The organism is Hanstruepera marina, assembly GCF_019880635.1.
Classification (GTDB): Bacteria; Bacteroidota; Bacteroidia; order Flavobacteriales; family Flavobacteriaceae; genus Hanstruepera; species Hanstruepera marina.
In genome coordinates, this window is record NZ_JAINVX010000006.1 from 1 (window position 1) to 57,671 (window position 57,671).

Below are 57,671 nucleotides of genomic sequence, written 5' to 3' on the forward strand. Positions count from 1 at the left end.
AACTCCTGTCCAAAAACAGAAGTTGAGATTAATAAAATTCCGATAATTATGTATTTCATTCGATGTTTATTCATATTGTGCCCAACGTGTTTGTGTATGATTTCGTTGCGTGTTTAAGCACTAAAGTTAGCAAATAAATCACAGATAGAAAGTCCGCGAGGACTTTCGTAAGTAGGCTATAACTAGCAATGAATTATACACGTTGTTGTGTGCAGTTTTTAATATTCGACTTCAACATATATAGATGAAGCACCTTGTGTTTTTTCCCATTTACCTTGGCTACTACTTCTAATAAAACCTTTTCCTTTAGTAAGAATCGCACCAAGGAATATTTTGCGATCACTTTTAAAATTTGGGATAAATTCTATACCTACAAAAAAATCTTCATCAAGATATATATCATAATCTGATAAATTGAAGGTAATCCATCCAGGTTTGAAATATTTATTTTCAACAATATTTGAAAAGACTATTTTTTCACCAGGATAATTATTAGAATTTTTATAAAAGTTAATACGAATAAAACAACTGTCTGACTCAAATCCTTTTCTTAAAAGGAAATTCACATTTTTTACTTTTACAGAACTATTATTTGGTATTTTAATTCTTTGTGCATTTTCTAAAATGTCATTTTCTCTTGATATGGAGCTAAGCCATAAAAGTCGGTTATAAGATTTAACCCCTATTTTTCGCGTCTTTTTCTTTTTTGTCGTAATAAGAATTTCATCTAAATCATTTAATTTTGGTGTCAAACTTATTTCAATATTTTTTGATTTCTGAATTTTGATTTTAATAGTTTCATAGCCAACATGACTTATTGTAAGGCTATCATTTATGAAACTTATAGGCAAAACAAGTCGAAATTCACCGTTGAAATTGGATATTGTACCAACATTTTTATTATAAACCCCAATATTCACAAATTCAATAGGTTTTCCAGTTTCAAGGTCTTTAAGTACACCTGTCATTATTATTTGCTGTCCATAAACAATTGGGCTAATTATAAGAAAAACGATAAATAAAGCTGTTCTATTCAAAGTTCTATTTTTTTTAAATTAAATATCCTACAACATTGATCCACCCATGTAGTAAAATAGGAAGTAATAAACTACCTGTTGCAAGACGTATATACATGAATAATAATCCATAGAGCCCAGGTAGGAAATCTCCCCAAACGACTACTGTATTCCAGTCGGCATCTACATGAACAACATGAGTAAGATAGAACATTGCTGTCATAATAATTGCACCCCAGCTCCAGTTAACTTTTGCAAAGGTCCATTTATGATTAAATGCTCTGTCCAGTATTAGCAACATTATGCCGCGGTCAAACATCTCTTCTTCAATACTCGGCATGCTGAGTTGATATAACCAGTCACTGCTTGTCCCGCTTTTTGTTCCGCTAAAATAGAGCCAAGCCAAGGCTGTTCCTATAAGTGCAGTAAAGATGGCCGTTATGATTCCTGCTTTTTTAGCCGGTCCGTTTTGTGATAGTCTTAAACCCCATTCCTCATGTTTTTTTGGAAAAAGCATATAAGCGCAGAAAAATAAGAATAGAATGGCTGCAATTTTGCCTTCCCAATTATACCTGCCTGGAATAAGGTCTGGATATGTGCCATCCACACCCAGAAAAAGAATAATTTTATGAAGTAGAAATATTCCAACAGCCAAGCCTATCCATTTCCAATTCACTTTGTTTCTGTAAATAATAATAGGGATGAGTAAAAAAGCTATAAAGATTACCCATTCAACTACAACCTGATTATATACACCAAAATTCATTTTTTCATGCGATTTAAGTTTATCGAACACAAATAAACAGGGCTTAAATGATTTTGAAAAATTTAAGTTATGAGGCTGAATAAAATGCCATCAAATTGAAGTTTGAGGTATAAAATTGAAGCTTAGGGACGAGTTTGAAGATATTTTTTAACACCTAAAAAGTGTTTTGGTGAGATAGGAACTTTTTCCTCAATATGTTTTAAGATAACATTTCCTTTTCTCGTATTTCCATGAATACTAATAATCATTGATGGGTTGACCAAATGTGACCTATGGATTTGTTGGGAGGATGGAATTAATTCAGTAATTCCAGAAATGGAGTGTCTGATCATTTTTTTATTTAGCTGATTATTTTTTAAGAAATAGACATCAACATAATTAGCTTGAGCCTTAGCCAAGACAAAATCTTTTTCAAAAAAATGTAACTCTTCGTTTTGATTATTCCCTTTAAGACTTATAGTTGCCTCTTTTTTTATTTGTATAGGTGATATAACCACCTTACTAAATCTAAATCTTAAATAAATCCAGAGGGGCATAAAAATGGGCGCAAAAGGAGCACCAAATTCTTTTACCCAACTTAAGATGTAATTTGAATCGACATTTAAATCGTTTACGATATAAGTGTTATAAAAATAAGAAGTTAAAGCAATGAAGAAAAAACCAATTGATAAAACAATTACTTCTTGATAGAGAAACCATTTTTTATTATTTTGGTTAAACCAGAATTCTTCAAAAAAATGTAGGATTAAAATTGGTAAAACTATACTAAACCCGTATCCAAAAAGCTTTAAATTATGGTAATTAACGGATTCATTGTCAGAATCAAAAGGCTTTAAAAATATTAAAATAAAGACAATAACAGTTCCTAATATACTACTTAAAAGAAATGTATTTAACCAACTTGAAGTATAAGCAATAGATTTATTTTTAAACATAGTATTCAATAATATTATCAATACAAATTTAATATTTAGCTTTTATTAGTACTTATAAATAATTACCCAATTAACCTCAATATTTCGAAACTATATAATATTTATTCAGGACGGGTCATAATTGCATACAACGGTTTTGTGTATGATTCCGTAGCGAGAAAAAATCCGTGGATTTTTCCGAGTAGGAATCAGACGAGATTAAATGTAGTAAATATTCTTTGAAGTTAAATAGTAGCTATGGATTATACACGTTGTTAGCGGTAGTTTTTATTAAATCAATTTTTTAGAAAAGAAATTTCACCACAAGAAATGATCTTACAACTTTTGTAGGTTTCGCAAGTGGTACAGAATCCAACTTTAAGTCCAATAGATAAGTCAATATATGATTGATTTTGATTATTATAATCAATAGTTGTCCATGAACACGAAGTAAAATTTTCTTTTTCACTAATTTCCAGTAAACCATAAGGAGTTGCACTGCAAAGATTTGGTCGAATAGGCCTTATTAAACCAATTGTTGCAACTAGTCTTTTGTTGGGTTTGAGGGTTTCATTTAGGAAGTGCTTATTTTTTGTTTGCAGTAATTCATTCATCATATCGTCTGTAATTTCCACGCCTGCTTGAGTCCATTCATTCGGTAAGATAATAATCTTGAATTGTTCATCGCCATATGATGGTGGGTAATCATATTCTTTTGAGAAAGCTATTTGAAGAAGAATAGGAATTGTACTGTCGTTAGTAATAGTGGTTGTAATATAGACCATTCCATATTTCTTTCCGGATAAGTCAGAAAAGCCTGTTCCTCGAGTGGGAGAGTTTTCGATCCTTAATCCGCTTTTAGATTCGTTTCGCTGGTTAGAATAGTTCTCTGTATTTAGTTTATCTTGGGACTTTTTCTGAATACAGGAGCAAATGATTAGTACTAGTAAAACCCCAACTATAGTTCTCAGCTTCATTAGTTGATTTTTAATTACCGCTAACGACAGCGTTATGCGTAGTTACGTTTTGGATTTTAAATATAGCGAATTTATTCGGTGTTATTTAAAATACAGAGTAAACGTAAACAAATTGCGTATAATGGCAGTTGGCTCACGTTTTCCCTAGATGGGCGGCTGGAGCTGGTCAATCTACAATTCCCAAGATTCCCGCGCCTGGCGCAATTTGGCATAACGCTGTCGTTGAATCACATATCTTGTGTAATGGGATTTTGCTTGCAAAATATAGGGACACAAGTCAGCTTTAGCTGAATGTGATTCAACGGTTTAGGCTATGGTTTCGTTGCGGAATGATTCGGCAGAATTATTCCGCCGTAAACCGAAGATAGCAAATTTGCGAGGACTTTCCGAGAGGAAAGTCAGAAGCAATGAACTATAGGCGGTGTTACCAACTGGTGTTTTTCAATTCCGTCTTAATTTTATTTTTTTCAGAGTAATTATGCTCAAATATAATTCCATCGTCAATAACTTCGTCGATATGCAATGTACTTTCTAAACAGATGTAATTAGTGAAATAGTTCTCTATGTCAAATTTTACAACACCTTTTACAGTCAATTCATAATTCCAATTTTCAGTTTGCTGGTCAGATGAAATTTTAAAATGAGCTATACCTTTTTTGACTTTGACTAATGTTGCTATACAATTTACGCTATACAAATTATCTCCCTCAAGCGGGACTTTATAGTAAATAGTATGTTCAAACGAAACAGTTTCTCCAATTCCGATTTTATGTTCAGGAAAATTAATTCCGAATTCTCTATTTTCTATATTTCTAATAAACTCATTCTCCTTTTGACTTGGTTTATTATCAACTAAAAGCTCATTAATAGTAAGATTGTTTTCTAAATTCACATAGCCTTTGGCTTGAAGTGATTTGATTTTAAATGTTTCTTTAACTTTTTCTTTGTTCAAAGTTCCTTTAAAGTTAAAATCATAAGCCAATATTTCTATTGGAATAGTTTGATTCCCTTTCTGTTCTTTTGTTTTTGTTGAGACACTATAAGTTTCTTTTTTATTTCCTTTTTGAAACCTTTTTACTCCTAGTGAATCGAAATATTTTAGCGTTTCTTTATCTGCTTTTTTTTCTACTTTGAATTTTGTCGATTTTTCGAATTCAGATAAGTATTCAGAATTCGGATGATGTTTTAGTTCAAAAATGAAACCTTTGTTTTGAGCAATGCAAAAAACGGAAGAGAAGAAAAGTAAGTAGGATAGTAGTCTGTTCATTCGCACTTGTTGGTAACGTGTTGGGCTATGGTTTCGTTGCGTGAAAATCCGCGAGGATTTTCCGCCATAAACCGAAGATAGCAAATTTGCGAGGACTTTCCGCGAGGAAAGTCAGAAGCAATGAACTATAGCCGGTGTTGTGTACAGTTATTTTCTCCAATATGTTTTTCCGTCGATTAATTTTATTTCCGATATTTTGTCAGAGTAATAAATTCCGCTGTCCAATTCAGTCACTTTGATTTTTAACTCGACTTTTTTGTTGTCGGTAATAAGTTTATTTCGGTCAAACTTTTTTAGTTTTTCGTATTCCAGTTCAGATAGATAAATTTTCTTAATTTCAGAATCCGTTTTTAAATTTATCCAAGGCGATTTAAGTAAATCATTTGCTTTTAAAATGTCAAAAACTCGGATAATTTCTAAATCATCTTTTCCCGCAATTTTGCTCCAACGAATACTGTCAAAAGATTTTTCAAATTTCTCAATTGTTTCATCATCTGCTCCATAAAAACTTCCAATATCTATTAATTTGAAATACAAATCTCCATTAATTTCTTTCTCATTTTTTGAACAAGACAGAATTAAAAGTCCGATTATTAATGTCAGCGTGATGTTTTTCATAATTGTACACAACGTGTTTGTATATGGAAAGTTGCGGGTTTGCGTGCGAGGATTTTCCGAAGGAAAATCAGACGTAGCAAACGTGCAACGACCTTTGTTTTAGCACAACACCAGCAATTTTTTATATACGTTGTTGTACACTGGCTTTTTTCATTCAGATTGTCATTCAGCGTTGGTGAAGTCATACTCTTTTGCAATTTTTGACTTGTGCATTGGCTGTAGCGAATTGCAAATGTGTATGGCTTTTAGCGTTGGCTTAATCATTAGATATCCCTCTGGTTTGATTGGCAATTTTTATATTTCCTATGTTTGGTCGAAGTGTGTGATTTTCTGGAATCTGAATTTTGTCGAAAGCAAGTTTCTCAAATTTTCTAATTCCAGAATCTAGTCCAACTTTTTCAAGGTATTCTATTTTACTCTCATTAATAAGTATATCTAATTGTTCATCAAAATAAATCAATGAGCGGTCATATGCTGTATGATGTAAAGCACAAAGGCTTATGCCGTTGTCAATTTCATCTGTTCCTAATTCGTGAGAATGTGGTACAATATGAGCAGCTTCAATTAATTCTAAACCTATTCCGCACATTGCACACTTATTATTATAAGCATCATAAACTTTAATTCTGAAATTCGGGTCTCTTTTTTGTCTAGCGTGAGTAATTGTAAGAACACCTTCTGAAGTGTCAAATTCTCCATCCGCATTTTGATTATTAAGATTGTCAGATTGTTCAACAAGGTTTTTTAATTCTAAATCTGAAAGAAGGTGAATTGAATTTAGATTTTCAAGATATAATCCAAGATAATCAGGTATGAAGCTAATTACAGATTGGTCGTTATTGTCTCTGTAAGCTGCGATTTTTTGAACTTTAGCAAGTTTTTGAATTGAAAATCTTGAGTATAATGAAATTGTCTGTCTTTGGTTGAATCTATCTCGCATCATAAAAGGATTCCAAGCCGTAAAAACTTTTTCATCAGCAAAGTAACCCAAAACAATAACGTCATTTCCTGAATTTAATGCTGCATTGAAATTTTGTGATTTCGCAACTTGAATTCGACATTCATCTTGATTACCTCTTCCGTCTCCCGATTCGTGTACATTTTTAATCAGTACATAATATGTTTTTTTGTTTATTGAAAACCTGTAAGGATTGTTTCCATCAATAAACGCAACGTTATCAGAGTAAAGCCTTAAACTATCAATAAGTAGATACCTTAAGTCTTTCCTGTCTAGTATTATCGTGTCTCTTACGCTCATAGTTATTAAAATATTGTAATATCAATTGTTCAGCAAAAACGTTAGCTAGTTTTGGTGGAACAGCATTACCAACTTGCCTCCATTGTTCTCTGAAATTTCCTAAAAAAATATGTTCGTCTTCAAATGATTGAATGCGTTTAATTTCTTTAATTCTTAAAAATCTATTTTTCCAATGAAATGGTCCCATATTGTTAGAATGACTTGCTTGAATTGTCCAAGAAGGTCTATTTGGGGATAATTTCAATAAAAATGACCAATAGCGTGAACGCCATTTAAAAATTGGGTTTGGATGACCTCTTTCTTCTGTGAAAAACAAATAATTATCGCCTGGTGGAACTAATTTTAAAAGGTCTTTATGTTTAGAGCCAGCTTGCATTTTTTCATCTTCTGGCAAGTCAAAATCTATATCATTTAAGATGTCTCCACAAGTTACCCAAGGCAATGTGCCTTTTATATTTTTTTTAGGGTCGGAGTGTGTAGGTTCAGGATATTTAAAGTCTTCCATTTCTTTCTTTACTCCAATACAAATGAACCTTTGACGAGTTTGTGCTACTCCATAATCAGCTGCATTAACAACTCTGTGAAAAATATTATAACCTAATCTTTCACTTTCTGCCTCAACCAATTCTAGAGCTGCTTTATGAGGTTTAAATACAAAGCCGTGAACGTTTTCAAAGAAAAAGAACTTTGGCTGTAGTTCTTCCACAGCTCGAAAATAATTTGAAACTGTTGTGAATCCATCAACATCATCAATACCTCTATCTTTTTCAGTTCTGTAAAATCTAGATTTAGAGAAAGGAGGGCAAGGAGGACCTCCAACTAAACCATCAATTTCTTTATGTTTTGCTTTTATACTCTTGAAGTCTATATTTACAATATCATTGCAAACTACTTCGCAATCTTTGAAGTTCACTTTTAACGATTCACAAGCTCTATCCCAAATGTCAGATGCAAAAATGGTTTGAAATCCAGCTTTTTCAAAACCAAAATCAATACCGCCTACACCTGAAAAAATACTTACGATTTTCGGGTTTGTCATATGTTAGAAATTAAATGTTTAACAATTGCTTCTCCCAACAAAGAAGGAACAGCATTTCCAATTTGTTTTTGAATTGAACGTCTTGTTCCAACAAAATGGTAATCTTCTGGAAAGGTTTGTAATGCAGCTATTTCAGGAACTCTTAATCTTCTGTTGTTCCAATGAAAAGGGCCAACCCAAGGACCAGGTTGAGCTGCGACAGTCCAAGAAGGTAGATTTGGATGTAATTTTAACAGGAAACTCCAAAATCTTTTGTTCGCCTCAAATTTTGGATTTGGATGTCCGTCTCGTTCTGTTAATGCAAAATAGTTTTTACCAGGAGGAATTTGTTTTAATTCTTCGTCATAAGTTTTTCCTGTTGTTAATTCTTCAGGTTCGAAGTATTGGTCTTTATCAAATTTACCAATCCAATCAATTACTCGTTCGTGTGGTTTTAAATTACTATTTAGAATTATTTCTTTTTCTGTTCCGTGTGTTTTAATAGGTTCTCCTGAAATACCACTTTTGGAAGCGATAAAGAAAACTCTTTTTCTTTTTTGAGGTACACCAAAATCAAGAGCGTTGGCTCTGTAAATAATGTATTTGTATCCTAACTTGTCTATCGCTTCTTCTAAATCTTGTACAGCTTGTTTGTTTTTAGGATGGAGTAAACTTTCAACATTTTCTAGAATAAAACCGTCTGGACTCAATTCATCAATCATTCGTAAATAATTACCAATCATATTTCTTGGGTCTTCGCTTCCTAGTCTGTTTTTATGAGTAACCCAATAGCCAGCTTTAGAAAAAGGTTGACAAGGTGGACCTCCAACTAAAATTAATTTTTCTGGATTATTCTCTTTAATTATTTTAGAATAATCTAAAGCACTCATCTCTTTAATATCTCTATGAAAATGTGATGAATGAGAAAAGTATTTGTTTCTCTTCATTGTAGCGACACTATCTCTATCAAAATCTAAACTAGAAATTACTTTACTTCCCGCTAATTGAGAACCTATGTCTAAACCTCCTGCACCTGAAAAGAACCCAATAGTTTGAATTTTACTATCAAGGATTTGTTCAATTTTATCATTGACTGTGTAACCACGTTTGTCAAATTTAATTCCTAGAAACTCATCTTTTTTTATTTTGAATTCACTTTCAAACAACCTTAATTGAGGCTCTTCTAGTAATGATAAAAATTCTCTCTCTAACTTGTAAGTTGCTAGCATATATTTTAGTTCTTTTTTTCTAAAGATGCTACAAGCAAATCTTTAGCTTCAATATTTAAAATCTCTCCAATTTTGTATAAATCTTCAATACTTGGTTGTCTTCTGTTTTGAACATAGGAGTTAACCATATTGTAACTTTTTCCTAGTTTTTCAGCAAGCCAAGTTTGCTTTATACCTTTTTCTTCTAAAACTTCTTTAATCCGATTCATTTCAGAATGTTTTCTATTTCTCAAATATAGAGTGATATTTTATTATCTCACTTAATGAGCTAAATATTTATCAACAATTTTGTGAGGTGGGGAAAGGCAAGCTCTTTTTATTTTGTGAGGTACGAGCAAAATGAAATGTGCTTGACTGTGCGGTTGGCTTTTCAGAGCTTGTGTACAACGTGTTTGTGTATGGTTTCGTTGCGTGTTTCAGCAACTAAATTAGTAAACTAAAACGAACCAGAGGAAATTCCGCAGGAATTTCCAAGTAGGCGAGCACTAGCAATGAATTATACACGTTGTTGTAGGTAGTTTTTTATTTCATCAGTCATTAATAGTCTAATTGATTCAAAATAATCAGTTTCAAATGTGATAGAACGAATTTTTTTGAGAGAGAAGTCATAATCATAATTCTCTTCAATTTGTCCATTAGACTTTATCATATCGATTACTAAAATGTCATTTTCAGTTCGATTTATTTTTCCATAAAACAATTCAGTTTCTCCTTTGTCTTGGAATTCGAATAATCCATATTTTTTTTCACTCCATTTTAGAGTATCCAAAACATCACTGAACACAAAGTCTTTCAATTCAGGTGTTTTTTTATTTTTCAGATTCAGAACTCTTTCAATCTGCTTTTCAGATTTGCCAGATACCCGTTTTTTCACAAACTTTTTTCGATATAATTTAAATCCGTCCAAAGCATAGTCTGCTGGAATATGATTTACTAAAATCCAATTTTCATTTTCGGAAATAAGCACTCCAGTTTCCTTTTTTTTCCAACCTTTTATTTTATATGACTCAACTTTCATCTTTTTCAATTATTAAATCAACGAATTCTGCTTGTCGTAAAGTGTCTATGATAAAATCAAAATCTTCTTTTCCAAATATCTTTTCGAGTTTTTTACTTCCTGTTATTTCAATAATACAATCTCCAGGAAAACCAGGTCCTTTTGCTGTTATTGCATCATTAAATGCGTCAAGGTTTTTTCCAAAATCCTTTTTAGCAGAGAATTCCAAATCCGCAATATATTTGTTCCAAAAGTCTAATTTGGAATTACAAAACTCTCCATTTATAAATATTTTTCGCAGACGTTTAATATTTCCATTTCCGTCTTCTGTAATACTCATAAAAGTATGTTTACTATAAGCGAATTTATCAAATACTTTAGAGTAACCTTGATTCAGCCACCTTTTGTAGATTAATTTGTCATTAAAATACAGATAGAGTTCGTTGTCATCTTTAATTTCCTTTCGAAGCATTTGAGTTTTTTTAAATTACCTACAACGGTTTGGCTATGATTTCGGCGTGGAATCGTCCGCAGGACTATTCCGCAGAGAAATCAGCTTGGTTAAAAGTAAGAAAAGTTCGTTAGATTAAACATAATCCACGCTGAATTATAGCCGTTGTTGGCAACTGGCTTTTTATTCTATGTGATACCATTTATATTCTTTTCCGTTCCAGAAAATAATTCCGCCACCGTGAGATTCCTCTACGCTCATATAAATTCCGTTACCAATTAGTTTGAAATTTTTACTCTCATCTTGCCCGATTATATCTCCAGTCTTTTCGTTAACCAAAGTCGGTGAAACAATTTCTCCTTTCGGTAGAGTTTTGAAAACCTCAATCCAACTTAAGTCAGTCATTTGGTCAACTTCATTTCCTGCTCCAAAAATGAAATTTTCTTGGCTTGGAGAGTTATTGATAATTAAAACTCCAAATTTGCCATTGTTTTTGTTTTTAACAAGTGAAGCGAAATCCGCTTTATTGTCTCCGTTAAAGTCTCCAATCAGATTTTTGTCGGCAATTAATTCCAAAGAATCAGGAACTTTTGTCAAATCCGCTTTTTCGATCGGTTGAACTTGTGATTCCGTTTCTTCTGTTTTGGGTTCAGATTTCTTTTCTGCTTTTTCCTTGCAGGACGAAAAGCAGAAAATCAGAACTAATATTGTAATCGGTAATCTCATTTTTTAGCTTGTTGCCAACGTGTTTGGCTATGATTTCGGCGTGGATAAATCCGCAGGATTTGTCCGCAGAGAAATCAGTTTGGTTGAATTTACATATTTTTCAAGATAGTTCATAAGCCACGCTGAATTATAGCCGGTGTTGTGTAACGTTTTTTTTGTTTAGTTTATAATTTAATAATATCAATCCAAGTATTGCTGTCAGCGCCAAAATTGATGAAAATGAAAATGCCCCTTCTATATTTTCCTCAAACGGTTTTTTAAATGATTCGAAAAGTACAACTTCTCCAAATCCGCCCATAATCCACATTGTCAGTTCGTAAATAAGAAATGCAATAATTAATGAGGTCAATTTATTCCGCAAAGTGATTATCCGTTTTCTAAATAGCAAAACGAGCGTGATTTCAATTCCGAATACTATTAGCAAAACTATTCCGACGAGAATAGGTGTCATTCCGATATCTCCTCCTGGTAATGTCGATTGATCAATCCAAATCATAAAAAAAATCATTGTCAAGATTGGGTAAATCAGACAATAAATAATCATTTCATATTTATTCAGATTGTTCATTTTTCAAATGTTACACAACGTGTTATATGAATGTAAATATATTCGTTTAATCGGTTTTATTACCGGATAACAAAACTTTTTTGTTGCTTTTAACAGATTTTGTTGCATGCGCTACCGCAACATCCAATGGGTTTTGTATCTGCAAAAATTGTTTTTTCGCAACATGGGTATAAACCATCGTCGTCTCTGGCTTAGCATGTCCTAGCAACTCCTGTATATAACGCAAATCCACACCATGTTCAAGCATGTGCGTAGCATAACTATGCCGCAAAGTATGAGGCGTTACTGTTTTCTTGATACCAGCTAATTTGCACGAACGTTTTAAAAACTGCCGCACACTCGCCGCACTGTAAGCATTACCATTGCGACCTTCAACTACAAATAGCTTTGGTTGGTATGTTGTTATATAATTATGCAACATAGGTTTTATTACCGTACTCATTGTAACCACGCGATCCTTTCGGCCTTTGCCTTGTCGCACAAAAAGTTGATTACGTTCAAAATCCATATCAGCAAGCTTCAAGCCCAGCAACTCACCAATTCGTAAGCCACCAGAATATAAAAGCCCAATTATAACACGGTGTTTCAAATTTTTGGTAGCCTGTATCAGTCGTATAATCTCAATTTCACTCAACACGCTCGGTAAATATTTAGACTTTTTAGGCCTTTCAAACGTACTGGCATCAAACCCAGGTAAACCATAAAATGCCGTCAAGTATTTAAAGGCACTCACACATTGCCTATGGCTACTTATGCTATAACGCTCTTTGGCAATAACATCAGACATATATAAGGCTATATGTTTGGTTTCTAATGTCTCTCTAGCTATGTCTCTAGTGTAATACAAAAACCGAAGTATAAAATAACCATAAACACTTATGGTTTGCTCACTCAAACGTTTACCTTTCAAATAATCAATAAACCCCTTCAAATCCGCACGTTGTTCTTTGGTTAGTGCTTTGTGTAAATCATACTTGTTGGGTGGTTTCGGTTTCGGTTCAATAATAACTTTATTGTTGGCGCTATCCTTCAGGGCACTGTAATCAACATAGTAACCACCAGCTCTCAAATATTCAAACAATTGGTGCAATATCCCTTTGCTATAACCAACATAAAATGTTTTATGAGTAGCACTCCATCGAACACCCGAAAAACCTTTTACATAGGTTTTAAGTGCTTCATTATAAGTAAAACCAATAGCAATATGTTGCGCTTGTTTATGGTTTAATGGGCGTAAGGTAACTACCAAAGTCATGCTCGTAAAACTTTATGTACCATTAAAAATAATAAAAAATAAAGACTCTGCTTTCAAAATTGCTAGTCCGTACATACGCCGTATATTAGCCGTAGATAGTTCGTATAGGGTTTTACCATGGCTTAAGTATGGCTTAAGTATGGATGGTGTATGCAATAGCCTATTCAACAAAAATGATATAAAACGGTAAAAACGGCAAAAACAGCATGAAATGGCACAAACAAAAAAAGCAACTTTAAATAATACTAGGTGGTTGGGTTCATCGTAGACTCTTTGCCAACCTTAAGGTTAAACCCAAACCTATCTGTATAGGTTGCTAGGGGTAAAGGAGGTGTAATACGGTTCCTTAATGGTTTTTAACAGGATCCTGCCCATGCACCACCTGCCTAAAATCCTTGGGTTGTTTAGCGTTCAGTAGCTTTAACCCACCAGAGGCTTTAATTAACGCTTCAAAATGGGTTTCCCGGTTTTCATATTGCATACCATTGGCATAGGTGGTAATCAAAATAAAGGTGTAGGGTGTCGCTTCACTGGGTTCAATTTCCAACAGTTGGTAACTGGCAATATAACCGTTTTTCAAAGCAGCCTCCCGTAAGGCTTTCCAATTATTTTCATAGTAGTACAGCGTTTCTGCATGGTTGTTGTTAAGTACGGCAACAAAATCTACAGACGATAGCTTGGTGTTGTTTTGGGCAAAGCCGGTCATGCTTAAACCCAACGCAAAACAAATAAGTATAAGGTGTTTCATGGCAATACGTTTTTAGCTCACTAATGTATTAAAAGAATGCTCACGTTACCGTTAACAAAATACTAATACATGACAATAACCTGCTTGTTAACATGATTTATATCATAGTTTTTGGCTGAAATGCTAACTAACTTTAAGTCAGTAAATAGCAATATTATGGAAACTAAAAAGAATCCCAATCTGGAAATAGGTAGAAATAGCAGCATCTATTTTGCTATTGGCCTAAACATCATGCTGTTTTTTACATGGCGTGGTTTAGAATACAAATCCTACGAAAAAGACAATTTAGCCATGGAAATATTGGATATGGGCGATGAAATTGAAGAAGATATTCCAATAACCAATTTAGAGGCACCACCGCCACCGCCGCCACCACCAGCCGCAGCTGCTCCCGATGTTATAACTATTGTTGAAGATGCCGAAGAAATAGAGGAAACGGTTATTGAAAGTTCTGAAACCGATCAAGACGATGAAATAGATCCTATTGAAGTGTCTGATGTAGCAGTAGAAGAAGTGGAAGAAGAAGTGTCTGTACCGTTTTCTGTTGTAGAAAACGTGCCTATATTCCCTGGATGTAAAGGAAAGAACAATACAGAATTACGTAACTGCTTTGCCGTTAAAATGAATGAGCACATTAAAAAACACTTTAAATACCCAGAATCTGCACTAGAAATGGGTGTGCACGGTAAAGTATTTGTATTGTTTGCTGTAGATGCTGATGGTCATGTTAGTAATATTAAAACACGTGGCCCTGACAAAAAATTAGAGGAAGAGGCTTTCCGCATTATTAGTCTGTTACCAACTATGGAGCCTGGTAAACAACGCGGAAGACCCGTAAAAGTACCTTACAGCATTCCTATACATTTTAAAATACAAAATTAGTTTCCTGCTTTTAAAGCATCTAACTTTGCTTGCGAATAGCCATTTCCGCCATTGGTGGACATGGCTTTTTCGTAGGCCTCAATAGCTTTGTCGGTTAGGTTTACAGCCGTATAGTAATCACCTAACGAATCATAAACATTCGAACTGTTGGGATAATTTTTAACGTTCAGTTTAAAAAAAGCTTCCGACTTGTCGTTCATATTTTGACGTAAAAAAGCATAACCCAACTGATTGATAACATTTTCAGGTGGTAATAGTGTGTAGCCCATTTTTTGTGAGGCCTTTGCATAATGGTTTTCAAAAGCAGCTATAATACGTTCCGTGGTTATGTCATCTTCCATAATTCGCGGAATAATCTCGCCCATATCATACCAGGAAAAAATATACCGTAAACCATCATAGGTACTAATTAATGGAACACTGCCATGGGAATCATCATTATAATACTTGTAATCAAATGCCAGTTTGCTACTGCTATTGGGAACAACTTGAGTAGAAAATTCCAAGATATCGCGAATGTGTTGCGTGGTGCCACTGGTATCTTGCATAACGGTTTTTACGTCCATACCTGGCGACATGGTATTGGCTACACCTACAAACACGGTTTCTGCACTGTAATCGTTACGGTTTAAAAGTATTTTGGATTTGTTGAGCAAATCAGAATTGGCCCACCATAAACTCGGGTCAATAGCAATATAGGCATTAAACAAGTCTGGATGATTTAAAAGGGTGTTTAATACGGTTAATCCGCCAAGCGAATGACCAATAAATAGGCGATAAGGTGTTGTAGGGTAAGTGTCATCAATGTAGGGCATAAGTTCATCCGATATAAACTTGATAAAGTCTTCGCCACCACCAGTAGTATTTAGAGCACCTATATTGCCATCAGTAACTGGTGTTAAGTCACGCATACGGTTGGTGTTGGGAATACCAACTACTATCATTTTGGGCATAAGGGTATTGCCGTTTATAGAACTTAATTGCCGTATTATACCAACCACAGACGGAAAGTGTGCACTGCCATCCAACAAATACACAACGGGAAAACGCTCTCCAGAATTAGGCTCTGTATTGGGTACATGAACCCAAAGTCTACGGTCTTCGTTGAGTATTTGAGATGAAATAGTATCTATCGTCCCAATATTAATTTTTCCATAATCTATATGTTGAGCAAAAGTAAATGGTACAAAAAACAGGAATAAAAGGGCAATAGATAAACGGGATTTCATGGCTTAAGTGTTTTAACGAAGGCTTTCATAAACGATTTTATACCCTTAAAGTAAAGAAAATAAATGGCGAATAAGTTATATTTAACATTTCGTCATAAAAAAATAACAGTTCGGTGTATTCCATTTTATTTCATTATAAATTGTGTAGATATTTGTCCTATAAATCAAAACGAACAGTTACAACGCATTTTTAAAAACTCGAATTATGAAAAAATTATTACCAATCGTATTTGCTCTAGTAGCACTATTAGTGCAGGGACAAACACCATTTGAAAAAGGAATGCAAAAGGCCTTTACACTTTGGGAATCTGGCGATATGAATGCAGCCGAACAGCTTTTTGAACGTATAGCTAAAGCTGAAAAAGATCAATGGTTGCCCTATTATTATGTAGCCCAAATTAATAGCTTAAAAAGTTGGGAAGAAAAAGATGCTAATGTGTTAAAGGCACAATTGGACAAGGCCCAAAGTTATATTGATCAAGCCAAGGCCATAAGCCCTAAAAACCCAGAGATTATGGTTATGCAAGCTCACATTTATACCAACTGGGTGGCTTACGATGGGGCAACCTATGGCATGAAATATGGCGGCATTGTTTCAGGAATTTATAGTGAAGCACATGCACTGGCTCCTAACAACCCGAGAGTGGTTTACAATAAAGCAGAATGGGAAATGGGAAGTGCGCGATACTTTGGTAAGGACACAGCTCCATATTGCAAGGACATCGAGAAATCCATTGAGCTTTTTGCTAACTTTAAGCCAGAATCACCATTTGCTCCAAATTGGGGAAAAGAACGTGCTGAACAGGTATTGGCCGAATGTAAAAAATAAGCTTTAAATCAGATTGAACTCTATGAACAAACATGTGAAAAATATCATTATTACCTTCTTTATTGGAGTAGGTGTTTTTATAATTGGAAACGCTATTTCTGATGGTTTCGAATTTGAAAATACAACCGAGTTTTTCATTGAGTTTTTGTTTTATCAATTGTATGCATTTGTCTTGGGGTATTCCAATATGTACTTCTTTGGGTATTTAGAGTCTATTAATTGGAAGAAGACCGACAGAATCAAACGCCTGGCAATAGGTATTATAGGTTCAGTATGTATCACTTTAACAGGGTTGTTTTTGCTTCGTATGGGAACCTCATTGTATTATTTTGGTAATACTTTTGAGCAGTTTTTGGAACATGAAACCTTTAAAGCTTATCAATTTGGACTATGGATTACCCTAAGCATAGTAATTGTATTTCACTTCATATACTTTTATAACAAGTATCAGCAAAACAAAATTAAGGAACAAAAGGTTATTGCTGGTACGGCTAGCGCCAAGTTTGATGCTTTGAAAAATCAATTGGATCCGCATTTTTTGTTTAACAGTTTAAATGTACTAACCAGCTTAATTGATGAGAATCCAGATAATGCACAACGATTTACTACGGCCTTATCCAAAGTATACCGATACGTGTTAGAGCAAAAAAATAAGGATTTGGTTTCGGTTGATGAAGAATTGGATTTTGCCCGAACCTATATGATGCTCCTTAAAATGCGCTTTGAAGATAGTATCATTTTTGAAATACCCGAAAAAGCATCGAATCCTGAAAGTAAGGTGGTGCCTTTGTCCTTGCAATTATTACTGGAAAATGCCGTAAAACACAATACGGTAACATCTAATAAACCTTTACACATAAAAATTTATGAAGACCAAGGCGATTTAATTGTGGAAAACAATTTTCAGCCTAAACAAATAGTAAAAAAAAGTAGTGGTGTTGGTTTAAGTAATATCATGCAACGTTATCAATTACTAACAAATAGAAAAGTAAACATCAATCAACAAGCAAACCGTTTTGCAGTAGCAATACCAATGCTTACAAAACAAATATCAATTATGGAATCAAATTATTCAAACAGTAAAGAAGAGGCTTACTATAAAGCTAAAAAACGGGTAGAGGAAATAAAAGGCTTCTATGGCAACGTCATTTCTTTTATGGTAGTAATACCGTTTTTAATTTTTATCAATTACAGAACATCTTGGGATTTTCAATGGTTTTGGTTTCCGGTATTAGGTTGGGGAATGGGTATTGTGTTTCATGCTTTTGGTGTTTTTGGTTATGGCAGAAACTGGGAGGAGCGTAAAATTCAGGAAATTTTAGAGAAAGAAAATCAACGCAAAAATTGGAACTAATGGAATCCGCATTTGATGAACAAAAACGATTGGAACGTGCTAAAAAGCGCGTCAAGAAAATAAAAGGGTTTTACTCACACTTATTGGTGTATGTGGTGGTCAATACAATGATAGTCATTATCAATATCCAAAATTTAGGCCCAGGAGAGAGCTATTTTCAATATGAAAACTTTTTCACTCTATTCTTCTGGGGATTGGGACTAGCAGTGCATGGCCTTTCTGTTTTTCTGCCTAATTTTATATTAGGAAAGAATTGGGAGGAACGCAAGATTAAAGAGATTATGGACCGCGACAAAAAACACTGGAATTAATTATGGAACAGGATCTGTATAAACCATACCATCTGGATAAAGCAGAAAGACGGGTAAAAGAAATAAAAAGCTTTTATGTACATGTGTTTATTTATCTGGTTTCCAATCTGGTTTGGATAATGATTTTACTGTATTACAATGAAATGTCCAGTTATACCCAATATGGCTTTTGGGGAAAGGGTTACGGACAGGTCCCTATGGCTGTTCTTTGGGGAGTTGGTATACTGATACACTGGTTTTTAGTGTTTGGTAAAAATATATCGTTTTCAAAAAAATGGGAAAGCCGAAAGATCAAACAACTCCTTGATAAGGAAAATCAGTACTGGGAATAGTTTAAAACCAATTTAAAGTTAACTTAAAAGTAATGAACGTAATAATAATAGAAGACGAAAAACCATCGGCTAGACGCTTGCAGCGTATGTTGGATAAATTGGATATTCAGGCCAAAACCCTGTTGCATTCTGTTGAAGAGTCTATTGAATGGTTTGAAAACAACCAGCATCCCGATTTAATATTTTTAGACATTCAGTTAAGCGATGGACTGTCGTTCGAAATCTTTGAATCTGTTGCCATTAAATCAGCCATTATTTTTACAACAGCTTATGATGAATACGCCTTACAGGCTTTTAAATTGAACAGTATAGATTATTTATTAAAACCTATTGACGAAAACGAACTTGAAAAAGCAATACATCAATACCGCGAAAACTTTCCGGTTAATAAACAGGTAACTTTAGATTTTAGCGATATTAAAAATTTATTGGTCAATCCCATTGAGCGTGAGTATAAAAAACGGTTTTCAGTAAAAATAGGTCAGCATTTAAAGCTGGTGAATATTGATGATATTGAATGTTTTTACAGTGAAAACAAAGGAACATATTTGCATACAGTCGATGGTAGAAATTACCTTATAGACCATACTTTAGAACAGTTGGAAGAGGAGTTGGAACCACAAACGTTTTTTAGAATAAGCCGTAAGTTTTTTGTTAACATTAATGCCATTCAAGATATAATAAGCTATACCAACTCCAGATTACAAATCAAACTGAAATCATTCGATGAGCAAGAGGTAATTGTTGCACGAGAACGTGTAAAGGATTTTAAAAACTGGTTGGAATAAACAGTATTACTCTTCTATACGATTATCATCAAATGCTGATGGTAATAACTTAGGAATAAACTTAATAACAATGGGGAGTAATAAAGCGCCACCTGGCAACAAAAAAATAGCGAGGCTAGGTATAGATTTAAATATATCGAGTAATTGGTCGTTAACTTTTTTTTGCTCGTCTTCGGTTAAATCCCGAATTGTAGACTTGGTCAAGAGTTTCATAAGCTCTTTACTTTCACGTAACTCCCTCTGCAAGCGCTTACTATTTCTAGAAATTAATTTAGTAACCATTTTACTAGAGTTGTCGTAAAAAGTCTTTACAATGTTTTTAGAGCTTAATAGCGCTATTTTATCTTTATGCTTGGCGTAAAAGACATTTATAGATTCCATGGCAGCTAAAACTTTCTTGTTGTCCAATTGTAAATCGTTGCCCAATTGTTTTAGAAATTTTTTCTCGTCCTTATCAATAACCGAATCACCCCAAGTGGCCATACAGGCTATATCAATTATGTAATACGATTCTTCTGGTGTTTTAATATTAGCAATGGCTTCAGTATAGCTTATTTTATGGATATGTTGGTAGCGTAAGGATTGTTCAAATAGGTTGATTAAGCTGTGGTCATAGTCACTTTTTTCAACTTTGGCATTTAGGGCCTCCATGACAATGGTTTCAATTGAAGACTCAAAATTCTGAATATAGGATTCAGAAATTTCATTGCGTTCCAAGAATGTTTTATAAGCTAATATATCGGTAAACAATAAAGCATTGGTGATAAAGTAGTTAAAGCTTTTGTCTATAATGTTGTCATCAATCTGTATGCGTTTATGAATAATTTTTTCCAATAAACCATTGGACTTCTTTTCTCCGAGTAATTCAGAAAAAAAAGTGGTTTTATGGGCATTAATATGAGTGTAAAAGTCAATAACACTATGCGTAAAGTCGTGTTTGCTGCCTGAAATATGGTGCGTATAATAAAATGCTATTAGGAAATTTATTTTGCAAATTTCTTCATTGGTAAAATCGTCATTCTTAATCAAGTTCCCAATAACCATAATATTGCTACCATATATAAAACCACTAGACCTTAAGGCTTCGTAAAATGGAATACCTGCAATGCTATTCACTTGTTCTAGTAGTGCAGTGTCTTTAAGTAGTTTTTTTATCCAACCATTTGCCGATGGATTCATACTCTGATTTTTATGAGGTAAAGATAATTTTTATATCCATAAGAAAAAGAGTTTTTGTCGTTAACAAAACTTTAACAAAACCACTACGGTTGTTTTTCCGTAGGTAGGTGTGAGAGTCAAAAATTAATTAACAAAAACCTCAAAATTATGAGAAACATGAAAATTTATGTAGGAATCGGAATTATTGCCATAACCGGTTTCCTATTAGTAGCAGCCGATCACATTGATGCGCCTGCAGTATCTGGTGGTACAAGCGATATCACCGACTTTTACGCCTTTCAGGCTGAAGATACCGATAATGTGGTATTTGTGGCCAATCTTCAAGGGTTATTGGCACCGGGAGCAACCGACAATGCTGCCTTTGATGAAAATGTACTTATTGAATTCAACATTGATACCAATCAGGATAATGTTGAAGATTTGGTTATTCAAGCCATACCAAGAGATGGTAAAATGTACTTTTTTGGACCAGCGGCTCCTAACACAACGGGATTAAACAGTACAATACTAACAAGCGCAACACAATCAAGTGTTGATATTTCTACAAGAATGACACCTGTTACAGAGGAAAATGCTGGTATGAAATTTTTTGCTGGGCCTCGCGATGATCCTTTCTTTATGGATTTTGCTCAATACAGTGATATTATAGCCGGAAACGCTTCAGGATTTGATAATCCAGGTAGCGATACATTTGCGGGTAGCAATGTGTTATCGGTGGTTGTTGAAGTACCTAAATCCATGGTTGGCGGTTCAGGAACCGTAAATACTTGGGTAGAATCGAAAAGAAAACAATAATAACCTTAAAGACTTAGATTATGAAAATTTTGAATATAAAAAGCACATTAATTCTAATAGTAATTTCAGCATTAAGCTTTAATTGCTCGAGTGATGACGATTATACACCACCAAATACTGGAGGAGGAAACAATGAACCTGATTTTTCAGGAGTGTATGCCCAACAAGACCAAATGGGTAGACCAGCAGTAAATACGGTATTTGTATCCAGCGATAGTAAAAATATGTTTAATACTACAATTCCATCAGAGCAAAATGCGGATTTCCAAAATATGTTTCAAACCAATTTAGAGGCTTTAAGTCCAGCTTTTGCAAACCCTGGAGATATGAACGCCCTTGGACAGGATGCCGCGGCATTCACAACATTATTGGCTACAGATGTGCTGAATTTATCTTTAGACGGAACAACAACATTTTATGATGGGACCAATGTACTTACAGGTCGTGCTTTGGCAGACGATGTAATTACAGTTGAGTTACTATTAATTTTTGGAGGTGAAGACTTTAGCGAAAACCCAACGTTGTCCAATGATAACGTTGATGCTAACGATAAACCGTTCTTAACCTCGTTTCCCTACCTAGCAGCCCCTTGGTAGGAGTATGTAATCAGAGCATACGTTTCTGTGTGCTCTGATTTTTTTTCACTAATAAAAACCACAATATGATGACATTAACAACAAACCATATAGTCGTATTAATCTGTTTTATTTTTCTAATGGGTTGTAACAATAACCCCAAGAAAATTACAGATGTCAATACTTACAATACATACCTTGAATTAGTCGAGAATGATGCGCTGCAAATGGCAAAAAGTGACTTACAATTTTGGAAAAAAAAGCTAGAAAAAGAACCTAAACAGTTTCCTTACCTGGCCAAAATTGCAGCATGTCATTCTCAATTATTTAATGATACTGGTGAAATAGTCCATCTGATTCATGCTGAAAAAGCCTTAATTCAAGTTAACGAGCGTACAAATTATAACCATGCAGGTTATTTACGATCATTGGCAAGGAATTATATTTCACAGCACCGTTTTAAAGAAGCGTTAGAACTTTTAAATAATGCAGAATTAAATGGTGAAAATATTGCAGCAACATATAAAATGTTATTTGATGTACAATTGGAATTAGGAAATGATGTTGCTGCCAAAACCTATTTGGAGCGCATTAAGGATTTTAGTGATTTTGATTATCTAATTCGTCTGTCTAAATGGAGCGATCATAATGGAAATCTCGATGCAGCCATAAAATACATGGAGAAAGCTACAGCTATAGCAGAGTCTTCAAATATTGGTACCACAAAGCAATGGGCCTATACCAATTTGGCAGATTTTTACGGACATGCTGGAGAGATTAAAAAGTCCTACAAGCATTACTTAAAGGCATTGGAATTAAATGCTAACGATGCTTATGCTAAAAAAGGGATTGCTTGGATAGTCTATTCCCATGAGCGTAACCCTGAAGAAGCCCTACGTATTTTGAATACAATAACTGAAAATTACAGCGTACCTGACTTGTATTTGTTAAAAGCAGAAATAGCTGAATTTTTAGATGAAAATAAAGATAAACGCAATAACGTGAGAGCCTATCAAAACTTGGTTTCAAATAATCTTTATGGCGATATGTACAATGCTTATAACATTGAATTATATGTAAACGAACAAGAAACCCTTGATAAGGCAATCGAATTGGCGAAAAAAGAAATTGAAAATAGACCTACAGCTCAATCTTATGATTTGCTGGCATGGAGTTATTACAAAAAAGGAGATGTTAAAAAGGCGTTAAGCATTATGGAGAATTTCGTTGTGGGTTATACTTTTGAGCCACCTGTCATGTATCATTTAGCTATTATTTATAAAGCCAATGGTTTGGACAGTAAAGCACTTGATGTCAAAAAGGAATTGGAAACCTGCATTTATGAATTGGGACCGGTTATGGAACGCGAAATCAAAAGAATTTAACCAACGGATTAACTAAAAAACATGCTTTTTAAGAATAAGATTTTCTATTTACTCATACTGTTCTGTATGTGTCACACAATGTGGTCACAAGATACTATTAAAGGATTTGTGTTTGACGAATCTGGTCAACCACTTGAAAATGCATACATCTACAATACAATGTCTACCAGTCATTCACATGCTTTGGCCAATGGATCGTTTATTCTCGAAAATAATAAACAAGGCGATACTATAAATATTGGTCTTTTAGGATACCAAAAAAAGAATATTGTAGTATCAAGTTTGCACTTTACCGAGGGAATGGAAGTGCGTTTGCAACCCAAGACTATTTTATTAAATGAGTTGGTAATAACAGAACAGGTTAATGCTTTAAACAGTGTGGCTAAAATAGATTTAGAAACCACACCAGTTAATTCATCCCAAGAGATTTTACGAAAAGTACCTGGTTTGATTATTGGTCAACATGCTGGAGGTGGTAAGGCCGAACAAATTTTTTTAAGAGGCTTTGATATTGATCACGGTACAGATATCAGCTTATCGGTTGATGGTATGCCTGTAAATATGGTGTCGCATGCACACGGACAAGGGTATAGCGATTTACATTTTTTAATTCCAGAGACTATTAATGCCATTAACTTTGGAAAAGGACCATACTATGCTAACAAAGGCGATTTTACAACGGCTGGCTATGTAGATTTTAATACCAAAGATAAATTAGAGACAAGTGAAATAAGCTTGAGTTACGGTCAGTTTAATTCTATGCGTACCCTAGGAATGTTTGACCTTTTAAAAAATAATAAACGTTCTAATGCTTATGTAGCATTGGAGTATATAGAATTTGATGGCCCTTTTGATTCGCCTCAAAATTTCAATCGTTTAAACCTTTTTGGGAAGTTCAGTACGTATCTAAAAGGTAATGATAAGCTATCATTGTCTGTATCCCATTTTACTAGCCGTTGGGATGCTTCTGGGCAAATACCACAACGTGCTGTAGATAGTGGTTTAATAACCCGTTGGGGAGCTATTGATGATACTGAAGGCGGTAATACCTCCAGAAGCAACGTAAACATAAGTTATAACGCATTACTTAAAGAGAATTTACAGTTTAAATCTAATGTGTTCTATTCTAAATATGATTTTGAACTGTATTCAAATTTCACGTTCTTTTTGGAAGACCCCATTAATGGCGATCAAATAAAGCAGCATGAAAGTCGAAACATATATGGTTTTAATACTCAATTTATTAATGACACCAAATTAGGGTCCATTGAAACACAAGTAATATCAGGGGTTGGACTGCGTATGGATCAAGTTAATGATGTAGAGCTATCGCATACCCTAAACCGAAATGAAACGTTGGATTATCTGGCTTTGGGAAATGTAAACGAAACCAACATCTATGGGTTTTTAAATGCTAATTTTGAATTGGGTAAGTTTGTTGTAGCACCAGCCTTGCGTTTAGATTATTTCAAATTCATGTACAATGACGATTTGATGGCAGCCTATGAAACCCAAGCAGAAACCAAAACCACATTAAGCCCAAAACTGAATCTGTACTTTAATCAGAATAACAATCTGCAATGGTATTTGAAATCTGGAATAGGGTTTCATTCCAACGATGCTAGGGTAGTTGTAGCTCAAAGTGGCGAAGAAATTTTACCCAAAGCTTACGGAACCGATTTAGGAACCATTTGGAAGCCCTTTCCAAAAATGGTATTCAATACCGCCTTATGGTATTTGTTTTTAGAGCAGGAGTTTGTGTATGTTGGTGATGCCGGAATTGTAGAGCCTAGTGGAAAATCGCAACGTTATGGTCTGGATATTGGGTTACGCTATCAATTTACAGACTGGTTGTATTTTGATACCGATGCTACCTTTACTCATGCACGAAGCATAGATGAACCTAAAGGAGCCGATTACATTCCGTTGGCGCCCGATTTTACCCTTACAGGAGGTTTGGCAATTAACGATCTAAAGGGCTTTTCGGCAGGCATACGTTATAGATATGTAGATGATAGACCAGCCAACGAAGATAACTCCATTGTGGCCGAAGGTTATTTTGTAACCGATGTAAACATGAATTATGCATTGACCCAAAATTTGAGTTTAGGTATGGTAATAGAAAATGTTTTCGATACCGAGTGGAACGAAACCCAATTTGCCACCGAATCGCGATTGCAAAATGAATTGGAACCTGTTGAAGAAATACATTTTACGCCAGGAACACCTTTTTTTATTAAAGGTATAGTAAGCTACCGGTTTTAAGAATTTGTTGTTAATGAAGAAGCTAACAAATATCTGAAGTGTTTTTGCTAAGACGTTTGTTAAGTGTTTTTGTTAGTTGAAAAGTGTCTGTTTTTGCAGACGCTTTTTTTTGGTTATTTTTTATTTATGTTGGAGTAAAATTCAAAATAGCGTTTAAAAGTAATGATACCATCATTCAAATCGTAGCCTTACTTTCTAGATTATTTAGATTAACCGTTATTTATTAATATGAAATATTAAGGAGTAGTTTGAACAGCGCCCAAAGTATATAACTGCTCCATAGTTGGTGTTTCACTACCACCAGCAGGTTCTAAGGTAATACCAAAAGCTTCAGAAGCGTTGGTATTTGTAATAGTAAATACTTTGTTGTCATCATTTGCAAAATCGTCTAGAGTTCCCAAACTGGTTGGTGAAAGAGGGCTTAATGTTAAAGACCAAACCTGATATACTTTGCCTCTAGGTGGTTCAGGTAGGCCTTGGGCATCTAAATAAATCGTGTTGGCTTTTTTGTCCCAATAAACCTTGGCATAGGCTTCTGGATATACGTCTTGGCCAGGAAGTGGTACAGCAATAATCTCTTTGTCTCGTATAACATCAAGAAGTTTGTTAGCTTCTTTTAAATTAGCACGTGCGGTATGTATTTGTTCTTCTAGCAGCTGATTATCTATATGCTGCTTATTAATTTCGGCTTCTACCGTTTTAATTTCAGTTTGTAGAGCACGGTTTTGATTTAACAACCAAATAAGGCCACCTGCCAATAATACAGATGCTGCCCAACCTGTATAGGCAAGCCAATTCGTTTTAGGTTGGCGAGGTAAAGTCACCACTTGAGAATCTGATGTATTCAAGCCAAGGGCCTCTTTTACAGCAGGAAATATATATTTAGAATCTGTTGGGCTAGTAGCAGCAGTTAGTTTAATAATAGCGGCTTCAATTTTTAAGACTTCATCTAAAATATCAGGATTTTTTAAAAGCTTTTGGTACACGGCTTCGTTTTCTGCTTCAGAAAGTGCTCCGGCAACATAAAGTTCCAATATTCCAGATTCTATGTATTCTTTATTTGTCATGGTGATACATCCAACATATTTCGCAATTCATTAATACAGTTTCTATTGCGTGTTTTTATAGTACCAATTGGCATTTCTAGCGTTTTTGAAGCTTCTTTTTGAGTATACCCTTTAAAGTACAACAGCTCAATAACTTCTATACATTTCTTGGCTAACTTTTTTACAAATTTCTTAATGCCAATGGCATCCGTTTGGCTGTTTAGATTATCCTGGTTTTCAAGAATATCTACGAAAAAAGTAGCATCAAGGTTTTTTTTTGAGTTTTTAAAGGTTTTAGACCGTGTTTTATCAATGGCTGCATTTCGAGCAATATTTATAAGCCATGTAAAAAACCTCCCCTTTTTAGCCGAATAGCTACTGGCATTGTGCCAAGCTTTAATAAACACATCCTGCATAACTTCTTCAGCTATATCATTATCACGAACAATATTGTAAATAACACCATGCATACTGTCACTGTACATATTATAAAGTGCTTCGAAAGCTTTTTCGTCTTTGCTTTGAAATTTTGAAACCAGAAGTTCTAACTGCATGCAGGACTTATTTTTTACCAAAGTAGGGATTAATTGGCAATAAAAAAAGCTACCGTTTAGGTAGCTTTCTTTATAATATTTAACTTTTTTAATCTTCTATAACACCTGCACAGCTGATACGTGCTCCAGCAGCACCAGAGGGTTGTGAGGTAAAATCATCGGCTCCTTGATGAACAATAATAGCTTTGCCTAATATATCTTTAGCTGGATCACCACAACCAATACACCATTGGTCTGTAGTAAATGAAATAGTACCATTACCTTTATCATCAGCATTAAAGTTACCGATATCGCCTTTATGGTATCCGGCTTCAGCCCCCCATTCTCCGTGAGGTTGTCCTGTTGGGTTCCAGTGACCACCAGTGGATGTTCCATCTTCTGATGAACAATCGGCTGTTTCATGCAAATGAATGGCATGTGAGCCTGGTTCTAATTCAGACATAACAGCCACCATATTAACTTCGCCGTTTTCTTGCCTAAAAACAGCACTACCCGTTACATTACTACCGCTTTTGGCATTTAAAGCGACTTTTATTTTCTTAACTTCAACAGTGGTTTCAATTGTTGCGGGAGCTTCAATTTCAGTCGTTTCGGTTTCAACTACTTTTTCGGTTTCTTTTTTATCATTTTTACACGATAGTGTGGCTACAATAACACAGGCTGTAAATAATAAACTTATTTTTTTCATGGTTTAATTTTCGTTTTTAGTTACCCTAAAATTACACATTATTTAACTCATATTAAAATGTGCTTATGTAAGAATATGACAATTATCATATTATATTATATCTAATCGCGATAATTTTGGACTATAATAAAAAGGTATGTCTAGCAAATTAGTGAACAAATATAATATTCCGGGACCGCGTTATACGAGCTATCCAACAGTTCCATATTGGGATGAGTCTAGTTTTTCTAAAGAAAAATGGCTAGATTCTGTTTCTGCTTCTTATCAAGAAAGTAATGGTTCAGAGGGTATAAGTTTATATATTCACTTACCATTCTGTGAAAGTTTATGTACCTTCTGCGGTTGCAACAAACGTATTACCAAGCGTCATGAGGTTGAAACGCCTTATATAGATTATGTGCTAAAAGAATGGCAATTATATTACGACCATTTTAAAACTAAACCTATAATTAAAGAATTGCATTTAGGAGGTGGTACGCCAACATTTTTCTCCCCAGAAAATTTAGAACGTTTACTCAAGGGAATTTTTAGTAAAGCCGAGATAGCCCAAGAACATGAGTTTAGTTTTGAAGGCCACCCAAATAATACAACGCGCGAGCACCTACAAACGTTATATAATTTAGGATTCAGACGCGTAAGTTTTGGTGTTCAGGATTACAATCTTGAAGTACAAAAAGCTATACATCGTATCCAACCGTTTGATAATGTAAAGTACGTTACAGAAACAGCTAGGGAAATAGGCTATACATCAATAGGGCATGACATTATTTTTGGTTTGCCATTACAATCTATAGTCCATGTAAAAGAAACTATAGAAAAAACTAAGCAGCTAAAGCCTGATCGTATAGCGTTTTACAGTTATGCACATGTGCCTTGGATAAAAGGTAACGGACAACGCGGATTTAGTGAAAACGATTTGCCTACAGCTAGCGTTAAACGCCAGCAATATGAATTAGGTAAACAATTATTGTCAGATTTGGGTTATCATGAAATAGGTATGGATCATTTTGCTTTACCAACGGATACCTTATATAAGGCCACAGAATCTAAAACCTTGCATCGTAATTTTATGGGCTACACGGCTTCCAAAACGCAAATGATGATTGGTTTGGGTGTATCATCAATTAGCGATAGTTGGTATGGTTTTGCTCAAAATGCAAAGGATATTAAAACATATTACAACTACTTAGACCAAAACGAATTGCCGGTTTTTAGAGGTCATATTTTAACACATGAAGACCTTGTGATTCGTAAGCATATTTTAAATTTAATGTGCCAGTTTGAAACATCATGGACAAATCAAGATTTATATTGTAACGAAATACCTGATGTCCTCATTAAATTAAAACCATTAGAGGATGATGGATTAATTGAAATAAACGCAAAACAAATACTAATCAACGAAAAAGGAAAACCATTTGTACGCAATGTTTGCATGGCATTCGATTTGTTGTTGCAACGTAAGCAACCCAATTCACAATTGTTTTCTATGACTATTTAATACGATTTATTAACCTTACTTAAACTTTAAAAAGATGAAAAAAATTATTGTACCTATAGATTTCTCCGAATATTCAGATTATGCATTGGAAACAGCAGCCATTTTAGCAAAAAAGAATAATGCTGAAATTTTAGCTCTGCACATGTTAGAAATTTCAGATGCTATTTTAACAAAAAACGACAACGAAATGAAAATGGAAACGGTATTCTTTTTAAAGTTAGCCGAAAAGCGTTTCAATGAGTTTTTAGAGAAAGATTATTTAGAAGGCGTAAACGTTACTCCAATTGTTAAGCACTTTAAAGTGTTTAGTGAAGTTAATGATGTAGCCAAGGAACACGATGCTGATTTAATTGTTATGGGTTCACATGGTTCTAGTGGGCTGAAAGAATTTTTTGTTGGTTCCAATACAGAAAAAGTAGTGCGACACGCCGAAATACCCGTATTGGTTACAAAACATAACCCTATTTTAACCGACTTTGAAAATATCGCTTTTGCTTGCGATTTTTCAGATGAAGCTGTTGAGCCTTATTTGCGAGCATCTAGAATGTTTGACAGTCTAGGATCAAAAATGCATTTGGTTTATGTAAACCTACCAAGTGAAAGCTTTAAAAGTTCTTCAGAAATGGAAGGAAAAGTGGTTTCATTCCTCAAAAAAGCTAATGGCAATTTAGATAAATTGGATTCAGTTAAATATGTAGCTGATTATACAGTAGAAAAAGGAATTTTGAATTTTGCCAATGTAATAGGAGCTGATTTAATAGCTGTTGCCACCCATGGTCGTAAAGGTTTGGCACACTTCTTTGAAGGAAGTATTTCAGAGGATATTGCTAACCACTCTATGTTGCCTGTAATGAGTTTTAAAATGTAATTAATAGCAAGTTTAGTTAGTGTTTTTAAAATAAGAGGTGTAGTTAATATCTACACCTCTTATTATTTAAAGAGTTTTTTTGACAGATAAAGAACTTTTAAAAACTTAAATAGGATAAAAATATCCGAAATATGATTTTTATCATGTTTTTAAAGTTGTGCAGACAGTAATTTTGTGATATAAACAATAATTAACATGAAAACAACACTAAGATTAATGACCCTATTATTTGCTGCACTTGTATTAAGCTGTGGAGGCAAAGAAGAAAAGAAAGAAGAGAAATTCTCTTATGAAAAGAAGTCGACAAAAACTGAAGCGGTTACAAAAAAAGAAGAAAAAGTACCAGCTTCCAAACGCGTTGATTTAACTAATAAGGGAGTCGGACCAATTACTTCGGTTGAATTGGCCGCAGATATAGATCAAGCTATGGCTGCACAAGGTCAGGAGGTATTCAAAAAAATGTGTACAGCTTGCCACAGAGCAGATAAAAAATTCATTGGACCTGCACCAACAGGAATAACAGAACGTCGCTCTCCAGAGTGGATTATGAACATGATTCTAAATCCTGAAGAAATGGTGCAAAAAGATGCTTTGGCCAAAGAATTACTAATTGAGTTTAATGGTTCGCCAATGGCCAATCAAAACTTAACAGAAGAAGAAGCTAGATCTGTATTAGAATACTTTAGAACACTAAAATAATTTGAATATGAATACATTTAAACAGTTAGGTCTTGTTTTGGCATGTATAAGTTTATTTTTTGCATGTAAAAACGAGAACCAAGAAGCCCCAAGCACAACTTCAGTAGCAGATACTGAAGAGAAAGTTGCAGAACGATCTGGTCAAGCATTTATTCAAGACGATGAGGGAACACCAAATTGTCTTCAAATTGCTATAGGTTCTCCTGACCATACCACACTAGTTGCAGCAGTACAAGCAGCACAAGTAGAGAATGCTTTAGTTAACGTAGGGCCACTTACAGTTTTTGCACCAACTAATGAGGCCTTTGCGGCATTGCCAGAAGGAATAGTTGATAACTTATTAAAACCAGAAAACAAAGACGCTTTAGCTAACATTTTAAAGTATCATGTTACACCTGGTAATTTAAGCACAACAATCCTTACAAAACTATCAAAACTTGGACAAGCCAATAACCAAAATGTCCCAGTTGAGGTGGTTGATGGAAAACCAGTAATAGGAGGCGCAAATATTATTGCCAGTGTTCCTGCTGGGAATGGTATTGTTCACGTAATCGATAAAGTTTTATTACCGCCTTCAGAATAATAAATCACTAACCTTATTTAATAAAAAACAATGAAGAATATTTTAAAATCAATTGCTGCACTTGTAACAGTTTTAATAGCATTTACAAGTTGTAACGACACCAAAAAATCAGATTCTAAATCTGGTGCTTTAGCGAGTAATGTAGCCGAAAAAGTATATGTGGCTCCTGGAGAACATGATGAATTTTACGCTTTTATTTCAGGTGGATTTAGTGGGCAGTTATCTGTTTACGGTTTACCATCAGGGCGTTTATTTAAAGTGATTCCTGTTTTCTCCCAAGATGCAGAAAAAGCTTGGGGTTATAATGAAGAAACCAAACCCATGTTAGAAACCTCTCATGGTTTTGTACCTTGGGATGATGCTCACCACCCGGATATTTCACAAACTGCAGGAGAAATAGATGGTCGTTGGGTTTTCATAAATGGTAATAATACACCTCGTATAGCAAAAGTAGATTTATCAACTTTTGAGACTACAGAAATTATTGAAATACCAAATAGTGCTGGTAACCACAGTTCGTCTTTTGTGACTGAAAATACCGAATATGTTGTAGCTGGTACACGTTTCTCTGTGCCAATTCCACAACGTGATATGCCTATTAAAGATTATAAAGGAAACTTTAAAGGATCATTAACCTTTATATCTGTTGAGCCAGAACATGGACACATGGATATAAAATTCCAATTAATCATGCCAGGATTTGATTATGATTTATCGCATCCAGGTCGTGGAAAATCACATGGTTGGTTTTTCTTTACCACTTATAACACAGAAGAGGCTAGTACACTTTTAGAGGTTAATGCGTCTCAAAATGATAAGGATTTTATAGCAGCTGTAAACTGGAAGAAAATTGAAGAATATGTGAATAATGGTGGTGGTACCATGATGCCTGCCAATTACGCACATAATGTTTATGACGAGTCTACACACATGGCAACATCAACCCTAAAAAAAGAAGTGCTTACGGTTAATCCGTTAGACGTTCCTGGAGCGGTATTCTTATTGCCAACACCTAAATCACCACATGGTTGTGATGTAGATCCAACGGGCGAATATATAGTAGGTAACGGTAAGCTTTCGGCCAATTTAACAGTACACTCGTTTACTAAAATGCTTGATGCTATTGAGAATGAGAAATTTGCTGGTGATGCCTATGGAATACCAATCTTAAATTTTGAAGATGTATTGGCAGGTTCTGTTGAACAACCAGGATTAGGACCTTTACATACTGAATTTGATGGGAAAGGAAATGCTTATACAACATTCTTTATTTCATCAGAAGTGGTAAAATGGAAGTTAGGTACTTGGGAAGTGGTAGATAGACAACCTTGTTACTACTCGGTTGGTCACTTAATGATTCCTGGAGGTAACTCTCAAAAACCATGGGGTAAATATGTCGTAGCTATGAACAAAATTACTAAAGACCGTTATTTACCAACTGGTCCAGAAGTAACACAATCGGCTCAATTGTACGATATTTCAGGTGAAAAAATGGAGCTATTATTAGATTTTCCAACCATTGGAGAACCGCACTATGCTGCAGGTTGCCCAGCCGATTTAATTAAACCACGATCTAAAAAATTATTCCCACTTGAAGAGAATAATCACCCTTATGCTGCTAAAAGTGAAGCGGATACTAAAGTGGTAAGAGATGGCAATATTGTTCATGTCTACATGACCATGATTCGTAGTCACTTCGCACCAGATAATATTGAAGGTGTTAAAGTAGGAGACAAGGTATATTTCCATGTTACCAATTTAGAACAAGATTATGATGTGCCGCATGGTGTTAGTATGATAGGAGCCAACACTTCAGAATTATTGATTATGCCAGGACAAACGGAAACCTTCCTTTGGGAACCAAAACAAGAAGGTGTATGGCCGTTTTATTGTACAGACTTCTGTTCAGCATTACATCAAGAAATGCAAGGCTATGTACGTGTGTCTGCAGCAAATGCAAATACGCCATTAAAATGGTCTCTTGGTGAGGATATAGAATAAAACAAATTAGGAGAATTTTGTTTTAGTGTTTATTTTCCTATCAAAGGCGAGAGCTATCATTTCGCTCTCGCCTTTCTATTAAAACACTAATTATTCAGAGACATCAGATTTTTTAAACCACTAATTCCTATCATAATGAAAAAGTCAAATATAATCATGCTATTGGCCGCCATATTACCGCTCGGACTTTTCTTGTTTCCACTTTGGAAAATTACATTAGAAGCGCCACAATATCCTACGCCTCTAGGGATGTATATTTATATTAATGATTTTGCTGATGCCAATCCGCATGATATCAAGAATATCAACCTTATGAACCACTATGTAGGGATGAAATATATTCCTGAAGCTATTCCTGAATTTAAAATATTTCCTGCAGGTATTCTTGTAACAACAGTAATAGGGTTAATTATTGCCTTTAAAGGTAATTACAAGTGGTTTTTATATTGGTTTATATTGATGATTGTGTTAAGTAGCGCAGGGCTTTATGATTTTTACCTGTGGGAACACGATTATGGACATAATCTAGACCCAAGAGCAATCATGAAGTTTACGAATCCAGATGGTACGCAAATGGGCTTTCAGCCACCATTGTTTGGTACAAAGGATATATTAAATTTTAGAGCACATTCTTATCCGCGTTTAGGAGCTTACTTTTTAGCTCTTGGAATAGGCACATCATTGATAGCATACCTTGTAGGTAAGAAAAATCATAAAAAATATTCAGATGTATAGAAGGCTATAAAAAAAGCAAAACACTAAAACACTAAAAAATGCAAACACTAAAACAATACCTAGTTCTTCTATTTATAGTATTTTTGGTAAGCTGTAATGTGTCGCCAAAACCAATTGATTATGGTAATGATGGTTGCCACTTTTGTAAAATGACCATAGTAGATAAATTGCATGCAGCAGAAATAGTAACCAAAAAGGGTAAAATATATAAATTCGATGCAACTGAATGCATGATTAATTTTAGGGATGAGTTTGACACTTCTGAAATTAAATTATACTTATCCAATAATTATTCAGAACCCGAGGAATTAATCGATGCTACACAAGCTACATTTTTAATAAGTAAGAATGTGCCAAGCCCTATGGGTGCTTTTCTATCGGCTTTTAAAAGTAGGGGAGAAGCTCAAAAAGTTCAATCTGAAAAAGAGGGTACGCTTTACACTTGGCAAGAACTATTAACACATTTTAAAGACTAGCCATGAAGCTAAAGCTCTTATTTACAGCTATCATGTTTATGGTAACTTCTTTAGGTGCGCAAACAATTAATGTATGCAACAGCTGTGATGTTACCTCTTTAACCCGTGCCATTTCTTTGGCAAAGCCTTTTGATACTGTAATTGTAAAAAAAGGGACTTATAAAGAACATAACATAGTAATAGATAAGCCCTTAACTTTGGTTGGTAAAAACTATCCGGTTATTGATGGCGAATTAAAAGGTGAAGTCATTACTATAATTTCTGATAGTGTTACTGTAGATGGCCTGTTTATCATTAATGTCGGGACAAGTTATACTGAAGATTATGCGGCTATTCGTGTTAAAAAAAGCAAACACTTTACAATACAAAACCTGGTTTTAGAGAAACTGTTTTTTGGTATTTATCTTGAGAAATCTAGTTACGGTAAGGTATATCATAACAAAATAATTGGTGATGCTGTAGAAGAGTACAATTCTGGAAATGGTATCCAATTGTGGTATAGCCATTATGTAGATATAGAGCATAATTTTGTTGAACATGTTCGTGATGGTATTTATCTGGAATTTTCAGATAATTGTGTTATTAAAAACAATGTTAGCGCAGAAAATTTGCGATATGGATTGCATTTCATGTTTTCTAATGATGATATCTATCAAGACAATACCTTTGAAAATAATGGAGCAGGAGTAGCCGTTATGTTTTCAAAGAAAATCAAGATGTTGAATAACCAGTTTCGGGAAAATTGGGGAACAGCATCTTACGGATTATTGTTAAAAGAAATAAACGATGCCGAAATTATAGGGAACACGTTTGAAGAGAACACCATTGGTATTAATTTGGAAGGTTCTAACCGAATTACCTATAAAAACAACAATTTTACCAATAATGGTTGGGCCATAAAAGTGAGGGGTGCCTGCTATACCAATCATTTTGTTGAGAATAACTTTTTATACAACTCCTTTGATATTTCATACAACAGTAAGGTTAACGATAACATTTTTGATAAAAATTATTGGAGTAATTATACAGGCTACGATTTGGATAAGGATGGCATAGGCGATGTACCGTATAGGCCTGTTAAACTATTTTCATATATCGTAAATCGCACGCCAGAAACTATTATTCTGTTGCGTAGTTTATTTATAGATATTATTGATTTTTCAGAAAAAGTGTCGCCGGTATTTACACCAGACAATCTTATGGACAACAACCCACAAACAAAGCGTATAACATGGTAAGTATAGAAAATCTACATAAAAAGTTTGGTAAGAATGAAGTGCTTAAAGGTGTTGACTTAAACATTAAAAGTGGCGGTATTTTTGCAGTGCTTGGCCCAAATGGATCTGGGAAAACCACCTTAATCAAGTCGGTGCTTGGCATGGTTATTCCCAATAAAGGGACTATTACGGTTCAAGGTGAGAATATTAAGAAGAATTCAAGTTACAGACATAAGATTGATTACTTACCGCAAATTGCCAACTTTCCAAGCAATTTAAAAGTAAAGGAACTTATCAGAATGATTAAGGATTTGCGAAACCACACCAATGACGATCATAACCTTATTCAACTTTTTAAACTAGAACCATTTTTAGATAAAAAACTGGGAAACCTTTCTGGCGGTACCAAGCAAAAAGTAAACATAGTATTAACCTTTATGTTTGATAGTCCACTCATTATTTTAGATGAACCTACAACAGGGTTGGACCCTATTTCATTAATTCGATTAAAGGAATTGATTCAGAAAGAAAAAAGTAAAGGAAAAACAATACTCATAACATCTCATATTATGAGTTTTGTTGAAGAAGTGTCTGATGAAATTGTGTTTTTGTTGGAAGGCAAAATCTATTTTAAGGGTACCATATCAGAATTAAAAACCAAGACCAATCAGCCAGATTTCGAACATGCTATTGCGTCCATATTAACAGATAACCATGCTTAAAATTTTAAAATATAGTTTTTTCGATCTCATGCGTAGCCGTTGGAGTTATGTTTACTTTGGGTTTTATCTGCTTTTGGGAGTGGTCCTTTTGTTCCTTAACAACGATTTGTCTAAAGCAGTCATTACTTTAATGAACGTTATCATTGTGCTAGTACCACTTATAGGAACCATTTTTGGCGTCATGTATTACTATAATTCCAAAGAGTTTACTGAATTACTATTGGCTCAACCACTTAAACGATCATCCATATTTTTGGGTCAGTATTTGGGTGTTGCTTTGTCTTTGTCTATGAGCTTAATATTAGGTTTAGGTATTCCATTTGTATTTTATGGTTTGTTTAAGAGCAATGCCATTTGGGATTTTTCATTATTACTTATAACCGGAACATTTTTAACCCTCATATTCACGGCATTGGCATTCAATATTGCCTTGTCTAATGAAAACAAAATAAAAGGTTTTGGTTACGCTATTTTGTTGTGGTTGTTTTTGGCCATTATTTATGATGGAATTTTCTTAATGACCTTAATATTTTTTGAAGATTATCCTTTAGATAAATTATCCTTGGTTGGTACAATGCTTAATCCTATCGATTTGTCCAGAACTTTAATTTTATTAAAACTGGATATTTCAGCACTTTTAGGATATACGGGTGCTATATTCAAGCAATTTTTTGGTACTAGTTTTGGATTGGTGGTGTCGTTTGTAATGCTCGTAATTTGGGTTGTTCTACCCGTATTGCGAATCATGTTTAAATCTAAAAGAAAAGATTTTTAGGTATGAAAGTTTATCATATAATACTGGTAGTTTTTGTTCTTTCTAATATAAGTTGTAGGGAAGACAAAAGGGAAGTGGATGAACCAATCAAAAAGGAGAAAGCAATATCAATTGCAGATACTTTAAGCTTAAGACTTAACGCCGTTAACAAATGGTTGGTAAATAGTGAAACCCATGAAGGTGTTAACAAAATGGATTCAATTATTTCACAATTTGAAACGAAAGGAAACATGAGTTATAAAGAACTGGGCGAGGCCCTTTCCAAACAGACCAGTTATATTATAAAAAACTGTACCATGACTGGTGAACCACACGATCAATTGCATGTAGTTCTGGTTCCCATGTTAGATGAAATTTCAATATTGCGTGAAACGGATAGCGAAACAGAATCGGTACATGCTTTGAGTAATTTAACTGAACTTATTGAAGCCTATTACCAATATTTTAAATTGTAAAAAAGTGATGATTATCATATTTTAAACAAAAGCCATTAATTAAATTTGTGCCATGATTAAGAGTTTAACCCAAAAAATTACTACGTATGTCCTAGTTGTTATTCTACTGGCACATAATATCAATACATTCGTAATTGTGGGAGACTTTTTGGCCAATCAGGAATTTATAGCTAAAACACTTTGTATTCAGAAAGATAATCAACAAGGGTGTAATGGTAAGTGTCATTTAAAAAAACAATTGGCACAAAATGAAACCGGAACAGATGGTAAGGCTCCTGTTCAGGAAAGCAAGCGTCAGGTACTAGATGTGTTTTTTATCACGGACATTAATTCTGTTGATGCCCAATTTATTTCTTTTTATATAAACAAAAATAGGGTGTTTTACCAAACACCTATCATTTCTGAAACTACGCTTTCAGTTGATACACCACCTCCAAACGTGGTTTAGTTTCTTTTATTAAAAACATGACGTTTTTATTCTTTTCTAACCAGATATTGATGGTTGGACAAGGTTTTTATATTAAAATTTTTAAAAAACGAGTCCAAAAATTATGTATCAATGCTTGTAGCTATTTGTAAGCTACTAGCTATTGGTATGCTTTAAAACAAATTAAAATGAAACTTAAATATATTTTACCTATCCTATTTTTAGCACTTGCTACTGTTGCTTGTTCTTCAGATGAAAATGATGATTACACACCACCAACAAGTGAAGTTGATGGATTACAACTTATTCAAGAACTTTCAAACGACACACATACTATTGAATTGTACAATCAATCGGGTTTGTTCTACACTGGTTATAATAATATAAGCTTACGTATTAAAAATAGGTCGAACAACGAATATGTTGAAGATGCAAGCATAACATGGATGCCTATGATGCAAATGCCTACTATGCAACACTCATGCCCTAAAACCAACCCTGAAAAAGTGACTGGTAAGAATACCATTTACCAAGGAGCCATAGTTTATCAAATGACAAATACTGACGGCTCTGGTTGGTCATTAATGTTTGACTACACTATTGATGGTGTTGATTATGTGGTTTCAGATACGATTACAGTTATGCAAAATGATAATCAAAACGTATCAAGTTTTATGGGAACGGATTCGAGTCGTTATGTTGTTGCTATTATAGAGCCAGAAAATCCAATTATCGGGAATAATGATTTGGTAGTAGGTGTTTATAAAATGGAAAATATGATGTCCTTTCCAGTTGTAGAAAACTACATCTTAACACTTGATCCTCGTATGCCTGGCATGGGTAATCATACGTCGCCAAATAATACCAATTTAACGTTTAATGCGGCTGACAATAAGTATCATGCCAACCTATCATTAACTATGACAGGGTATTGGGTGTTAAACTTAAAACTTATGAATGTGGATGATGAGGTTATAAAAGGGGAAGATGTAACTGACGGTAATGAGCAAAGTAGCTTATATCTAGAATTAGAGTTTTAATTTACTAAATATGAGATTTCATAGATGGTGATAACATCTATGAAATCTCATTAAACACTAAAGTCATGAAAAAGCTCATAATGGTATTGAGCGTTTTATATACAACACTTTCCTTTGGTCAAGACACTTTGCCTTCAATGGAAAAAGATACAACGCAATTAGATGAGGTTATTTTAATCACACAACGTAAATTAAGTAACTACCGTCAAGAGAAAACGTTATCTAGTATAGACGATTATTTAGAAAAATCTAATCGAATAACTATGATTAAACGTGGAAATTACGCTTGGGAACCTACTTTAAGCAACATGACCAGCGAGCGTTTAAATGTAACTATTGATGGGATGCAAATATTTGGCGCCTGTACAGATAAAATGGATCCTATTACATCATACGTTGATGTATCTAACTTAAAGAAAGTTACCATTGCATCAGGTCAAGAAGGTACCGAAAATGGGCATTGTGTTGGTGGTGCCATTGATTTGCAACTACCAGAATCTAAATATTATGATTTCGGTTTAAAATCGAGTGTAGATGTTGGATACGAAACTAATGGTAATTACAGAACCGCTGGATTAGATGTTGAGTACTCTGGAAATACCTTTTATTTGAATGCAGATGGTATTTTTAGAAAATCAGATAATTACGGTGCTGGTAATAACCAAGAGGTTTTGTATTCGCAATTTCAAAAATACAATATCTCATTGCAAGGCGGCTATAAACTATCTGAAAACCATCAATTAGATGCCAATGTTATTTATGATAAGGCTACAGACGTTGGCTATCCTGCATTACCCATGGATGTATCGCTTGCCGAGGCTTTAATTACATCGGTAACGCATAGCTTTGAAAATGATTCTGCATTTATAAAATCCTGGGAGTCAAAACTTTACTTTAATACCATTACACATATTATGGATGATTCACAACGTCCTGATGTGCCTATTCGTATGGATATGCCTGGATGGAGTGATACCTATGGTTTTTACAGTAAAGTGAAAATTGAAGCTAATAAACACAGCTTATTGTTCAATTTAAATGGATTCTATAACCGTTCATTAGCCGAAATGACCATGTATCCTAATGATTCCAATCAACCATTAATGTTTATGTACACGTGGCCAGATATTAGAACACTATATTCGGGTATGTATGCTAAAGATGCTTATGCCATTTCGGAAAATGCCACGGTATCAGCCAATGTAAGGTTAGGTGTCCAAAACAATACTATTGGTAATGAAGTAGGTTTGGAAAGTTTGCAAATTTTTTATCCGGACTTAACCGATTCAAAGAATAGATTTTTAATGGGGTTTGCTGCAGATTATCTCTATAAAAAGCCTAACTACGATATTTCGTTTGGTGTTGGTTATGGTGAGCGCGCACCATCGGTAAGTGAAGGTTACGGATTTTTCTTGTTCAATAGCTTTGATAACTTTGACTATATAGGAAACCCGTATTTGTCCAATGAAAAATCTTTTCAAGCCAATATTAAAGCCAATTATAGCATATATGATTTTAAGATTGGTATTGAAAGTTCATATTTCTATATTATGGATTATATAATAGGAGGAATTGACCCAACCTTAAGTGCCATGACCATTGGTGCTTCAGGTGTAAAGGTTTATACTGGATTAGATCATGCATCTATTTTTGATGTGTATTTAAACACGTCATATAATTTTACCGAAAAGTTCTCGGTAAATGGTACAGTTGGGTATAATTACGGACAGGGCAGTAATAACGAACCATTACCAATTATTAAACCATTTTCTTATGTAGCCGAAGTGGCTTATGCAACATCAAAATTTAATGCAGCCTTACAGTTGGAGGGTAATGCAAACCAAAGTCGTTTTAGTAGTTTTTATGGTGAAGACGAAACGCCAGCTTATGGTGTTTTAAACCTTAATTTAGGCAATGTTGTAAATTTAAAAAACAATAAGTTGGTGTTTAAATATGGCGTTGAGAATATTCTGGACAGTTTCTATTCAACCTATGCCGACTGGAACAACATACCTAGACAAGGCCGAAATTTCTATATCAATGCTTCGTTTATAATTAGATAAGAAAATTCCAGAAAGCCTTTGAGGACAACTTTCTGGAATTTTTACCAAACAACTGCTTTAATTTTAAGTTTTGAAGTACTTGTTGTAGTTCAATAAAACAAGCACTTTTTTATGTTTTATAAATAAAGCTTTCAAAATATGATTTATATCATATTAGGTTAAGTTTTTGTAAAGTATTTTTGAATAATTCAAAATAAGACATATTTATCCTATTTAAAATAATGCTAATTAAACTATTATGAAAAAAAATAAAATTTTTGCGGGTATTCTTGTAATATTGGTCTTCATGCTAAATTCTTGCTCTGATAAAGAGGAAAAAAAACAAAATAGTGCCGAAATTTCTGTTAGTCAGGAGATGACAGCGGAATTGACAGCTCCCCCAAATGTGCCAAGACCTATTGGTAGGCGTAAAGCCAAAAAACTTATTGTTGACATGGAAATTCTTGAAAAAGAAGGAACTATGACTGATGGGACAACTTATGTTTATTGGACTTTCGGTGGTTCTGTACCAGGAAGTTTTATTAGAACTAGAGTGGGTGATGAGGTTGAATTCACGTTATCTAACCACCCAGATAATAAATTACCTCATAACATTGACCTACATGCCGTTACTGGACCTGGAGGAGGAGCAACATCTTCATTTGTAGCACCAGGACATGAAAAAACTTTTAGTTTTAAAACACTTAACCCTGGATTATATGTTTATCACTGTGCAACTGCTCCAGTTGGAATGCACATTGCTAATGGTATGTATGGTTTGATTTTGGTTGAGCCAGAAGGTGGCTTACCACCTGTGGATAAAGAATACTATGTTATGCAAGGTGATTTTTACACTAAAGGTGAAAATGGAGAACCTGGACTACAACAATTTGACATGCAAAAAGCTGTTGATGAAGATGCTGACTATGTAGTGTTTAATGGTAGTGTGGGTTCTTTAACAGGTGACAATGCTATTACAGCTAATGTAGGAGAAACGGTTAGATTATTTGTTGGTAACGGAGGACCTAATTTAGTATCATCTTTTCACGTGATTGGTGAAATTTTTGACAATGTTTATATGGAAGGTGGAATGAAGATGAATCATGATGTGCAAACTACATTAGTACCAGCTGGTGGAGCAGCTATTGTAGAATTTAGAGTAGATGTTCCTGGAACATTCATCTTGGTAGACCACTCCATCTTTAGAGCTTTTAATAAAGGAGCTTTGGGTATGCTTAAGGTTACTGGAGATGAAGCTAAAACTATCTATTCAGGAACGAAACAAGAAGGTATTTATTTACCAGAAGGAGGAGGCATTCAAACCATGCCAGATGATGGTAAAGTCAAAACAGAAACAGCTTCTACTGATAAGACTTTAGAAGAAAAAATGGAATCAGGTAAGCAAATATATATGAATACATGTTTTGCTTGTCATCAAGCAGAAGGTCAAGGTATTCCAAAGGCCTTTCCTCCTTTGGCAAAATCAGATTACCTGAATGCCGATGTTAATCGTGCTATTGGTATTGTGTTAAATGGTAAAACTGGAGAGATTACTGTAAATGGAGAAGTTTACAATAGTGTTATGACAAGACAATCATTAAGTGCAGATGAGGTTGCAGATGTTATGACCTATATATATAATTCTTGGGATAATAACAAAACCAATGTAACAAAAGCTCAAGTAGAGCAAGTTAAGAGTGGTCACTAATAATAATTAATAGCAGATACCCATGAAAACTATTTTAAGACTGATAATGAGCGTTCTGTTCACCTCATACCTGACAACAGCTTTTTGTCAGTCTGAAATGGTTCCAATAAAAGGGAGCGTTTATACACCTTTATATGGTAGGGATTCTATGCAAGTAACCATTTCAGATTTTGAAATGGATGTTTATCCAGTTACAAATAAAGAATTTCTGCAATTTGTAAAGAAATACCCCAAATGGCAACGATCTAAAGTAAAGCGCTTGTTCGCTGATAATAATTACTTGATTAATTGGAAATCTGATACAGAATTAAGCAGTGGTCAATCTCTTAATGCACCTGTTACAAATGTATCATGGTTTGTTGCAAATGATTATTGCAAATGTTTAGGAAAGCGATTACCTACAGTAGATGAATGGGAATATGTAGCCATGGCAGATCAAGATATTGCAGATGCAAGAACTAAAGCAAGTTATAATGAGTACATTTTAAGTTGGTATGAAAAACCAAAAACCTTTAATAATGAAATAGGTAGCACATTTAAAAATTATTGGAATGTGTATGATTTACATGGTTTGGTTTGGGAATGGACGTCAGATTTTAATTCAGTTTTAGTTTCCGGAGAGTCTAGAAAGGATGTTGATACAGATACTAATTTATTTTGTGGTAGTGCTGCTATAGGAGCTACAGATCTAATGAATTACGCTGCTTTTATGCGTTACGCTATTCGGGGTAGTCTAAAAGCAAAATACTCCATGAAAAATCTTGGTTTTCGTTGTGTAAAAGATATAAGTGAATAACAATGAAGAAATTTAAATTACTAATAGCACTTTTTTTGACATTAACTGTGACTATATCATGTAAGAATGATAAGTCTAATACTGATATGGTTGTTTATCAATGTCCGATGCAATGTGAAGGCAATAAAACCTATACTGATGCGGAAAGTTGTCCAGTATGTAAAATGGACTTAAAAGCTATTGACCAAGAACCTGATAAAGTTTTGAATAATCAAGAAATTTCAGATGAATCTATTTTCAATTTAACAAATAATTGGAAAACAGAAGAAGGAGGAGCCATTCAACTTGAAGATTTAAAAGGAAAAACCTTGGTTATGGTTATGATTTACACAACCTGTAAAGCAGCTTGTCCGCGTTTGGTTGCCGATATGCGAAACATTGAAGCACAAGTACCTAAAGAAAATCTAAAAGATTTACAATTTGTATTGGTAAGTATAGACCCTAAAAATGATACACCAGAACGATTGAAAGCATTTGCCGAAGAAAATTTAATGGATGATGAGCATTGGACTTTCTTACAAGGTACTGAAAGTGGTGTTCGAGAATTTGCAAATGTATTAGCTGTAAAATATAAACAAATATCTCCTATAGACTTTTCACATTCAAACATCATTAGTGTATTTAATCCACAAGGAGAATTAGTGCATCAACAAGAAGGTTTAGGAGTTGATAATAATGAAACTGTTCAAGCCATTCTTGAATTAACAAATAAATAGAATACTAATCAAAAACTAAATAATATGTTATCAAAAAAACAAGCACGTGCCTTTTTCCTTGGTGGTACTGCAGTGACCTTTATCATATTTATTGGTCTTACTATTTTTTCTTTTAGTAAGGCTCAAGATCAATCTAATGACGAAAATATCACTGAAGCCGTAGTTCGAGGAAAAACCCTTTGGGAAGAAAATAATTGTATGGGTTGCCATACAATAATGGGAGAAGGAGCCTATTATGCTCCTGAATTAACTAAAGTAATTGAACGTAGAGGAGAAGGCTATATTAAAGCCGTTTTAACAACACCAGTGGATTGGGCTCCTAATGGAAGAAAAATGGTAGCTTATGGATTTACCGCTGAAGAAGCTGCGGATTTAATAGCCTTTTTTGAATGGATAGGAGAAATAGATTTAAACGGATTTGATACCGTGGTATCTCCATTAGCAAAAGATAAAACTAACTCTAACTAAAAGAAATTATGAAATATAAATCACAAAAAGTAGCCTATTGGTTTTTTGCCCTATCCATGTTATTGTTTGGTTTGCAAATCATATATGGTTTTATTATGGGGTTTGCTCATGCAGGTTATGATGGATTACATGAATTCATTCCGTTTAATACAGCAAGAGCAGTACATACTAATTTATTAGTAGTTTGGTTATTATCAGGTTTTATGGGTGCAGCCTATTATATTATTCCTGAAGAAGCGCAACGCGAATTGGTAAACGTAAAACTCGCTTATGTACAATTAATAAGTTTAGCTTTAGTTGGTGTTATCGCCATTGTAGGCTATCACTTTAACTATTGGGAAGGTCGTAAATTTTTAGAAATCCCAAGACCTTTAGATTATTTAGTTGTTGTAAATGTACTGTTGTTTTTAGGACTTATTTTAGCAACCTTATTTAAAGGCAAACGCAAAACAACAACCGCACTCGTGCTTTCTATGGGTCTGCTATTTGCAGCCTTGTTATACTTACCAGGTATGCTTCCGTTTGATAGTCAAGTGAAAGATTCTTTCTTCAGATGGTGGGTAGTTCATCTATGGGTAGAAGGTGTTTGGGAATTAATTATGGGTGGTATCTTATCCTTCTTATTAATAAAACTAACTGGTGTAGATAGAGAGGTCATTGAAAAATGGTTATACGTCATTGTTGGTTTAACATTCCTATCAGGCGTTTTAGGTACAGGTCACCACTACTATTACATTGGTGTAAATAAAATTTGGTTAATCGTTGGAGGTATATTCTCTGCACTAGAGCCTTTAGCATTTTTGGCCATGGCATTATTTGCTGTTAATATGTACCGAAAAGGCGAAAAGAAACACCCTAACAAATTAGCATTATACTGGACACTTGGCGCAGCTATAGTTTCGTTTATTGGAGCAGGATTACTTGGTTTCGCACACACGCTGCCACAAACTAATATATATACGCATGGTACTTTGGTAACGGCAATGCACGGTCATTTAGCTTTCTGGGGCGCTTACGCTATGATTGTTTTAGCCATTATAAGTTATGCTTTACCAAATTTAACAGGTAGAAAACTATATGAAAGTACACGCGGTAGAGCTGCGTATTGGTTGTCTAATATTGGTATTATTGGTATGACGGTGGCCTTTGGTGTAGCTGGTGTAGCTCAAGTATATTTAGAGCGAAAGTTTAAAATGGAATTTATGGAAGTGCAAAAAGAAATTGAAATCCATTTTATTGTACTTATCCTTTGTGCAACATTGTTCATGACAGGTATAATTTTATACTTCATTGATTTTTACAAACACGGTAAACCAACAGATGAAGCTCTAGAAATAGCATCATAAATACAGAGTGACTAACTCAAAATAATAATGCCCGCATTACAAACTACAATGCGTAATGCGGGTTTTTCTTTAAACACTAAAACAAAATGAATATTCCTTATTATCATGCCATTGGTAAAGAAGTTCAGGTATTTGAACATGCCTATAATTGTAAAATTCCCTTCTTATTAAAAGGACCAACAGGCACAGGAAAATCCAGATTTATTGAGCATATGGCTCATAAATTAGACACCAAACTTATAACGATTTCATGTCACGAGGAAACCTCATCAACAGATTTAATAGGCAGATTTATTATTAAAGGTGCCGAAACCGTTTGGTTAGATGGCCCATTAACCACTGCTGTAAAAGAAGGCCATATTTTATATCTCGATGAAATTGCCGAAGCTCGTCCTGATGTTATTGTTGCTATTCACTCTTTAACCGATCACAGACGTGAATTGTTTATAGATAAGTTGGGTGAAACTATAAATGCCCATAAAGATTTTATGTTGGTAGCATCATTCAATCCTGGTTATCAACGTGGATTTAAAGAATTAAAACCTTCAACAAGACAGCGTTTTGTTGCAATTTCATTCGATTATCCAGAAGAAAAAATTGAAGCCGAAATTTTGGTTTCAGAAACAAATGTTTCAAAAGACGACGCCAAAAGACTGGTAAATATTGCTACAAAAATTAGAAACCTCACCGAGCTTGGTTTAACCGAAACCGTTTCAACCAGATTATTGGTAGATGCAGCACACTTAATTCACACAGGATTACCAAAACGTTTGGCCGTTCATGTAGCTGTTGTGGAACCCCTAACCGATGATTTGGAAGTCATTCAAGCCTTAAAAGATTTAAGTGATTTAATGATATAAATTAATTGGCAGTACACAGTATTCAGTTGGCAGTCCAATTGATACTGAAAACCGCAAACTGAAGACTAAAGACTATGTTCGAGTTCGAACCAGACGAGTACATATTTACCAAGTTTGCCTTCTTTTTTAAAAAACGTAAAAAGAGAAAAGAAGCAGAACTTAAACACGCCGTAAATTTAGATGAGATAAAACCAAGGTTAACCATTTTTGCACGCGCAATTACTGGTGAAGCCATCGAGATTTATGCAGCAGAACGCGAGGGCGGTTATAGAAACAACAACTTTTTTCTGCCTACTAAATTTTACGATTTTCAATCGGTAAAAGACAATATTTCATTTTATTTATTTAGAGTTTTATACTTATCTGTTCAAAAGAATTTAAATTTAAATTGGAACGATAATACCGAACACGACACTTTAGAATCGCAACAAAAAGCACAAGACACTTCAAAAGGCGTTTTAAAAGAATTGTTCGAACAATTCCCCATTACAGAAACCTATCACCAAAAATTTGTGTCTTTTTATAACGAAAAAGCCACGAAAAAAAAACCAGCAGATTTTTCATTTATATATGGAAAATGGATGCGGAATGACATCAAAGACAATTCAGTTGAAAAACTAGAAAACTTTACAGATCAAGTTAAAAAGGCAAATGAAGAACAGCCCAAAACACTAATAAAATCTAAAGCTGTTGAAGAAATAATTTCGGTACAAATAGACCAAAAACAACTAGAAGATGCGGTATTACAGCATCAGTTTGAAAAGGTTGAAACCGCCGAAGAATTTGGAGGGAATTTTAGGGAGATGGATGGTGATGATGATTTAGAAGATCACTCCAACGCGCTCGATGAAGTTAATATGAAACATACCGTTCGTGTTGATGATACAGCGCATTCCGTCTATCAAGCTGATTTTATTGAAAACACCACCATTGCCGAAAGTGCAGAAAACGAAAGCAATGGCTACTTTGTGACTTACGATGAATGGAATTACAAAGACCGAAGTTATAAAGAAGACTTCTGCAAAGTATATCCTAAAAATCCTGTTGTTTCTGACCCTTCGTTTTACAAAAAAACATTAAACGACAACCGCTCTACTTTAATGGGTTTGCGAAAAATGTTGACCACCGTTAATAACAAATACCAGCAACAGCGCAGGCAACCACAAGGTGAAGAGTTGGATATTGATGCGGTTACCGACTTGTTTGTTGATGTACATACAGGTCATACCCCATTAGAAAAAATCTATCTATCCAAGCGTAAAAAAGAAAAAGATCTATCCATTCTATTGTTGTTGGATGTGAGTTTATCCAGTGATGGCTATGCTGCAGGGAATCGGGTTATTGATGTTGAAAAACAAGTATCCATTCTGTTTGGAGAAATTTTAAATGAGTTCAATATCGATTTTTCCATCGATTGTTTTTACTCTAAAACTAGAAACCATTCCAGTTATATCACTTTGAAGGGTTTTGATGAAAACTGGGATGTAGCAAAACATAAAGTGGGCGGTATCGAACCTAGTGGCTATACACGTATTGGTGCAGCTTTAAGACATTCTGGAGCATTGTTAGATAAACGTGACACCAAAAACAAATGGGTCATTTTAATATCAGACGGAAAGCCAAACGATTATGATAAATACGAAGGCAAATACGGTATTAATGATGTTAAACAAGCACTTCGAGAACTTAATGAACGTCAAATAAACTCATATGCTTTGGCTATTGAAGCACAAGCCAAATATTATTTACCGCAAATGTTTGGACAAAACCATTATCAAATTTTAACCAACCCTGTGGAGTTGTTGCAATCGTTGGTTAAACTTTATGAGCGAATAAAGCATCAATCTTAAAAAAGAAAAAGCAATTTTAAAACATAAAAAATGAAAAAAATAGTAATTGTATTAGTGATGTTGGTAGTTAATCTCACATTTACGCAAACTTTTGAAGTTACAGCAGAATTAAGACCACGATTTGAATATAGACATGGTTTTAAAACTTTAGCTGTAGACACACTTGATGCTGCTGTCTTTGTCTCGCAACGTACACGTTTAAATTTTCGTTATGGAAGCGAAAAACTAAATGCTTATATAGCAGTTCAAAATGTAAGAGTTTGGGGAGATGTTTCAACTTTGGCAAGTGCAGATAAAAACGGAACTGCACTTCATGAGGCTTGGGCTGAAATGTTTTTTTCTCCAAAATTATCTATGAAACTAGGTCGTCAAGAAATTATTTATGATGACCATAGGATTTTTGGTAATGTGGAGTGGGCACAACAAGCAAGGAGTCATGATGCTTTTTTAACAACCTATAAACCTAATGAAAAGCATAGACTGGATTTAGGTTTGGCTTTAAGTTCCGAAAGCGAATCGTTGTTTGAAATTGATTATGATGTAACAAACTACAAGAATTTCCAATATTTATGGTATCATGGAAATTTTGGTGATGTTGGTTTAAGCTTTTTATTCTTAAATAATGGGTTGGCTTTTGATAATAATGGTAAACAAGAAGTTGAATATAATCAAACAATTGGTTCGCATGCAACATTTACTAAAAACAAACTCAAGGTTGATGCATCTTTATATTTCCAAACAGGTAAAATTGCAAAAACAGATTTAAGTGCTTTCAATGCTGCCGCAAATGTTTACTATGGATTAGCTAAACATTTTACCGTAGGTTTAGGTGTAGAAATTCTATCTGGTACAGACATGGATGCTACAGATTCTAAATTAAAATCGTTTACGCCATGGTTTGGAACTAACCACAAGTTTAATGGTTGGATGGATTATTTTTATGTAGGAAACCATATTAATTCGGTTGGTCTATTAGACATATATGCAACATTCAAGTTTAAAAAAGATAAGCTATCAGCAATGCTTATTCCTCATTTCTTTTCTTCTGCAGCAAATGTTGTAAATAGTACAGGAAAAACCATGGACAATGCTTTAGGTACTGAAATTGATTTTGTTTTTGGGTATAAATACACCAACAATATTAGTTTTAATTTAGGCTATTCTCAAATGTTTGCAACAGAGACTATGGAAGTTTTAAAAGGAGGTGATAAAGATGCAACCAATAATTGGGCTTGGGTAATGATTACTTTTAAACCAAAACTATTTACATATTCTAACCCTTCAGAAAAACAATAATATTGAAAAAAGCCTAATTGAAATAACTCAATTAGGCTTTAATTTTTAAAACTTCAATTAGGTGGAAAGCGCAAAAATAGATTATAAAAATATTTTTTATCCTCCAGGGGGCATCCTAATCTGGATTGTTATTTTTTTAGAGCTCATTACCTTTGGTATGGCTTTGGTTGCTATGGCTTACAGTAGCAAAGAAGAACCTGAAGTTTTTCATTCTTCTCGACTACTTTTAAACAGTACTATTGGTGCAATAAACACACTGTTTTTAATTGGAAGCGGTTATTGTATGGCAAAAGCGGTACATTATTTTAAAGTTAATAATCTAAAAAAGGCTTCATTGTTTTTAAAATTGACGCTGTTGGGCGGTTTGCTGTTTATTGGTTTAAAAGGTGTTGAATATTACGATAAGATTGAGGCTGGCTACACCATAGGCTATAACACGTTTTTTTTGTTTTATTGGATGATTACACTATTTCATGTTATTCATGTGTTGGTAGGTATGGTTATTTTGGTGCTTGTGTTTTTTGGTATTTGTAAAAAGGGTACTGAAGCCAATATAGAAAACATTGAAGCAAGCGCTGCCTTTTGGCATATGTGCGATTTAATTTGGGTGCTTTTATTCCCAGTAATTTATTTAATTTTTTAAGATGAAAAGTGCCAAAATTACATTGGGAGTTTTAATATTACTTACCCTTATTTCAGCATTATTTGCACAACAAACATTAAGTTATTCAGCCATAATAATACTAGCGCTTGCGGGATTGAAATTTTTAGGAATTAGCTACTATTTTATAGAGTTAATTAAGGCTCATGTGTTTTGGCGATTCATTGTTGCTGCATTTGTTTTTATCATTTTAGCAATCATTTTGGTTATTCGCTATTAGCTTTAGGTTATTTCCAGAACACATCGTCTTCCTTGTCTATAAATTTTTCATCGTTATGAAGCGCTTCAATAGTTTCAAATTGTTTTTCAGTAGCTACGTTTTGAATTTTAGGAAAAAGTACACGTTCTTCAAAACGGATGTGTTTTTCCAATAATAATTCAATTGTCGAAAGCGTTTGGGTATTTTTATCAGATTCAGTAAAAAGCATTTGTAGTTCCCGATGTTGTTCAATTGCTTCAATAACAAGTTTGTTGTCACTATTAAGTATTGTAAAAATATATTCTTCCTCTATCTTAAAATGAGGAATTAAATGTGTTTTGTAGAACCAATTGGCGTAAGCCCAAATGCGTTCTGGAGTTATCTTTTTACTAAAACCTGTTCTAATTTTCCAGCACAACAAGAGTCCATGGTGATGCTCCTTGCTTAACGGCTGTAAGGCTGTATGGCGTTTTAAAGGTTTATTTGGAGATTTCATACGTTTCTTTACTTAAAGTAATGGTAAAAACTGTAATGCCTATTGGCAATAATATACTGAATAGAAATAACATTAAATAATATTGGTCAATTATACCTTTTCCTTCATAAAAATAATACCCTTGAAGTGCTATTAACAATTCTGTTAGTAAAAAACCACATATAAAAGTGTAAACTCCTAAAATTAACAATTTGGAAGCCTTTAACTTGAAGTTTTGAAAAATAAAAGCAAATAGAAAACCAGATATAACGCCTAACATGTTTAAATGAATAAACCCAATTACAAAATTTCGATTTTCGTAAACTATTTGTGCAAATTCAGGAAAAAGGGATGTGAGTTGAAACATGTTTTTTAATACCAAGCACAAAACAGCAAATACCAAAAAGTTTCTAACTAGGTTGCTTTGTTTTTTTAAAAAGCGGACTAATTTCTGTTTAATAAGTTTAAAGAACAGAACTAGTGATATAATTTGTAAGATTACACCAACACTATTTATCCACAATAAACTGTTGTGAGGAGCAAACCATTGAATGGGCAAGGCTAACGTTAAAATGGTTGAAGAAATTAATGTATAAAAAAAGTATTTAAATAATTGAGAATATTCAATATTCAATAGAAAAAAGAGAATGGTTATAACACCAATTAAAAACCAACCATTAAATTGAAAATGTAAAAAGAACTGAATGGCAATTTGGTAAAATGCACTGGTTTGACCAAGCGTAGCAACGGCCGGACCTAAACACCAAACACCTAAAGTAGAAACAAGCATAAATAGGAGAGAAGCTCTAACCAAAAGTTTTGTTACTCTAGAATCCGTTTTAAGATGTTTCCAGATTACAAAAACAAAATAATAACTGCACATTATATGAAGTGTCGAAAAGCTGATGGATATTGCTGCATAACCTTGAAAGGGGAAGCTTATCATCATTCCAATTACAGCAATCTCTGTAACCCAAAACAGTCGGTTGTAAATGGTTTTTTTATCTGGAATAAGATAATGTACATAATAGGTGTAAAGCATTAAATAAACCCAACCTAACATAGCTACATGGGAATGTGCGTGCGTTAAAAAACGATAGTTAAAGGGTACATCGTTAACGAAAGAATATCTTAATAACAAACCCATTAGGGCAGCAATCAAGAAATTAATTAAACAAACAAGAATAAGTTTTTTGTGCATTAATAAATTAAAAAGATGAAAATACACATTTAAAAAAATTCCAGAAAGCCTTTGAGGACAACTTTCTGGAATTTTAACCAAACAAATAATTATTACATTATTAACCAAACAACTGTTCTAACTTTATGGCTTTAGGAAACAGTATATTATTTTCTAAATGAATATGTAAATGCAAATCTTTTTCAAACTCGTCAAGCATGGCAAATGTTACACGATAGGTATTGCAAGCATCACTCGGGGGATTGTAATTATCGGTTAATTCAGCAATTTGTCTAAAACGTTCCCCTTCGTTGTCATGTTCATGCTTCATCATAGCAATCGGATTATCGACCGTACCAAAATGAGGAGTTTCAATAACACTATTCTTTAGTTGAGCTTGAACCATTTTTTTAATAAAAGGAAATAAAATAAGTTCTTCTTTTTTCATGTGGGCTGCCAATTCTCCTGCCGATGCAGTAAATAATTCGTTAATTTTAAGCAGTTCGGGATGTCTCTCGCCATGTACTCTACACAGTTTATCTAAAAACTGTTTTAATACAGGAATTTTTTCTTCAACGTAACGGTGATGTTTTTTTTCAATGTAATCTATCAATAAATCTAAAGGCCACGATTTGTAATCAATAGCTTGGTCACCTTTATTATTTAAAACACTATTAAGCTCATCTAATAATTGGTTACTGTTTATACCTTTTTTTTGGCAAGCTTCTTCTATGGTTCTACCACCATTACAGCAAAAATCTATTTTATATTTTGAAAATACAGCTGCAGTTCTGTAATCTTCAGCTACATATTCGCCTATTTGTTTTTGAATGTTTTTTTCTAATGTTTCCATATTGTTTTTTATTTCGGATAAATATATCCTATTTAATATTAAATTTTTTTTAAACTTTTAAAAATGATGCGCCAGATTTTATGTTGATTGCTAGCTCTTCCAATGTTGTACTTTCAAGCATGTTTTGTAAATCAGTCCGAACACTTTTAAATTTGTCGTGAACAGGACAAGGATGGTTTTCATCACATATTTCTAAACCTAAGCCACAACCTCTATAAATTTTATCTCCATCAATAGCATTTACTATTTGAGCCAGTTTAATCTTTGATATATCGTTTTTTTCAATTTCAAAACCACCATAAGCACCTTTAACAGAGTTAATAACATTATGCTTAACAAGTGCCTGTAAAATTTTCGCAGTAAAGGCTTGTGGTGAGTTAATCTCTTCTGCTATTTGCTTGGGTGTAACGCGCTTTCCTTCAGAAGAGCTTATAGCTATAAAAATAGATGCTTTAATACCGTATTCGCAAGCTTTTGAAAACATACTTTAGTTATATAATACAAATTTAAACCAAAAAAACAAATCGGACAAAATTATCTTAAATAAAATGTTTAATGACACTCTATAAGCCCATTAGCGGTTTCAACAATTGGAGCAGGAGAGAGGTAAGGTATACCCAATCCTAATCCTCTAACAATAAACAACAATCCAATAACGATTACGAAAATAGGTATTGCTTTTTGAATACGATGTTTGATGGTCGCATTTAAAAATTTCCCCAAATAAATGGCAGCAGTCATTAATGGTATGGTTCCCAAACCAAAAAGCACCATATACAAAGCGCCATGTGAAGCATTTTGCATAGCAAGGGAGGCAAATACAGCCATGTAAACCAATCCGCAAGGTAGAAAACCATTTAAAAAGCCAATGGTTAAAAAGGTATCTGCTGATTTTCTTTTTAATGCTTTTCCTAATCCAGACTTTACTTTGGAAATAAGCTTATAGATAGGTTTTGAAAAGTTGTATTTATTAAATACATGAGCAGGGATAATTACGACAATAATCATTAGGATACCTATAAAAATGGATAGTTGTTGTTGGATACCAAACAAATAAAGACTTTTACCAACTAAACCAAAAACAAGCCCGATTAGAGCATAAGCAAATAAGCGTCCAATATGATAGGCTAAAATTTGTGCTGTTTTTTTAAATGAATTACTTCGGTCTACAGGTAACATAAAGGCAATGGGGCCGCACATGCCAACACAGTGAAAGCTGCCCAATAAACCGAATATGATAGCGGACCAAAGCATTTAATACACAATTTCTTTTTTGTAGAGATATGATTTTCCGTTATATTGCCAATCAACTTTAATGTTCCAACGACCATCCAATAAACGCTTGTCAGGTATGAGCAAATTGTGGCTTGACAATGAAATGTCCGTTTCAAAGTCAAATTGTTTATTAGATGGTCTGTATAGGAACACTTTTCCAGTTATGCTATTAACCTCTAGGGATTCCGGAAATACTATAATTATACCGTCTTCAGTTTTTTTCCAATTAATATTTTCTGCTAAAGCTCTAGCATTTTTTTCTTTATCAATATCATTTTGGAATTCCAGCTCTTGTTTGTAGTAGTCCTCTGTCACCAAATCATGGTCCAAAGCTTTATCTGTGTTCATGCTAATAACAAAATACATGATAAAAGATATAAACCCTACAAATGCAATTACTATTCCTGTTCCCCAATTTAGTTTCATAGTTTCTTAATTATAGCTTCTTGGACCTAAAAAGTTTACTGTTGTGGTTTCTATTAATTCGTCGCCACTATAAACTTCAATCATAAGTTTGTTTTTATCTCCTGTTAGTTCTTTTTTATCTATTTCAATAAATAATGTGCCTTCAGATAAACCTTCTTTAGGAATTACAATATTGTTGGTATTGGATACAACTTTTATTTCACCGTTAAATTTGCGTAATTTAAAGTGAACACTGTCAATTTCATGAACCGTTTTATTTACCAATTTATATGTAAATACATTACTTATAATGTCACCTTCTTTGTGTTCATAAAGTTGACCAGGTAAGCGCAATACACGAGCTTCAACATCATTTCTAATAAGCAACATGCCAATTAAAACACCAATTAATATAACTAGAACAGCTATGTAGCCTTTCATTCTGGCAGTTAGCTTAAACGTTTCTTTTGTTTTTATTTCGTGCTCGCTGGCGTAACGTATTAAGCCCTTAGGAAGATTGATGCTTTCCATTATATGATCGCATTCGTCAATACAAGCCGTACAGTTTACACATTCTAATTGTGTACCATTTCTAATATCTATTCCAGTAGGGCATACATGAACACATTGTAAGCAATCAATACAATCACCATGTCCTAAAGCCTCACGATCTTCATTTTTTCTAAATTTTTTACGACCATTTTCACCTTCACCGCGTTTATAATCGTAGGCTACTACAATTGATTTTGTGTCTAATAGCACACCTTGTAAGCGCCCGTAAGGACAAGCAATTATGCAAACCTGCTCTCTAAACCAGGCGAAAACAAAATAGAAAACAGCAGTAAAAATTATTAATGGAAATAAAGTTCCCAAATGCTCTGTAGGACCATCAGTTATATATTTAAGAAGCTTATCACTACCAATTAAATAAGCTAAAAAGATATTGGCTATTAAAAATGAAATGACTAAAAAGATAAACCACTTTAACAAGCGTTTTCTGATTTTTTCAGCATCCCACTTTTGTCTATCTAATTTGCGCTGTTTGTTTCTATCACCATCAATCCAATATTCAATGCGTCTAAAAACCATTTCCATAAAAATGGTTTGTGGGCAAATCCAACCGCAGAATATTCTACCAAATCCAACAGTAAAAAGCGTAATAAATACCACGCCAATTATCATGGAGATAACAAATAGATGAAAATCTTGCGGCCAGAATGGAAATCCAAAAATATTAAATCGACGTTCCAATACATTGAACATCAAGAATTGGTTGCCATTAATTTTTATAAAAGGCGCAGCAAACAAAAAAGCCAATAGTATGTAACTGACTATTTTTCGTTTGTCATAATACTTGCCACTAGGTTTTTTAGGATAAACCCACGCGCGTTTTCCTTCTTCGTCAATGGTACCTATCGAATCTCTAAACGACTCGTTTTCTGGAGCTTCCACGGCTTTATTTTTTCTAAATTATACTAATTTTCTATGGTTATAATAGAATCTGTTTTTACTTCCATAGCTTCAGTTGGAATGTCTTCAGCAGGTGCATTTTCATCTACCCATATCTCACCTTCTGCATCTTTAGGTTTAGCCGGTGTTGTACCTTGGAATTGCAATACATAACTTGCTACCTGCGCAATTTCAGACGGTTTTAAACTTTGTTTCCAGGCAATCATACCCTTACCATTTCTACCACCTTCAGATACGGTTTGGAAGACATTTTTAATACCACCACCTAAAATCCAATGCTCATCAGTAAGGTTGGGTCCAATACCACCACCACCATCAGCCATGTGACAGGCCACACAATTTTCTTCAAAAATGGCTTGACCAGCTTTTAAATCGGCAGCATCAGTTAAAACAGTTACAGTATTAATATCTACTAAATCTTTGGCAGTTTTTTTATATTCTTCTATTTCAATTTTGGCTTGAGCATATTCTGCTTCAAGCTCCTGATATTGGTTTTCTCCATTAAAAATGTGGAAACGTACTAAATAAACGGCCGCAAAAATAATAGTTGCA

64 protein-coding genes (1 of these 64 running past the window's edge) are annotated in these 57,671 nt (G+C 34.1%); 35 read left to right on the forward strand and 29 right to left on the reverse strand.

Translation table 11 applies throughout. The features are described from left to right. Nucleotides 1-218: 218 nt before the first annotated feature. From K7G76_RS14265 to K7G76_RS14335, 15 genes are all read right to left on the reverse strand, one after another. Nucleotides 219-1,037: a carboxypeptidase-like regulatory domain-containing protein gene (locus K7G76_RS14265; RefSeq protein ID WP_223034900.1), complete on the reverse strand. Its 819-nt coding sequence runs from the start codon at nucleotides 1,035-1,037 to the stop codon at nucleotides 219-221. Between the two features lie 13 nt (nucleotides 1,038-1,050). Next, nucleotides 1,051-1,782, reverse strand: a complete 732-nt coding sequence (locus K7G76_RS14270; RefSeq protein ID WP_223034901.1) for a CPBP family glutamic-type intramembrane protease — start codon at nucleotides 1,780-1,782, stop codon at nucleotides 1,051-1,053. A 122-nt stretch (nucleotides 1,783-1,904) separates the two neighbouring features. Beyond that, the gene (locus tag K7G76_RS14275; protein WP_223034902.1) at nucleotides 1,905-2,717 is read right to left on the reverse strand and encodes a LytTR family DNA-binding domain-containing protein; all 813 of its coding nucleotides are present in this window, start codon (nucleotides 2,715-2,717) and stop codon (nucleotides 1,905-1,907) included. Between the two features lie 275 nt (nucleotides 2,718-2,992). Beyond that, complete coding sequence (locus K7G76_RS14280; RefSeq protein ID WP_223034903.1) at nucleotides 2,993-3,673, reverse strand: hypothetical protein; 681 nt, start codon at nucleotides 3,671-3,673, stop codon at nucleotides 2,993-2,995. Nucleotides 3,674-4,097: 424 nt separating this feature from the next. Further along, nucleotides 4,098-4,940, reverse strand: a complete 843-nt coding sequence (locus K7G76_RS14285) for a hypothetical protein (RefSeq protein WP_223034904.1) — start codon at nucleotides 4,938-4,940, stop codon at nucleotides 4,098-4,100. 147 nt (nucleotides 4,941-5,087) lie between these two features. Next, nucleotides 5,088-5,558, reverse strand: coding sequence for a hypothetical protein (locus tag K7G76_RS14290; protein ID WP_223034905.1), 471 nt, complete (start codon nucleotides 5,556-5,558; stop codon nucleotides 5,088-5,090). Nucleotides 5,559-5,814: 256 nt separating this feature from the next. Beyond that, nucleotides 5,815-6,816 (reverse strand): HNH endonuclease, encoded by a 1,002-nt coding sequence (locus K7G76_RS14295; RefSeq protein ID WP_223034906.1) that lies wholly within the window; start codon nucleotides 6,814-6,816, stop codon nucleotides 5,815-5,817. Further along, nucleotides 6,758-7,855 (reverse strand): DNA cytosine methyltransferase, encoded by a 1,098-nt coding sequence (locus tag K7G76_RS14300; protein WP_223034907.1) that lies wholly within the window; start codon nucleotides 7,853-7,855, stop codon nucleotides 6,758-6,760. Before K7G76_RS14300 ends, K7G76_RS14295 begins: the two co-directional genes overlap by 59 nt. Further along, nucleotides 7,852-9,063: a DNA cytosine methyltransferase gene (locus tag K7G76_RS14305; RefSeq protein WP_223034908.1), complete on the reverse strand. Its 1,212-nt coding sequence runs from the start codon at nucleotides 9,061-9,063 to the stop codon at nucleotides 7,852-7,854. The genes K7G76_RS14300 and K7G76_RS14305 overlap by 4 nt, the downstream gene beginning before the upstream one ends. A 5-nt stretch (nucleotides 9,064-9,068) precedes the next feature. Continuing rightward, a complete protein-coding gene (locus tag K7G76_RS14310) occupies nucleotides 9,069-9,272 on the reverse strand; it encodes a helix-turn-helix transcriptional regulator (RefSeq protein WP_116694746.1) in 204 nt (67 codons plus the stop codon). A gap of 287 nt (nucleotides 9,273-9,559) precedes the next feature. Beyond that, nucleotides 9,560-10,081, reverse strand: a complete 522-nt coding sequence (locus K7G76_RS14315) for a hypothetical protein (RefSeq protein ID WP_223034909.1) — start codon at nucleotides 10,079-10,081, stop codon at nucleotides 9,560-9,562. Continuing rightward, entirely contained in the window at nucleotides 10,071-10,532 is a 462-nt protein-coding gene (locus K7G76_RS14320; protein WP_223034910.1) for a barstar family protein, read from the reverse strand. The genes K7G76_RS14315 and K7G76_RS14320 overlap by 11 nt, the downstream gene beginning before the upstream one ends. Nucleotides 10,533-10,694: 162 nt before the next feature. Continuing rightward, the gene (locus tag K7G76_RS14325; RefSeq protein ID WP_223034911.1) at nucleotides 10,695-11,237 is read right to left on the reverse strand and encodes a hypothetical protein; all 543 of its coding nucleotides are present in this window, start codon (nucleotides 11,235-11,237) and stop codon (nucleotides 10,695-10,697) included. 127 nt (nucleotides 11,238-11,364) lie between these two features. Further along, on the reverse strand, nucleotides 11,365-11,733 hold the full coding sequence (locus tag K7G76_RS14330) for a hypothetical protein (protein WP_223034912.1): 369 nt from the start codon (nucleotides 11,731-11,733) through the stop codon (nucleotides 11,365-11,367). Between the two features lie 118 nt (nucleotides 11,734-11,851). After that, a complete protein-coding gene (locus tag K7G76_RS14335) occupies nucleotides 11,852-13,060 on the reverse strand; it encodes a tyrosine-type recombinase/integrase (protein ID WP_223034913.1) in 1,209 nt (402 codons plus the stop codon). Here K7G76_RS14335 and K7G76_RS14340 point away from each other — a divergent pair. Then, complete coding sequence (locus tag K7G76_RS14340) at nucleotides 13,059-13,250, forward strand: hypothetical protein (RefSeq protein WP_223034914.1); 192 nt, start codon at nucleotides 13,059-13,061, stop codon at nucleotides 13,248-13,250. The genes K7G76_RS14335 and K7G76_RS14340 overlap by 2 nt on opposite strands. Before the next feature lie 156 nt (nucleotides 13,251-13,406). Here K7G76_RS14340 and K7G76_RS14345 read toward each other — a convergent pair whose 3' ends face one another. Then, entirely contained in the window at nucleotides 13,407-13,808 is a 402-nt protein-coding gene (locus K7G76_RS14345; protein ID WP_255573042.1) for a hypothetical protein, read from the reverse strand. Nucleotides 13,809-13,964: 156 nt separating this feature from the next. Between K7G76_RS14345 and K7G76_RS14350 the strand changes: the two genes are divergently transcribed. Further along, nucleotides 13,965-14,690 (forward strand): energy transducer TonB, encoded by a 726-nt coding sequence (locus tag K7G76_RS14350; protein WP_223034915.1) that lies wholly within the window; start codon nucleotides 13,965-13,967, stop codon nucleotides 14,688-14,690. On the opposite strand, the gene K7G76_RS14355 is transcribed toward K7G76_RS14350, so the two are convergent. Further along, nucleotides 14,687-15,919 carry an alpha/beta hydrolase-fold protein gene (locus tag K7G76_RS14355; RefSeq protein WP_223034916.1) on the reverse strand — a complete coding sequence of 411 codons (1,233 nt, stop codon included), beginning with the start codon at nucleotides 15,917-15,919 and terminating at the stop codon, nucleotides 14,687-14,689. The genes K7G76_RS14350 and K7G76_RS14355 overlap by 4 nt on opposite strands. A gap of 205 nt (nucleotides 15,920-16,124) precedes the next feature. Between K7G76_RS14355 and K7G76_RS14360 the strand changes: the two genes are divergently transcribed. Genes K7G76_RS14360 through K7G76_RS14380 form a run of 5 tightly spaced genes read left to right on the forward strand, consistent with a single transcriptional unit; the run spans nucleotide 16,125 to nucleotide 19,533 of the window. Continuing rightward, on the forward strand, nucleotides 16,125-16,748 hold the full coding sequence (locus K7G76_RS14360; protein ID WP_223034917.1) for a tetratricopeptide repeat protein: 624 nt from the start codon (nucleotides 16,125-16,127) through the stop codon (nucleotides 16,746-16,748). A 22-nt stretch (nucleotides 16,749-16,770) separates the two neighbouring features. Then, nucleotides 16,771-18,102 carry a 2TM domain-containing protein gene (locus tag K7G76_RS14365; RefSeq protein WP_223034918.1) on the forward strand — a complete coding sequence of 444 codons (1,332 nt, stop codon included), beginning with the start codon at nucleotides 16,771-16,773 and terminating at the stop codon, nucleotides 18,100-18,102. Then, the gene (locus K7G76_RS14370; RefSeq protein ID WP_223034919.1) at nucleotides 18,102-18,413 is read left to right on the forward strand and encodes a 2TM domain-containing protein; all 312 of its coding nucleotides are present in this window, start codon (nucleotides 18,102-18,104) and stop codon (nucleotides 18,411-18,413) included. The genes K7G76_RS14365 and K7G76_RS14370 overlap by 1 nt, the downstream gene beginning before the upstream one ends. A gap of 2 nt (nucleotides 18,414-18,415) precedes the next feature. Then, the gene (locus tag K7G76_RS14375; protein WP_223034920.1) at nucleotides 18,416-18,745 is read left to right on the forward strand and encodes a 2TM domain-containing protein; all 330 of its coding nucleotides are present in this window, start codon (nucleotides 18,416-18,418) and stop codon (nucleotides 18,743-18,745) included. 32 nt (nucleotides 18,746-18,777) lie between these two features. Next, nucleotides 18,778-19,533, forward strand: coding sequence for a LytR/AlgR family response regulator transcription factor (locus K7G76_RS14380; protein WP_223034921.1), 756 nt, complete (start codon nucleotides 18,778-18,780; stop codon nucleotides 19,531-19,533). Nucleotides 19,534-19,539: 6 nt separating this feature from the next. Here K7G76_RS14380 and K7G76_RS14385 read toward each other — a convergent pair whose 3' ends face one another. After that, a complete protein-coding gene (locus K7G76_RS14385; protein ID WP_223034922.1) occupies nucleotides 19,540-20,712 on the reverse strand; it encodes an LETM1-related biofilm-associated protein in 1,173 nt (390 codons plus the stop codon). 147 nt (nucleotides 20,713-20,859) lie between these two features. Here K7G76_RS14385 and K7G76_RS14390 point away from each other — a divergent pair, with 147 nt between their 5' ends. From K7G76_RS14390 to K7G76_RS14405, 4 genes are all read left to right on the forward strand, one after another. Then, nucleotides 20,860-21,507: a DUF4331 family protein gene (locus K7G76_RS14390; RefSeq protein ID WP_223034923.1), complete on the forward strand. Its 648-nt coding sequence runs from the start codon at nucleotides 20,860-20,862 to the stop codon at nucleotides 21,505-21,507. 20 nt (nucleotides 21,508-21,527) lie between these two features. Further along, nucleotides 21,528-22,103: a DUF4331 family protein gene (locus K7G76_RS14395; RefSeq protein WP_223034924.1), complete on the forward strand. Its 576-nt coding sequence runs from the start codon at nucleotides 21,528-21,530 to the stop codon at nucleotides 22,101-22,103. Between the two features lie 65 nt (nucleotides 22,104-22,168). Next, nucleotides 22,169-23,467 (forward strand): tetratricopeptide repeat protein, encoded by a 1,299-nt coding sequence (locus K7G76_RS14400; protein ID WP_255573043.1) that lies wholly within the window; start codon nucleotides 22,169-22,171, stop codon nucleotides 23,465-23,467. A gap of 66 nt (nucleotides 23,468-23,533) precedes the next feature. Further along, nucleotides 23,534-25,732 carry a TonB-dependent receptor gene (locus K7G76_RS14405; protein WP_255573044.1) on the forward strand — a complete coding sequence of 733 codons (2,199 nt, stop codon included), beginning with the start codon at nucleotides 23,534-23,536 and terminating at the stop codon, nucleotides 25,730-25,732. A gap of 236 nt (nucleotides 25,733-25,968) precedes the next feature. On the opposite strand, the gene K7G76_RS14410 is transcribed toward K7G76_RS14405, so the two are convergent. The 3 genes from K7G76_RS14410 to K7G76_RS14420 form a co-directional block, all read right to left on the reverse strand. Continuing rightward, nucleotides 25,969-26,799, reverse strand: a complete 831-nt coding sequence (locus K7G76_RS14410) for an anti-sigma factor (RefSeq protein ID WP_223034926.1) — start codon at nucleotides 26,797-26,799, stop codon at nucleotides 25,969-25,971. Next, nucleotides 26,796-27,332 carry an RNA polymerase sigma factor gene (locus tag K7G76_RS14415; RefSeq protein WP_223034927.1) on the reverse strand — a complete coding sequence of 179 codons (537 nt, stop codon included), beginning with the start codon at nucleotides 27,330-27,332 and terminating at the stop codon, nucleotides 26,796-26,798. The genes K7G76_RS14410 and K7G76_RS14415 overlap by 4 nt, the downstream gene beginning before the upstream one ends. Before the next feature lie 88 nt (nucleotides 27,333-27,420). Further along, nucleotides 27,421-28,020, reverse strand: a complete 600-nt coding sequence (locus tag K7G76_RS14420; protein ID WP_223034928.1) for a superoxide dismutase family protein — start codon at nucleotides 28,018-28,020, stop codon at nucleotides 27,421-27,423. A 136-nt stretch (nucleotides 28,021-28,156) separates the two neighbouring features. Between K7G76_RS14420 and hemN the strand changes: the two genes are divergently transcribed. From hemN to K7G76_RS14540, 24 genes are all read left to right on the forward strand, one after another. After that, nucleotides 28,157-29,521 (forward strand): oxygen-independent coproporphyrinogen III oxidase, encoded by a 1,365-nt coding sequence (hemN, locus tag K7G76_RS14425; RefSeq protein ID WP_223034929.1) that lies wholly within the window; start codon nucleotides 28,157-28,159, stop codon nucleotides 29,519-29,521. A gap of 34 nt (nucleotides 29,522-29,555) precedes the next feature. Then, complete coding sequence (locus K7G76_RS14430; protein ID WP_223034930.1) at nucleotides 29,556-30,389, forward strand: universal stress protein; 834 nt, start codon at nucleotides 29,556-29,558, stop codon at nucleotides 30,387-30,389. Between the two features lie 195 nt (nucleotides 30,390-30,584). Then, the gene (locus tag K7G76_RS14435; protein ID WP_223034931.1) at nucleotides 30,585-31,088 is read left to right on the forward strand and encodes a c-type cytochrome; all 504 of its coding nucleotides are present in this window, start codon (nucleotides 30,585-30,587) and stop codon (nucleotides 31,086-31,088) included. 7 nt (nucleotides 31,089-31,095) lie between these two features. Next, nucleotides 31,096-31,671 (forward strand): fasciclin domain-containing protein, encoded by a 576-nt coding sequence (locus K7G76_RS14440; RefSeq protein WP_223034932.1) that lies wholly within the window; start codon nucleotides 31,096-31,098, stop codon nucleotides 31,669-31,671. A gap of 30 nt (nucleotides 31,672-31,701) precedes the next feature. Next, nucleotides 31,702-33,672, forward strand: coding sequence for a Sec-dependent nitrous-oxide reductase (gene nosZ / locus K7G76_RS14445; protein ID WP_223034933.1), 1,971 nt, complete (start codon nucleotides 31,702-31,704; stop codon nucleotides 33,670-33,672). Between the two features lie 135 nt (nucleotides 33,673-33,807). Beyond that, nucleotides 33,808-34,407 (forward strand): hypothetical protein, encoded by a 600-nt coding sequence (locus tag K7G76_RS14450; protein ID WP_223034934.1) that lies wholly within the window; start codon nucleotides 33,808-33,810, stop codon nucleotides 34,405-34,407. 38 nt (nucleotides 34,408-34,445) lie between these two features. Beyond that, a complete protein-coding gene (locus K7G76_RS14455; RefSeq protein WP_223034935.1) occupies nucleotides 34,446-34,883 on the forward strand; it encodes a nitrous oxide reductase accessory protein NosL in 438 nt (145 codons plus the stop codon). A 2-nt stretch (nucleotides 34,884-34,885) separates the two neighbouring features. Further along, the gene (locus K7G76_RS14460) at nucleotides 34,886-36,121 is read left to right on the forward strand and encodes a nitrous oxide reductase family maturation protein NosD (protein WP_223034936.1); all 1,236 of its coding nucleotides are present in this window, start codon (nucleotides 34,886-34,888) and stop codon (nucleotides 36,119-36,121) included. After that, nucleotides 36,115-36,822, forward strand: coding sequence for an ABC transporter ATP-binding protein (locus tag K7G76_RS14465; protein ID WP_223034937.1), 708 nt, complete (start codon nucleotides 36,115-36,117; stop codon nucleotides 36,820-36,822). The genes K7G76_RS14460 and K7G76_RS14465 overlap by 7 nt, the downstream gene beginning before the upstream one ends. Then, nucleotides 36,815-37,597, forward strand: a complete 783-nt coding sequence (locus K7G76_RS14470) for an ABC transporter permease (protein ID WP_223034938.1) — start codon at nucleotides 36,815-36,817, stop codon at nucleotides 37,595-37,597. Before K7G76_RS14465 ends, K7G76_RS14470 begins: the two co-directional genes overlap by 8 nt. A gap of 2 nt (nucleotides 37,598-37,599) precedes the next feature. Next, nucleotides 37,600-38,052: a hypothetical protein gene (locus K7G76_RS14475; protein WP_223034939.1), complete on the forward strand. Its 453-nt coding sequence runs from the start codon at nucleotides 37,600-37,602 to the stop codon at nucleotides 38,050-38,052. Nucleotides 38,053-38,104: 52 nt separating this feature from the next. Beyond that, nucleotides 38,105-38,500, forward strand: coding sequence for a hypothetical protein (locus tag K7G76_RS14480; RefSeq protein ID WP_223034940.1), 396 nt, complete (start codon nucleotides 38,105-38,107; stop codon nucleotides 38,498-38,500). A 167-nt stretch (nucleotides 38,501-38,667) separates the two neighbouring features. Then, nucleotides 38,668-39,519 carry a hypothetical protein gene (locus K7G76_RS14485; protein ID WP_223034941.1) on the forward strand — a complete coding sequence of 284 codons (852 nt, stop codon included), beginning with the start codon at nucleotides 38,668-38,670 and terminating at the stop codon, nucleotides 39,517-39,519. 65 nt (nucleotides 39,520-39,584) lie between these two features. Beyond that, nucleotides 39,585-41,582, forward strand: coding sequence for a TonB-copper family protein (locus tag K7G76_RS14490; RefSeq protein ID WP_223034942.1), 1,998 nt, complete (start codon nucleotides 39,585-39,587; stop codon nucleotides 41,580-41,582). A 238-nt stretch (nucleotides 41,583-41,820) separates the two neighbouring features. After that, on the forward strand, nucleotides 41,821-43,269 hold the full coding sequence (gene nirK / locus K7G76_RS14495; protein WP_103052731.1) for a copper-containing nitrite reductase: 1,449 nt from the start codon (nucleotides 41,821-41,823) through the stop codon (nucleotides 43,267-43,269). 22 nt (nucleotides 43,270-43,291) lie between these two features. After that, complete coding sequence (locus tag K7G76_RS14500) at nucleotides 43,292-44,065, forward strand: formylglycine-generating enzyme family protein (protein WP_103052730.1); 774 nt, start codon at nucleotides 43,292-43,294, stop codon at nucleotides 44,063-44,065. Between the two features lie 2 nt (nucleotides 44,066-44,067). Next, nucleotides 44,068-44,781, forward strand: a complete 714-nt coding sequence (locus tag K7G76_RS14505; protein ID WP_165780106.1) for an SCO family protein — start codon at nucleotides 44,068-44,070, stop codon at nucleotides 44,779-44,781. A gap of 24 nt (nucleotides 44,782-44,805) precedes the next feature. Continuing rightward, the gene (locus K7G76_RS14510; protein ID WP_103052729.1) at nucleotides 44,806-45,249 is read left to right on the forward strand and encodes a c-type cytochrome; all 444 of its coding nucleotides are present in this window, start codon (nucleotides 44,806-44,808) and stop codon (nucleotides 45,247-45,249) included. Between the two features lie 8 nt (nucleotides 45,250-45,257). Further along, a complete protein-coding gene (locus K7G76_RS14515) occupies nucleotides 45,258-46,595 on the forward strand; it encodes a cbb3-type cytochrome c oxidase subunit I (protein ID WP_103052728.1) in 1,338 nt (445 codons plus the stop codon). An 86-nt stretch (nucleotides 46,596-46,681) separates the two neighbouring features. Continuing rightward, entirely contained in the window at nucleotides 46,682-47,455 is a 774-nt protein-coding gene (locus K7G76_RS14520; RefSeq protein WP_223034943.1) for a CbbQ/NirQ/NorQ/GpvN family protein, read from the forward strand. 74 nt (nucleotides 47,456-47,529) lie between these two features. Then, entirely contained in the window at nucleotides 47,530-49,305 is a 1,776-nt protein-coding gene (locus K7G76_RS14525; RefSeq protein WP_103052726.1) for a nitric oxide reductase activation protein NorD, read from the forward strand. A gap of 30 nt (nucleotides 49,306-49,335) precedes the next feature. Next, entirely contained in the window at nucleotides 49,336-50,601 is a 1,266-nt protein-coding gene (locus K7G76_RS14530) for an alginate export family protein (protein ID WP_103052725.1), read from the forward strand. Nucleotides 50,602-50,662: 61 nt separating this feature from the next. Continuing rightward, a complete protein-coding gene (locus tag K7G76_RS14535; RefSeq protein WP_103052724.1) occupies nucleotides 50,663-51,244 on the forward strand; it encodes a cytochrome c oxidase subunit 3 in 582 nt (193 codons plus the stop codon). A 1-nt stretch (nucleotide 51,245) separates the two neighbouring features. After that, complete coding sequence (locus tag K7G76_RS14540) at nucleotides 51,246-51,482, forward strand: hypothetical protein (protein ID WP_103052723.1); 237 nt, start codon at nucleotides 51,246-51,248, stop codon at nucleotides 51,480-51,482. Nucleotides 51,483-51,489: 7 nt separating this feature from the next. On the opposite strand, the gene K7G76_RS14545 is transcribed toward K7G76_RS14540, so the two are convergent. The 8 genes from K7G76_RS14545 to K7G76_RS14580 form a co-directional block, all read right to left on the reverse strand. Beyond that, nucleotides 51,490-51,957, reverse strand: coding sequence for a hemerythrin domain-containing protein (locus tag K7G76_RS14545; RefSeq protein ID WP_103052722.1), 468 nt, complete (start codon nucleotides 51,955-51,957; stop codon nucleotides 51,490-51,492). Further along, a complete protein-coding gene (locus tag K7G76_RS14550; RefSeq protein WP_255573045.1) occupies nucleotides 51,941-53,098 on the reverse strand; it encodes a hypothetical protein in 1,158 nt (385 codons plus the stop codon). Before K7G76_RS14550 ends, K7G76_RS14545 begins: the two co-directional genes overlap by 17 nt. A gap of 139 nt (nucleotides 53,099-53,237) precedes the next feature. Then, a complete protein-coding gene (gene ric / locus K7G76_RS14555; RefSeq protein WP_223034944.1) occupies nucleotides 53,238-53,969 on the reverse strand; it encodes an iron-sulfur cluster repair di-iron protein in 732 nt (243 codons plus the stop codon). Nucleotides 53,970-54,018: 49 nt separating this feature from the next. After that, on the reverse strand, nucleotides 54,019-54,453 hold the full coding sequence (locus K7G76_RS14560; protein ID WP_103052719.1) for an RrF2 family transcriptional regulator: 435 nt from the start codon (nucleotides 54,451-54,453) through the stop codon (nucleotides 54,019-54,021). Between the two features lie 68 nt (nucleotides 54,454-54,521). Continuing rightward, complete coding sequence (locus tag K7G76_RS14565; protein ID WP_223034945.1) at nucleotides 54,522-55,223, reverse strand: sulfite exporter TauE/SafE family protein; 702 nt, start codon at nucleotides 55,221-55,223, stop codon at nucleotides 54,522-54,524. Further along, complete coding sequence (locus K7G76_RS14570; protein ID WP_223034946.1) at nucleotides 55,224-55,670, reverse strand: FixH family protein; 447 nt, start codon at nucleotides 55,668-55,670, stop codon at nucleotides 55,224-55,226. It abuts the gene before it with no gap. A gap of 6 nt (nucleotides 55,671-55,676) precedes the next feature. Next, a complete protein-coding gene (gene ccoG, locus K7G76_RS14575; RefSeq protein ID WP_223034947.1) occupies nucleotides 55,677-57,101 on the reverse strand; it encodes a cytochrome c oxidase accessory protein CcoG in 1,425 nt (474 codons plus the stop codon). A gap of 23 nt (nucleotides 57,102-57,124) precedes the next feature. Next, nucleotides 57,125-57,671: the 3' portion of a cbb3-type cytochrome c oxidase N-terminal domain-containing protein gene (locus tag K7G76_RS14580; protein WP_223034948.1), read on the reverse strand. 404 nt of this gene lie beyond the right edge of the window; only the last 547 of its 951 coding nucleotides appear in the window; the start codon falls outside the window, past its right edge — the gene reads right to left on this strand; its stop codon occupies nucleotides 57,125-57,127.

Bases quoted from the DNA above. Each gene is read 5' to 3' on its own strand.
- K7G76_RS14310 (WP_116694746.1), bottom strand. From the start codon at position 9,272: ATGAATCGGATTAAAGAAGTTTTAGAAGAAAAAGGTATAAAGCAAACT.
- K7G76_RS14520 (WP_223034943.1), top strand. From the start codon at position 46,682: ATGAATATTCCTTATTATCATGCCATTGGTAAAGAAGTTCAGGTATTT.
- K7G76_RS14435 (WP_223034931.1), top strand. From the start codon at position 30,585: ATGAAAACAACACTAAGATTAATGACCCTATTATTTGCTGCACTTGTA.
- K7G76_RS14290 (WP_223034905.1), bottom strand. From the start codon at position 5,558: ATGAAAAACATCACGCTGACATTAATAATCGGACTTTTAATTCTGTCT.
- K7G76_RS14405 (WP_255573044.1), top strand. From the start codon at position 23,534: ATGTGTCACACAATGTGGTCACAAGATACTATTAAAGGATTTGTGTTT.
- K7G76_RS14540 (WP_103052723.1), top strand. From the start codon at position 51,246: ATGAAAAGTGCCAAAATTACATTGGGAGTTTTAATATTACTTACCCTT.
- K7G76_RS14355 (WP_223034916.1), bottom strand. From the start codon at position 15,919: ATGAAATCCCGTTTATCTATTGCCCTTTTATTCCTGTTTTTTGTACCA.
- K7G76_RS14400 (WP_255573043.1), top strand. From the start codon at position 22,169: ATGATGACATTAACAACAAACCATATAGTCGTATTAATCTGTTTTATT.
- K7G76_RS14315 (WP_223034909.1), bottom strand. From the start codon at position 10,081: ATGAAAGTTGAGTCATATAAAATAAAAGGTTGGAAAAAAAAGGAAACT.
- K7G76_RS14565 (WP_223034945.1), bottom strand. From the start codon at position 55,223: ATGCTTTGGTCCGCTATCATATTCGGTTTATTGGGCAGCTTTCACTGT.
- K7G76_RS14295 (WP_223034906.1), bottom strand. From the start codon at position 6,816: ATGAGCGTAAGAGACACGATAATACTAGACAGGAAAGACTTAAGGTAT.
- hemN (WP_223034929.1), top strand. From the start codon at position 28,157: ATGTCTAGCAAATTAGTGAACAAATATAATATTCCGGGACCGCGTTAT.
- K7G76_RS14470 (WP_223034938.1), top strand. From the start codon at position 36,815: ATGCTTAAAATTTTAAAATATAGTTTTTTCGATCTCATGCGTAGCCGT.
- K7G76_RS14460 (WP_223034936.1), top strand. From the start codon at position 34,886: ATGAAGCTAAAGCTCTTATTTACAGCTATCATGTTTATGGTAACTTCT.
- K7G76_RS14465 (WP_223034937.1), top strand. From the start codon at position 36,115: ATGGTAAGTATAGAAAATCTACATAAAAAGTTTGGTAAGAATGAAGTG.
- K7G76_RS14480 (WP_223034940.1), top strand. From the start codon at position 38,105: ATGATTAAGAGTTTAACCCAAAAAATTACTACGTATGTCCTAGTTGTT.
- K7G76_RS14300 (WP_223034907.1), bottom strand. From the start codon at position 7,855: ATGACAAACCCGAAAATCGTAAGTATTTTTTCAGGTGTAGGCGGTATT.
- K7G76_RS14440 (WP_223034932.1), top strand. From the start codon at position 31,096: ATGAATACATTTAAACAGTTAGGTCTTGTTTTGGCATGTATAAGTTTA.
- K7G76_RS14335 (WP_223034913.1), bottom strand. From the start codon at position 13,060: ATGACTTTGGTAGTTACCTTACGCCCATTAAACCATAAACAAGCGCAA.
- K7G76_RS14570 (WP_223034946.1), bottom strand. From the start codon at position 55,670: ATGAAACTAAATTGGGGAACAGGAATAGTAATTGCATTTGTAGGGTTT.
- K7G76_RS14475 (WP_223034939.1), top strand. From the start codon at position 37,600: ATGAAAGTTTATCATATAATACTGGTAGTTTTTGTTCTTTCTAATATA.
- K7G76_RS14275 (WP_223034902.1), bottom strand. From the start codon at position 2,717: ATGTTTAAAAATAAATCTATTGCTTATACTTCAAGTTGGTTAAATACA.
- K7G76_RS14305 (WP_223034908.1), bottom strand. From the start codon at position 9,063: ATGCTAGCAACTTACAAGTTAGAGAGAGAATTTTTATCATTACTAGAA.
- K7G76_RS14380 (WP_223034921.1), top strand. From the start codon at position 18,778: ATGAACGTAATAATAATAGAAGACGAAAAACCATCGGCTAGACGCTTG.
- K7G76_RS14515 (WP_103052728.1), top strand. From the start codon at position 45,258: ATGAAATATAAATCACAAAAAGTAGCCTATTGGTTTTTTGCCCTATCC.
- K7G76_RS14370 (WP_223034919.1), top strand. From the start codon at position 18,102: ATGGAATCCGCATTTGATGAACAAAAACGATTGGAACGTGCTAAAAAG.
- K7G76_RS14285 (WP_223034904.1), bottom strand. From the start codon at position 4,940: ATGAACAGACTACTATCCTACTTACTTTTCTTCTCTTCCGTTTTTTGC.
- K7G76_RS14490 (WP_223034942.1), top strand. From the start codon at position 39,585: ATGAAAAAGCTCATAATGGTATTGAGCGTTTTATATACAACACTTTCC.
- K7G76_RS14450 (WP_223034934.1), top strand. From the start codon at position 33,808: ATGAAAAAGTCAAATATAATCATGCTATTGGCCGCCATATTACCGCTC.
- K7G76_RS14530 (WP_103052725.1), top strand. From the start codon at position 49,336: ATGAAAAAAATAGTAATTGTATTAGTGATGTTGGTAGTTAATCTCACA.
- K7G76_RS14485 (WP_223034941.1), top strand. From the start codon at position 38,668: ATGAAACTTAAATATATTTTACCTATCCTATTTTTAGCACTTGCTACT.
- K7G76_RS14510 (WP_103052729.1), top strand. From the start codon at position 44,806: ATGTTATCAAAAAAACAAGCACGTGCCTTTTTCCTTGGTGGTACTGCA.
- K7G76_RS14395 (WP_223034924.1), top strand. From the start codon at position 21,528: ATGAAAATTTTGAATATAAAAAGCACATTAATTCTAATAGTAATTTCA.
- ric (WP_223034944.1), bottom strand. From the start codon at position 53,969: ATGGAAACATTAGAAAAAAACATTCAAAAACAAATAGGCGAATATGTA.
- K7G76_RS14545 (WP_103052722.1), bottom strand. From the start codon at position 51,957: ATGAAATCTCCAAATAAACCTTTAAAACGCCATACAGCCTTACAGCCG.
- nirK (WP_103052731.1), top strand. From the start codon at position 41,821: ATGAAAAAAAATAAAATTTTTGCGGGTATTCTTGTAATATTGGTCTTC.
- K7G76_RS14375 (WP_223034920.1), top strand. From the start codon at position 18,416: ATGGAACAGGATCTGTATAAACCATACCATCTGGATAAAGCAGAAAGA.
- K7G76_RS14270 (WP_223034901.1), bottom strand. From the start codon at position 1,782: ATGAATTTTGGTGTATATAATCAGGTTGTAGTTGAATGGGTAATCTTT.
- K7G76_RS14500 (WP_103052730.1), top strand. From the start codon at position 43,292: ATGAAAACTATTTTAAGACTGATAATGAGCGTTCTGTTCACCTCATAC.
- K7G76_RS14410 (WP_223034926.1), bottom strand. From the start codon at position 26,799: ATGACAAATAAAGAATACATAGAATCTGGAATATTGGAACTTTATGTT.
- K7G76_RS14455 (WP_223034935.1), top strand. From the start codon at position 34,446: ATGCAAACACTAAAACAATACCTAGTTCTTCTATTTATAGTATTTTTG.
- K7G76_RS14345 (WP_255573042.1), bottom strand. From the start codon at position 13,808: ATGAAACACCTTATACTTATTTGTTTTGCGTTGGGTTTAAGCATGACC.
- K7G76_RS14350 (WP_223034915.1), top strand. From the start codon at position 13,965: ATGGAAACTAAAAAGAATCCCAATCTGGAAATAGGTAGAAATAGCAGC.
- nosZ (WP_223034933.1), top strand. From the start codon at position 31,702: ATGAAGAATATTTTAAAATCAATTGCTGCACTTGTAACAGTTTTAATA.
- K7G76_RS14390 (WP_223034923.1), top strand. From the start codon at position 20,860: ATGAGAAACATGAAAATTTATGTAGGAATCGGAATTATTGCCATAACC.
- K7G76_RS14525 (WP_103052726.1), top strand. From the start codon at position 47,530: ATGTTCGAGTTCGAACCAGACGAGTACATATTTACCAAGTTTGCCTTC.
- K7G76_RS14320 (WP_223034910.1), bottom strand. From the start codon at position 10,532: ATGCTTCGAAAGGAAATTAAAGATGACAACGAACTCTATCTGTATTTT.
- K7G76_RS14280 (WP_223034903.1), bottom strand. From the start codon at position 3,673: ATGAAGCTGAGAACTATAGTTGGGGTTTTACTAGTACTAATCATTTGC.
- K7G76_RS14560 (WP_103052719.1), bottom strand. From the start codon at position 54,453: ATGTTTTCAAAAGCTTGCGAATACGGTATTAAAGCATCTATTTTTATA.
- K7G76_RS14385 (WP_223034922.1), bottom strand. From the start codon at position 20,712: ATGAATCCATCGGCAAATGGTTGGATAAAAAAACTACTTAAAGACACT.
- K7G76_RS14340 (WP_223034914.1), top strand. From the start codon at position 13,059: ATGCTCGTAAAACTTTATGTACCATTAAAAATAATAAAAAATAAAGAC.
- K7G76_RS14330 (WP_223034912.1), bottom strand. From the start codon at position 11,733: ATGATTTGGATTGATCAATCGACATTACCAGGAGGAGATATCGGAATG.
- K7G76_RS14365 (WP_223034918.1), top strand. From the start codon at position 16,771: ATGAACAAACATGTGAAAAATATCATTATTACCTTCTTTATTGGAGTA.
- K7G76_RS14430 (WP_223034930.1), top strand. From the start codon at position 29,556: ATGAAAAAAATTATTGTACCTATAGATTTCTCCGAATATTCAGATTAT.
- K7G76_RS14505 (WP_165780106.1), top strand. From the start codon at position 44,068: ATGAAGAAATTTAAATTACTAATAGCACTTTTTTTGACATTAACTGTG.
- K7G76_RS14420 (WP_223034928.1), bottom strand. From the start codon at position 28,020: ATGAAAAAAATAAGTTTATTATTTACAGCCTGTGTTATTGTAGCCACA.
- K7G76_RS14360 (WP_223034917.1), top strand. From the start codon at position 16,125: ATGAAAAAATTATTACCAATCGTATTTGCTCTAGTAGCACTATTAGTG.
- K7G76_RS14415 (WP_223034927.1), bottom strand. From the start codon at position 27,332: ATGCAGTTAGAACTTCTGGTTTCAAAATTTCAAAGCAAAGACGAAAAA.
- K7G76_RS14325 (WP_223034911.1), bottom strand. From the start codon at position 11,237: ATGAGATTACCGATTACAATATTAGTTCTGATTTTCTGCTTTTCGTCC.